Consider the following 51,085-nt stretch of genomic DNA (forward strand, 5'->3'; position numbering starts at 1 on the left):
TTCCGGTCACAGCACTAGCGGTGCCGGGCACGGTGGGGAACAGCGGGCCGCGCTGCCTGCAAGGCGTCAGTTGAGGGTCGACGGCGGCCTCAGGTGCCTGGTGCGGGCTGGTCGGGCCCAGGCGCGGTTGAGGCCGGCACTGCCGGGGCGCGGACGCGCGTGACGGTGCTCAGACCTTCGTCCATGCGTCGAGGAAGGCCTTCCGTTCGGCCGGATCGGCTGATTTGTGGTCCGCGTGCAGGACGCGCCAGGCAGTCAGTTCCAGGTCCCGGAGCCACAGCTCGCCGATGACCTGCGTCTTGAGGTCGGGGAGGTGGTCGGACTCGGCGAGTGCCTGACCGATGACCTCTCCGGCCGCGATGCGCTGGGCCGGGGTCATCTCGTCAACAGCCGAGAGGATCCGCCCGGCCAGACCAGCGCCCTCTCCGGCCAGCGAACTCAGCACCCAGGACTTGATGTTGGCAGGCAGCAGGTACAGGGAGCCCGAGGACCTCCACAAGTCCGACCAGAAGCGTTCTCCGACCTCGGTGGGAGCGGGCAGCGCGGCCAGCAGTCCGAGGAGGTGCGCGGTGGCCGCGTATCCGTCGGAGTGGGCGGATGCGACGACGGCGATGTCGGCGACGCGCTCCACGTCGATCCGGCCGGCTTCGAGGTGTGGGTCCAGTCCCAGTCGCTGTTCCAGCTGATGGGCGAGGGGCACGGACGCGTGGGAGCGGAACTCGGGAAGCATCGGCGATCCTTGGACGTAGGCGAGCGGAGAGGCCCGTTCGGGATCCCTGATCGTTCCCATGGCCCGCCGGATTACACGACTTTTACGGCCTCAGTTGGCGGCAGACCGCCAGGAGCGGAACCATCGGGGGGCTGAATCGCCCCCGTCCGGCGAGGCCGACCGGGGGAATGGAGGCAGACCTCTGGGAAGGCTGTGGGGGGCGGGCTTTTAGCATGAGCACATGGTTGCCAGTGATGCTCAGCAGTCCCAGTCAGGGCGGGAAGCAGTGTCCCCAGACGATGTCGAAGCCGGCAGTGTTTCTTCCGCACCGACGGGGGGAGAGCGCGAAGCAATCGGCCTCCCCGCCCGATCGCAGCGGGACAAGACGGCCGAGGACCCCCACCTGGTTGCCGACCTGGTGGAGCGGGCGGCCGATCTGGTGGAACCGATCAAGCCGAAGCTGCGAGGCTGGCTTCACGCCGGAATGGTCCCCGCATCGTTGGCCGCGGGCATCGTCCTCATCTGCCTGGCCGGGTCACCGCAGGCCACTCTGGCCTGCGCTGTGTACTCCGTCACCGCCTGGCTGCTGTTCGGGACGAGTGCGGTCTACCACCTCGGCACCTGGGGACCTCTCGGTGAGGCCGTTCTGCGCCGCCTCGACCACGCCAACATCTTCCTGATCATCGCCGGCACCTGCACCCCGCTCGCCGTGCTCCTGCTCTCCCCTGATCAGCGGCCCGTCCTGCTGTGGATCGTGTGGACGGGCGCTCTGGCCGGCATCGCCTTCCGCGTCCTGTGGGTCGGAGCTCCTCGCTGGCTGTACACCCCCTGCTACCTGGCCCTGGGCTGGGCACCGGTGCGCTACCTGCCCGACTTCCTGCACAGCGGCGGGGCGGCCGTACTCTCCTTGATCGTGTCCGGCGGGCTTCTCTACAGCGCCGGCGCGATCGTCTACGCCCTCCAGCGCCCTGACCCCTCACCGCGCTGGTTCGGCTTCCACGAGGTCTTCCACGCTCTGACCGTGGCGGCCTTCACCGCGCACTACGTCGCCATCTTCATCGCCGCCTACTGACCACGGCGGCCATGCCCCGGCGCGCTCTCCAGCCGGGCTGGGCGGTGATGTACGTCGCGCACAGATCGCAGACGCTGTAGACCGGCGCGTCCGGTGGCCGTGGGGAAACGATTCTGCGTTCCCGCTCGAACCTGATCACGGGCACGGGGCCGCCGGTCCCGACGGGCACACCTGCCTCAGGCCGAGGCCGAGGGAGCGGATGATTCGGCGGCGCGTCGGTACTCGGCGTTGATGCGCTGGGCTTCTTCGAGCTGGTCTTCGAGGATGATGATGCGGCATGCGGCCTCGATGGGGGTGCCCTGGTCGACGAGTTCCCGGGCGCGGGCGGCGATGCGCAGCTGGTAGCGGGAATAGCGTCGGTGGCCGCCGGCGGAGCGCAGCGGGGTGATCAGGCGGGCTTCCCCGAGGGCGCGGAGGAACCCCTGGGTGGTGCCGAGCATCTCGGCGGCCCGGCCCATGGTGTAGGCGGGGTAGTCGTCGTCATCGAGACGGCCGAACGAGTCGTCTGCTGTCATTGCACCTCTCTCATGGAACGCATGGAGGGGCCCTGGTGCCGTACGGCACCAGGGCCCCGAAGGAACTAATACACCATCTGTCGGCCCTGGTACTGCGCCGACCTTGTGTTTCCGCTGACCCGACCTGGATGCTGCCGGGAGTGCGGGGATCGCGGTTGCTTGACCGGAGACCACCTCACTATCGATGTCCTGCGGTACCCGGGCTCAGACTTCGACCCGGGCGATCCTGATGGCGCCTGGCTCCTCCGTTCTTCCTCGTGGATCAACTACTTGTCAAGCGGGACTTCATACTGCTGGTACTGCTCTACTGCGTACTGCTGGTGATGCGTACTGCTCTGTGGCCTGTGACAGCGCCACTCTTCGGCAGCCAGCCCCGTCGCCCATCCTGCGTCTGCTCTGGCTTAGAACCCCACTGCCGAACTTCCCGGTGCGCGCGCCCGCAGCCGACGCCTTCACCGAGGTACCGCTCACTGACTTCACTGCTGGGTACTGCGAACTGCACTTACGGGTACTGCCACTGCGTTACTGCGGTACTGCTTGGTTACTGCGGTACTGCTTGCGGTGGCCCCTGATCACTGCGGGCCACCCGGTCCGGTCGTCAGTCCCGTCGCCGTCCTGCAACAACCCTGGCTTCGGAACTCCACCACCGCACCGTCCTGCGAACTGCAACTGCGTGTACTGCTGCCCGGCAGTTCGTCTCTGCCAGGCCCTGCTGTCTCTCTGGGCTACGAGAGAAACCATAACCAGACCACCGACCAATGTCTACTCCGGCCGAGAGAGATTTTCGTGTCTCCTGGGCGGAGCTAGAAGGCGACGGTGGTCCCAGGATGGGCAGAGCAGCCTGCACCGCTGGTCAGGGGCTCGGGATGGCGGCAGCCGAAGGCGTGCCGCACGCCCTGCGCCACGGCGGGGGCATCTGCAGTTCCGATAGCGCGACCGCTGGAGCAGGTGGGACGGCCGGTGAATACAATCGGCTCTCATGTCGAAGCCTGACGAGCTGCTCGTTGACGTCGCCGCCCTGGTGGAGTCCGGGCAGAGCAATCAGATGTCCCTGACCGTGGTGACCGGTGGTGCGGTCATCACCGGTCGGCTGGCTCCCGAAGCCGTGTGGCGGCAGCGGGTGTCGGAGGTCCTGACGGACTCGGCCCGCCTGGGCGAGTTCGCCGCCATCTTCACCGCCACAACACGCCGGGAGGGGCCGCCCACCCATCTGCACTTCCATATGGCCCGCATCCTTCAGGGTGCGGTGGGGATCCCGGAGACGGGTGGGATGTACCGCGTCTCGATCGCGGATGTCAGTGCCTGGACGATGGGCGATTTCAGCTACTCCGACCACTGATCCAGCGCCGGGGAGAGAAACCCGTCGGGACGCGGAAGGGCCCGACCGGCGCGCCGGTCGGGCCCTTCTCGCGTTTCGGTGTCGGCTCGCGCCGGTCCCGCCGGTCAGATGGCCACCGGGACGCCGAGCATCGCGGAAGCCTGCTGGAGCGGGCTGAGGACGCGCGTGGGCGCGGCGGCCCTGGGAAGACTGCGGCAGGTGAAGCCGAGCTGGGTCATGGCCCGGAGGACTTCGCCGATGCTGAAGTCGCGGCGGTCCTGGCGGGTGATGACCTGGCCGACCTGCTTGACGGGGTAGGTACGGCGGCCGATGATCACGGACTCGCCGATGACCGGCTCGGGCTTGACGCCCTTCATCGATTCCAGGACGCCGCTCTTGGTCAGGTCGAACGGGAAACGGGCGATGACACAGCGCATGACGCCTCACAGGAAGGAGAAGGGGACGGGTGTGCCGCGGTGAGGCGGTTCAGCGTGCAAGGGCAAGGACGCCCAGGGGGGAGCCTTGGTCGTCGACGACGGGTAGGGCATCGAGCCGGCGGTAGCGCATCGCATGCTCGGCCTCGGCCATCATGGTCAGAGGCGAGGTGAACGGCCCGCGGTCGCCGAGGACGTCGCGCAGCCGGACCCGGTCCGTGTACGTGTCGCCCTCGTGGATGGCGGCGAGCTGGGCCCGGGTGACCAGCCTGGTGCACAGGCCGTCCTCGTCACAGACGAGCAGATGACCCGTGCGGGCACTGGCCATGACCGACAAGGCCACTTCGACCGTCATGTCGTCACAGACCTGCGGACCGGCCGCCTCCATGGCGTCGACCACCATCCGGTGCACAGGGTCGGCATTCGCCGAGCGGGACTGCATCTGGACCAGCGTCAAAACATGCCTCCTGCAGAGATGGGCCAGTTTTCTGAGCACGCGGTTCTCAAGCCGCCGCGTCGAAGGCGGACTGCCGCACGCTCATGCGCCGGGCAGCCGAAACGGGCCTGCGCCGGCCGCGGGAGGCTCCGCTGCGCTGGGGCCGCTCGGATACCGGTGCGGTGATGGTGACCGGGATCCCGGAGGGGGACTGGGCGCCGGTGATGCGGTTCAGGGCCTCTTCGCCCGAGCGGACCTGGGTGGTCTGCGGGGTGATCCCGGCGGCGGCCATCAGCCGGGTCATGTCGCGGCGCTGGTTCGGTGTGACCAGGGTGACGACGCTGCCGGACTCGCCGGCGCGGGCGGTGCGGCCGCCGCGGTGCAGGTAGTCCTTGGGGTCGGTGGGCGGGTCGATGTTCACGACGAGGTCGAGGTTGTCGACGTGGATGCCGCGCGCCGCGACGTTGGTCGCGACCAGCACGGTGACGTGGCCGGTCTTGAACTGGGCGAGGGTCCGGGTGCGCTGGGGCTGGGACTTGCCCCCGTGCAGCGCGGCTGCCCGTACTCCGCTGCTCAGCAGGTGCTCGGTCAGGCGGTCGACGGCGTGCTTGGTGTCCAGGAACATCATCACCCGGCCTTCGCGCGCCCCGATCTCCGTCGTCATCCGCTGCTTGTCGGCGCCGTGGACGTGCAGCACGTGGTGCTCCATCGTCGTCACCGCACCGGCCGAGGGGTCCACCGAGTGCACGACCGGGTCGGTCAGGTAGCGACGCACCAGGAGGTCGACATTCCGGTCCAGGGTGGCCGAGAACAGCATCCGCTGGCCTTCGGGGCGCACCTGGTCCAGGAGGGCGGTGACCTGGGGCATGAAGCCCATGTCGGCCATCTGGTCGGCTTCGTCGAGGACGGTGATCGCGACCTGGTTCAGGCGGCAGTCACCACGGTCGATGAGGTCCTTCAACCGGCCCGGCGTGGCCACGACGACCTCCGCGCCTCCGCGCAGCGCGCCGGCCTGCTTGCCGATCGACATGCCGCCGACGACCGTGGTCAGACGCAGCTTCACGGAGCGGGCGTACGGGGTGAGGGCGTCGGTCACCTGCTGGGCCAGCTCGCGGGTGGGGACGAGGACGAGAGCGAGCGGCTGGTGGGGCTCGGCGCGCTGCCCGGCGGTGCGGGCCAGCATCGCCAGGCCGAACGCCAGGGTCTTGCCGGAGCCGGTGCGGCCGCGTCCGAGGACGTCGCGGCCCGCGAGGGTGTTGGGCAGGGTGGCGCCCTGGATCGGGAAGGGCACGGTCACGCCCTGCGCGCCGAGGGCGGCCAGCAGCTCCCCGGGCATGTCGAGATCGGCGAAGGCCAGGGCGGCGGGCAGCGCGGGAGTGATCGTCTTCGGCAGGGCGAACTCGCCCTGGACCGAGGCGGGCCGGCGGCCGTAGCCGCCGGAGCGGCTCGCACTTCCGGAACGACTCGGGGTGGACGAGCCGAAGCGGCTGCTCCGGGGCGAACCAGCGCTGGCCGTGCTGAACGCGGGGCCGCCGGTGCGGCTGCGGGTGCGAGAGGAGCGCTCGTTCTTACGTGTGGGGTTCATTCAGAACCTTCCTTGATACGGCACGCATCAAGGAATTCCGGCAGCGAAAGAGCACCGCAGGGAATCACGAGAACGGGCCGAATAGAATGCGAATCTGGCCTGACAGGAAATCTGTACGGGCGCAGGCGCTGAAATGGGCGACGTCAGACGGATGTGAAATCCAGGACGTCGATCGAAGGGTGCGGCTCCGAGGAGGTCCCGACCCTGAATACTGCGTCCCGCAGGCGGAACCACTGCGGGAAATGCGTGCAGCTGGGGCCCGCACCCCGAGGGATGCGGGCCCCAGCTACAAAATGCGCGTCGGCGTCAGGCGGGAAGGATGTTCTCGGCGGTCGGGCCCTTCTGGCCCTGTGCGATGTCGAAGGTGACCTTCTGGCCTTCGATCAGCTCGCGGAAGCCTTGGGCGGCGATGTTCGAGAAGTGGGCGAACACGTCAGCGCCGCCACCGTCCTGCTCGATGAAGCCGAATCCCTTTGCCGCGTTGAACCACTTCACGGTGCCAGCAGCCATGTCATATCTCCTTTGGGGCAGTACACCGGAACCCGCACCATGCGGATGCCGTGTCGCCGCGATGATGCCCCGCCCGGAAAATGACCAGGAAATACAAAGTGCTTCCATGCGGCGCGGAGGCCGCCGGGAGGCGCTTGAAGTTTTTGGGTACCAAAACTGCAACTGAGAGAGACAGTAGCACGCTGCAGTGGCTTGCGTACGTTAAATAGCGCCACCCTATGCGTGGCGGCAAAAACCCTCCCGGCGGCGTCCATTAAACTCTCAGACCGCGGCCACAGATATTGATTCACCTAGACTGCAGCGTCTTGAACAAGGGTGTCCGCGGCTGCGGCGTGTGGCAGCCTGTCGGAACGCGAGCCTGCGGGCTGCCCCGGAGGCTGAGGACCCGTGCCGCGCCGTACTCGGCGGCTTCGCCCGGCGCGCGTGGAAGGGGCCTCGTGGAGGACGCCGTCGCGGATGTCCTGCTGAACGTCGCCACCGCCCACCAGGTCCGCCACCTGGAGAAGAGGACGGATCTCGACCGGCTGTTGTTCGAAGGCGACGTCGCACTGAACTGCCTGAACAACACCCCGATGTTCGAAGGCTCGCGCTTCGAGGACATGCAGGTCAGCTTCGGCGCCTCTGACACCGGCATCACCATCGGAGCCGCAGCCCACGCCTGGCTCAACCACCCCGACACCGACCCCGCGAACATCCTCGCCGCCTCCGCACCCGTCACCCCCTATCTGGGACCGGCCTACGACGACGCCGCGATCGAGGAGGCCCTTGAGAGTTTCACCGGCCGCGTCGTCGTCTCGCGCCTGGACGATGACGAGGTCATCGACCGTGTGGCGAAGCTGCTGACGAAGAAGGTCGTCATCGGCTGGTTCGAAGGCCGCATCGAGCACGGGCCACGTGCGCTGGGGCATCGCAGCATCCTCGCCAACCCGGGCTTCAGCGACATCAAGGACATCATCAACACCCGGGTCAAGCACCGCGAACCCTTCCGGCCGTTCGCTCCCCTTGTCCTCGAAGAGCAGGCGCCGAAGATCTTCGACATGGGGCGTAAGACCAGCTCCCCGTACAGGACGTTCGTCTTCCCCGTCCGCGACGAATACAAGGACCGCGTCCCCGGCGCCGTACACGTGGACGGCACCTCCCGTATCCAGACCCTGACAGACGAGGGAACCCCACGGCTTACGGCACTGCTGCGGAAGTTCATCGAACTGACCGACACCCCCTGCCTGATCAACACCTCGTTCAACGTCGCCGGCGAACCCATCGTCTGCACCCCACCGACGCCCTGAACTGCTTCATTGGCACCGAGATCGACTATCTGGTCCTCGGGAACCACCTCGTCGCCAAGACCGACGACCGCGTCCAGCACTAGAAGAAAGAGCACTCCGTGCCGATCCAGCGCAAGCACACCATGTACCACTCGACCATCCTCGAGGCCGACCCGGACACCGTGTGGGCGACCGTCCGCGACGCCATGCAGATCCTGGACATCGTGTCCCCGGGCGACCTGGACATCCACAGGGACGTCAGCTGGGTGGAAGGCGGCTCGGTCGAAACGGTCCCGGCCCGCTACGACTTCAGGCTCACGCTCAACGGCCGCCTCGTCCAGCAGGAGATCGCCGCCCGCGATGAGATCAACAAGACCCAGTCCTACCGGGCCATCGCCCCCACCAGCGGAGTCGCCGGCTACGAGGCCACCATCCGCGCATTCCCCATCACCAACGACCCGGCGCGCAGCTTCTTCGAGTGGTCACGGATCCTGGAGATCGCCGACGACGCCGACCTGAACGTGGTCGAGGCCATCATCGACGTCATGGAGAAGCAGACCGACGCCGTACGGGACCACTTCGCGACGACCTCGAAGTGAGTGACGTGACGACGCTCGTACTGCTGCGGCACGGCGAAACCCTGCTCACCCCAGAGCGGCGGCTCTCCGGCAGCGGTGGCTCCGACCCGGGACTCTCACCGGCTGGACGCCGCCAAGCCCAGGCGGCAGCAGACGCCCTCGCCCACCGCGGCGACATCGAGGCGGTCGTCACCTCACCGATGCGGCGCTGCCGGGAGACCGCTCAGTCCGTGGCCGCGCGCCTTGGCCTGAGCGTCCAGGTCGACCGGGACCTGCGGGAAGCGGACTTCGGCGCCTGGGAGGGCCTGACCTTCACCGAAGTCCGCGAACGCTACCCGGACGACCTGAGCGCATGGTTCGCCTCGCCCGAGAGTGCCCCCTCGGGCGCAGGCGAGACCATGCAGCAGGTCACCCGCCGGGTCACCGCCGTACGAGACGGCCTCATGGCCCAGTACGCCGGCGTCACGGTTCTGGTCGTCTCCCACGTCGGACCACTCAGAACCCTGATCCGCCTCGCCCTCCAGGCCCCACCACACAGCTTGTTCCGCATGGAGGTCGCAGCAGCCTCCCTGTCGACGGTGACGTACGACGAGGACGGCACCGCCACGGTGCAGGCCCTCAACGACACCCACCACTTGAACTGAACTGCGCGCCAAGGGGCCCGGCAGACGTGACGTGTGCCGGGCCCCTTGGCGTGTTCGTTTCAGCGGCTTCTGTCTCGTCCTCATCGGTCTCGACCGGCCCGACGAAGCGAACATGCTCCACGGCCGGGATCCGCGTATTTCGGGAACGCTGGCCCTTGGTCGGGGCGACGATGGTCATGGAGCGGATGACGGGAATCGAACCCGCGCCATAAGGGTTGCTGTCGCTGCTGTGCGTCACTGCTGTACGGAGGGGGCGTGCGCCTCGTCATCACCAGAGCCACCAGTGGGGTAAGTGCCCTTGATCTGCTGTGGTGGTGCTTGTCGCGGTTGCTGGTCCAGGGCGGGGAGCCCGTAGATGGCCGTGACTTACCAACTGGTCGGGCACGCATCGGGCACGCGTTCAGCTGCACGGGTTGACGCGGTCCAGGCCATGATCCTATGGTCCGCCTTGCGCGTGGTTGCAGCCGACGGCGATGAAAGCCGAGCGGATTCTGATTAATGCCGAAATCTGAGTAAGTGAGGGTAGTCGTGGGGTTGCTGCTCTCGTACCTGTTCCTTTTCCTTATTGAATGCGTCTTGATGGCGTTGCAGATTGTCGGCGCGTTCCTGTTTATGTTGAGTGCCGCTCTGTTTATCCGGCGCTTCGCACTTGCGCGCAAGCGTCGAGCCGATGGCCACTTCCCGAAGGCGACGCCAGCGGCACCATATGTGCTTGGCGGCATCGGCATTTGCTTGCTGGTTCCTACTTCGGCAGCGCTCTTCATGGGGAGGGAGTCAGGCCTTTTTGAAACCTGGGCGATATAGGCCGAAACCGTTGTGGTCTGCGGGGGCATCGTCGGCCTGTCGAGGCTGGCAGCGGTCGGCTGCGGGCGCGGTGGTTGCTGCACCTCGCTGCTGTACATCACCAGTTTGGAAGATCGCGTAACTGCCTCTGGCCTGAGCAGGCGAGACGCTGACCTGCGCGTCCCCAGGGTCCGCGCCGCTGTTCCCCGCTACTCCCCGCCCGCCGCCGCCCAACCGGGCATGCGAAGGACAGGGCGACGACCGGCCGGCAGCGCTGTCACCCGCCGAAGAGGTGCGGGACCGGGCAGAGCTCCATGGGCTCGTCCGGCCGGTCGGCCCAGTGCCACCAGATCTGCCGCTCGGGGCACCGCCAGAGAGCGCGGTAAGTCCGCAGTCCATCGTCTTCCACTAAGCCCGCGCGTTCCCTAGCCGGCAAGCGTGGTGTTGCGCCCTGCCCGCACCTCGGAATGAGCGAAGAGCGAAGGCCGCAGCGAGCATCACGAACAGATGAGTAATCACGGCAACCGTCACCGGAACCACCTCCCCTTCGACTTCTGGACCCGCCGGGTGCACGGTGCAGCTGGCGTCAGCCACAGGGCGCCCCGCTGTCAGGGAAACCGGGGCCACGACCGTGGCGAAGGCCTACCGGCTGCTCAAGGCGATCATGGAGACGGCTGCCGACGACGAGTTGATCCGCCGGAACCCCTGCCGGATCAAGGGCGCCGGGAAGGAGTCGCCCGCAGAGCGCCGGACCGCCACCGTCGAGCAGGTTGACGCGCTCGCCCGCGAGCTGGGTGCGCGCTGGCGGCTGCTCGTCTACATCGCTGCCTACGGTCCTGCCCGGCCCGAAGAGCAGGCGGCCTTGCGGCGGCACGACGTCGACCTGGCGAACGTCGGCGTATGGGCGCGGTCCGCCGAGCCCGAGCTGAACACGGGGAAGCGGGCGCCCGGCGAGACCAAGTCCGAGGCAGGTAAGCGGTTCATCGTCCTACCGGACTTCATGAGGGGTGATCTCAAGCTCCACATGTATCTCTACGCGGAGCAAAAGCCGGACGCGCTGCTGTTCGTGGGGGAGCGAGGCGCCCCCTTTCGGCGGACGACCTTTGGGCGGAAGTGGAAGAAGGCCCGGAAGAAAGTCGGACTGCCCGAGGAGTTCACGCTCTACGACCTTCGTCACACCGGACACACCCTCTCGACGCAGTCCGGGGCGACCCTCAAGGACACGATGGTGCGGGCCGGCCAGTCGTCGGAGAAGGCCGCCATGATCTACCAGCACTCCAACCTGGAGCGGCAGCGTGAGGTTGCCGCCGGGATAGGCAACACAAAAGCCCCAGGTCGCTGACCTGGGGCTTTTGTCATGGAGCGGATGACGGGAATCGAACCCGCGCTATAAGCTTGGGAATCACTCGGCACTTGAGGCCCTAGATGGCCATTGAGCTGCGGAAATGCGCTTCCGCGAGGGTGATGTCGGGGGCTCCGGACGGTCCCCTGTTGACCGATGTTTACCGCCCGGACTGGCACGTAGTGGCACGCACCGTTCAGGCGAATGCACCCAGAACTGGAACCACGGGGCCTGGCTCGGGCCGACCGGGTGTCCGGCTGTTCAGTTTCCGCGCCATGCGGTGAGCAGTTCGTCGGGTCCGTACGTTGCCTGGAGTCCGGCGCAGTTGACGCCGCTGCGGGAAACCGCGATCAGTGGCACGGGGTCATCAGTGACCGCCGCCCGGTGCTTGTGCAGTGCGGCGAGATCGTGGCTGTCGAAAGTCGAGTTCTCCAGCCACTTGACCGATCCGAGGAAGAGCAGTTGCTTGGCAACCGGCTGGCGGTCGGCGCCGACCAGGTCGATCTCGACGTCGTTGCTGCGGGTCCAGTATCCGCCGATGGCCGGGGCGGCGGGCAGGTCATCGTCGGGCAGGAGGCGGGCGAGGGATTCGCGGACGAGCGGCTCGATGGCCCGGCCTCGCCAACTTGTCCATTGTTCTTTGATCCGGTTCAGGGTCAGGTCGCCGCGCATGCGTTCGATCTCGGCCATGTGCGGATCGAGGAACGCCAGCCAGAAGCGCAGATACGGGTCGGCCACCCGGTAGCGGCGCTCCTTGGATGGCCGTAGGGAGACGGGCAGTTCGGCGGCGACCACGCGCTTCTCGGTCAGGACGTCCGTGGCTCTGGTAAGGGTCGTGTGGGCGATTCCGCCGGCCGCCCGGGCGATGTTGGTGAATGTGCGCTCGCCGCTCCCGATGGCCCGCAGTACCTCCCGGCTCATCGCCTGGGGAGGGAACTCAGCGGCCAGTGACCGTTCGGCGGAGACCAGGAGCGCGGAGATGGGATTGTCGAGCGAGGCGCGGAGGAACTCCCCCAATGAGGCTTCCTGCGGCCACTCAGCACAGATCAGCGGCAGTCCGCCGGTGACCAGTGCTGCATCGAACGCGGCCGCTGGCTCCAGGCTGAGCATGTCGCCGATGTCGGCGGGATTGAGCGGCCCAAGGACCATCTCGCGCCCGCGCTGGTGGAAGGGGCGGTCGTAGCTGTTCAGGGCCTCCATCATCGACAGATCGGAACCGACCAGCAGCAGAAGGACCGGCTTGCGACTGAGCAGCCGGTCCCACGCCCGCTGCAACATGCCCTCGAAGGCGTCGATCCGGTCCATGAGGTACGGGACTTCGTCGATTACGACCACGCTCGGGCTGTCGTGGGGCAGGATCTCCGCCAGAAGACGGAACGCAGCGTTCCACTGGGTCGGTGCCTCCTCGGCGAACAGAGACCGCTCCGGCAGGGTGGACGTAGCGACGGCGTCGAGCAGCTCCGTCAGCTCGTCCTCAGCGGATCCCCCTGCTGCGGTGAAAAAGAGGTAAGGGACCTCGGCCCGGCTGAGGAACTCCTCGACCAGGCTCGACTTGCCGACCCGACGTCGCCCGCGCAGCAGGATGCACTGGCCGGGCTTCTGAGAACCGCCCCCCGCGCGGACCTTCTCGAAGGCCGCGCCCAAAACCCGCAGCTCCCGCTCTCGCCCGATGAATCGACGCACGCCATACGCTCCCGTCAGAGATAGTATCGACATCGATACTATCGCCCGTGGCAGTATGTGGCCGGATGCTCTGCCCGTCGCGTAACCCGGCGCCGCAGACCGCCGAGAGATCGAAGCTTGCCGGACGAAGGTGCCCGCTTTTGGCATGCGGAGGGCACGGCGGGGCTGGATAGGTCTAGACGGCGAAGGGCAGCGAAGGAGGCCCAAGTCGTTGATCTGGGCCGCATCGGACGCCTGCACGCCGTTGGCGCCTGGCTGGTATGGCATACCGCTGTCCCGTGCTGGGCTAAGGCGCTCATGGCGGCGGCGGGTCCCGCAACGGCCCCGACGCATTCACGCCGCCGAGGCCGCCCTTCCGGGTCGTAGCACGTGAGAGTGTTCGACCCGAATCCAATGGTACGACTATGGGGCAGTTCGAGCAGTTCCAGGGCTGTATGCGCCAGTGCCGGGCTCGCGGACTCCGGGTCGTACGGTGCACACCGACCAGGACCTGTTGAAAGCAGCGAATGACAAACGTCGGCGTCGTGGTCAGGTCCTCCCCGGTACCGGGGGTTTGCACGACTAGCCTCCGCATCATGCTGCGTATCGCCGACACCCGCACCGGCCGTTTCGTGGAGATCCCCTCCGGGCACCGTCACCTGCTGCGCATCTGCGTCCACCTGTCGGCCTCCGACGCCGGGGTCGGCACGGTGCACCTGCGGGCGCCCCTGGTCGGTGACGTACTGGCGCGTGCCGCGGAGCTGCATGGCCTGGAGTCCCTCACGGTCCTCACCACACCGGACCTGCCTTATGAGCAAGCCCAGGCACTCGATCGCGCCATGTCCGCTCTCGGCATCCACCCGCCCGCCACCGTCGGTGTCCACCATCTGACCGAGACGTTCTGTGCGGCTGCTGACGTGCACCTGCTCGCTCACGGCGCCGCCGCACAGGACGCCGTCGGCGGGGCCTGGATCGACGTGGGCCAGGTCAGGCCGGCACCCCCGGACGGGGGCGCCCCAGGCCGTGGCCATCGCCTCACCTCGGGCCTCCTGGACGAATTCGCCCCGGAGGGGGCCGATCCGCTGGCTGTGAGGATGCTGTTGCTCGGCCACTTCTACCGCACGCCGATCACGGTCAGCAGCGCAGCGCTCGCCGAGGCGCGGCGGACGCTGCGGTACTGGCGGCAGCAGGTGGCAGACTGGGCGCAGGAGCCGTCCAGGCCGATCCCTGCCGATGTGCTGCGACAGGCTCATGCCGCGCTCGCCGATGATCTCGGTGTCCCCGCTGTTCTGGACCTGCTGGTCAGCGTGGCGAGGCGCGCCGACGTGCCGGCCGGAGCCAAGTTCGAGACGTTCGCCTTTCTCGACCGCGTCCTCGGGTTGGACCTCGCGCGCGAGGTGGGCCACCAGCACCCGGCGACGCCATGACTTCGGGCAACGCCCGGCGCCTGGTCGTCGTGCGGCACGCCAAGTCCGCCTGGCCGGACGTGGCCGACTCCGAGCGGCCACTCGCCCCGCGCGGCCGCTGGGACGCCCCTGCGGCCGGCCGCTGGCTGCGCGAGGCCGACTGCGTTGCCGACCTCGTCGTGTGCTCCTCCGCCCTTCGCGCCCGCCAGACGTGGGACCTCGTCGCGGCCGAGCTCGGCGTCACCGTGCCGGTGATTCACGAGGCACGCCTCTACGGGGCGAGCGCCGGGGAGTTGCTCGGGGTCGTACGGGAGATCCCCGCGCAGGTGCGGACGCTGATGCTGATCGGGCACAACCCCGGCGTACAGGAGCTGGTTCTGTTGCTGGCCGGTGAGGCGGACGGCTTCGCGCTGGAGCAGACCCGTTCGAAATTCCCGACGTCCGCGATCGCCGTGCTGCGCGTGCCAGGGCCCTGGTCGTCCCTCGAACCGGGTGCCGCCCGGCTGACCGAGATGGTCGTACCCCGTGGCGCGCACCCCTGACCGGTGCTGAAGGACCGGGCTCAGCCGCTCTCTTCCTCCTCGGTCTCCATGCGCCGGATTCCCTCGTGCGTGAGGGTGACCATCGCGGGTGTGTTGCCCGGCTCCCAGTCGACGGTGATCAGGCCCTCGCCTGCCAGGTAGGTGCAGGCGGCGGCGAGATCCTGCTCCGGTATGTGGAGGTCGCTTTCCAGCTTGGCCCCGGTGATTCCGAGAAGACGATTGCCTTCGATGGCTTCGTACAGGATCCGCAGAACCTGTTCGCGGTAGGTCTTGCGCTCGCGCAGTGTCGCCATGGCCGCGTCCTCTCGTGCGTGGGGCGGGAGCCGGCTCCGGTCAGACCTCGTCGGTGTGGGCGCCGGTGCCGGCGGGAGATCTGCTGGCGGTCAGCCAGGAGCGGGCGGGTCCGGCCGCGGATTCCGTGTCCACCGTGAGGTGGAGCCGGGTGCCGCCGTCCGAGGCGGGGTAGCTGCGCTGTTCCATGCCGGCGAAGCAGCGGCGCAACACCTCGGCGACCGCGCGGGCGGCTTCGGGGGAGGCCGCGATGATGCGGACTTCGGCGTGTCCGACCGACGGCAGCATCTCTGTCTCGGTGCGCTTCAAGATGACGTGATCCCTTCGGGGCGAGGTGAGAAGTCGGCGGGTGGGACGCCATCGCGTCCCGCCCGCTGCCCCTGGTCAGAGGAAGGTCTGTCCCTCACCGGTCGGCATCCGTGCGGTGGGCTCGACGACTGGTGCCGGCTGGCTGACCGGGGGCTTCTGGCGCCCGCCAGTGATGCTTCCTGCTTCGTCGGCCGACGACCGGCAGGGCGTCGTTGAAGTGGTAGGCCGCGATCCGTGCGTCGGGCTGGGCGTTGAGCAGGTGGATCAGGTGCATTCCGATACCGGTCACGAGGATGATCGCCGCGATGAGGACGATGATCTCCACGCTCCTCACCTCCAGGTGTTCCCGGGCAGGGGCAGGGAGCGTCGCCCAACGAGGTTCCCGAAGGGCGACATGCACGCCCCGCCTTCGCTCTCCCAGTCTTCTACGCGGCTCCGGGCGTCCCGCATTCCACCGCCGATGACGGCTTCGGCGGCCATCAGCGCGCGGGCGGTGAGGACGCTTCCCGGGATCGCGGCGGCGGTCATCAGCCGGGCCGCGGCGGCGGGTGCGGTTTCGGGCGGGATCACCAGCAGGTCCCAGCGGCCGACGATGCCGGAGAGCAGGAACAGCTTGTCGGGGTCCTGTTCGGCGAACCAGCCCACGTGCAGGGTGTGCCCGGCGACAGGCACCGTGTGCGGGATGACGGGCCAGCGGGTGGGGTTCACCGTGACACGAGTGATGCGTCCCCAGGGTTCGTCCAACGCGTCGGCGAGCGCCGGAAGCTCGGCTTCGAGGTCACGGGAGCGTGGCCACCATGCCCCGTCCAGCTGGCCGGCGAGCGTGGTCCTCGGCGTGAGCGACAGGCGCGCCGGGAGAGTGGGAGACAGGACGCGGGACGTGGCGCGGTCAGTGGTCGCTGTCATGACGCGGACCCGTCTCCAGGCCGTCCGAGAAGGGCCCGGTGCCTTGATCGCCGGAAACGACGTCCGCGTGGGAGCGGGCGTACGAAACACTCCCGGTTCCTTCACCCTACTCCGGTCTGCGGTCCCGGAAGACGGTTCTGACCAGGTGTTTTCCGGTTCCGCCGGGAGTTCCGGGGCGTGCGGCCGTGAGTATCACTGCGGGCACGCGGAGTACCGTGAAACGACAGCGGCACTGCGCCGATCAACAGCCACTCCGAAGCCGGTACCGGCGTCGGACGACGTGTCGTCGCACCCCGCAGACAGGCGGACCGACATGGCTGAATCCGACACTCCCACTCCACCCAGGTTCCTTCCGGACGAGATCCACCAAGCGGTCAAGCCCGGAACGGCCTTCCTGCGGCTGGAGACGACACAGACCCGCGAAGGGTCCTCGACGGCGCGTGGTGGCCGCGCTCCCGTGACATCGCGACCGAGCTGCCCGCTCTGATCACGGCACTCACCGGGCGCCTTGGTCCCACACGCGGGTCGGCCTGGACGCCGCCGCCTGGCAGAACATTCCGACCCGCCTGGTCATCGACGACCAGGTCGTGCACCTCGACTCCGACCCGGTCGGCGATGACACCGTCCTCATCACCCGCGGGGACAACGACCACTTCGCGCTGCTGGTGATTCCTCCGCACACCACGGCCGATGCCGCCCGCGAGGCGATGGCCCGTGCGGTCCGCGCCGACAACATCACCCAGGCCGCTCAGATCCTCATCGCAACCGCACCTGGGCTTGATCCGCTTTGACGGACATTCGAGATCAGGGGCTCAGCCCCGGGAGGATGTCCATCATGGAGAGCATGGGGAAGAAGAAGCCTTGCCCTCGCCGCTCGTTCACGCCGGAGTTCAAGGCCGAGATCGTCGAGCTGTGCCGGCGCGGTGACCGATCAGTCGGTCATATAGCCAAGGACTTCGATCTGACTGAGACCGCGGTGCGGGACTGGGTCAAGCAGGCCGAGGTCGACGCGGGCGAGCGTGACGGCCTGACCAGCAGCGAGCGTGAGGAGCTGGCCGCGTTGCGGCGGGAGAACCGCCGCCTGCGCGAGGACGTCGACATGTCCGTGACCTGGAGCTGACCGAGAAGATCACCGCAGTCCACAAGCACTCGCGCGGAGCTTACGGCGCCCCGCGTATTCACGCCGTACTCAAGCGGGAAGGCGCCGGATGCGGCCGCCGCGGTGTCGCCAGGCTGATGCCGGCCGCCGGACTGCAAGGCCGACACCGCAGACGCAGGCACCAGACCACGATTCCCGATTCGCAGGCCGGCCTGACCTGATCGTCCGGGACTTCCGGCCCGACCCCGCCGGGCTGGACGCCCGCTGGTGCGGCGACATCACCTACATCCCCACCGACCAGGGCTGGTTCTACCTGGCCACCGTCATCGACATCGCCTCACGCCGCGTTGTCGGCTGGGCAACCGCAGATCACCTGCGGACCGACCTGGTCGCCGACGCCCTCAACGGGCGCCCCCGCAAGACACTCGGCTGGCGCACACCGGCCGAAGCCCTCAACCAACAGCTACAGTCACTGCAAACAAGCGGTGTTGCAACGACTCCTTGAACCCAAGCAGTACACCAGCCACCAATTCGCCCGCCTGGCTGCCGAGTTCGGCGTTCAGTTGTCGGTCGGCCGCACAGGACACTGCTGGGACCACGCGCTCGCCGAGTCGATGAGCTGCGCCCGCGCCTCTTCGCGGGCGGGCGGCGGCTCACCTGCCGCTCCCCGCGCTGGGGAAGACGATCGGATAGGAGACCGTCGGCATGGGTTGGGGCGCTGGCTGGTTTTCCCACGCCGGCCACTTGATCGGGTAGACCCACTGTCGCCTGTGGCCGGGGTAACTCCTGCCCCGGGTCCGCTCCGGCCCCCGCGGTCGTGGTGCCGTTGCCGAAGACGATCACTCCGGCGGCGAGCAAACCCAGCAGCGCGGTCTCCGCCGAGCCCCGGCCGGGAGTCGGACATGGCCCCTAACCGGAGTGCCGTCCGACCGTACGTAGTCATTGATCCAGGGCACAGCTGCATCCCCCACCAGTGCGCGAGGAACCCTCTGAGCAGGGCATTCCTGCGACTTGGGGCAAGCGGAGGGCGCGGCGAGGCAGAGAGGTCTAGACAATGAAGAAGGCCAGGTAGTTGACCTGGGCCTTCCTTCAAGAGCGGATGACGGGAATCGAACCCGCGCTATAAGCTTGGGAATCACCCGGAACTTGTACCCATGTGAGTCGCCTGACCTGCAGGAACGTGCGCCGGCGGCCTCTTCGTGATTGTTTCGGCGGTCCCCTTGTCGACCGCTGTTTACCGTCCCTACTGGCACGTTGTGGCACGGACTCTCGTGTGGGGTCAGGGGCAATGCCGGTGGGGATGCCCGGTCGTGCGGGTGCCGGCTTTGCGTGTCGCCGTTTCCGTATCCGTATCCGTTCGCGATCGGCGACAACCGGACGAACATGGGCGGAGCAATTTAGAAGGCGCATGAATCCGGGGCGGAATAGAAATGAACTAGGCGAGCCGGTACCCCCGACAGGACTACAGGAGAGGCCACAGCACGTGCGCAACGGGAAGTGCAAGCCCACATGACCGCGATCGAAAGCCTATGGGAAGACTTTCAGCTTCCTATCAGAGACGCACTACACTTCGCCGACGGGCACTCCTGTGATGTCTCCCTCGACTCCGACGTGCCGAGCGGTTTGAGGGTGCTCGCCCCCTTCGACCTGGATGAGCTGCTGGAGAGTGATCCGTCTTGGGTGTCTTCGGTCGATGGGCTGGCCGCAGTAGACCTGGGGAGCAAGGGGCTGCTGTGGGGCGGCGAGGGTTCGTACGGGTCCGAGGGGTTCATCGCACGGTTGACTGTTGATCGTGCGCTCATCTGGGCGATTTTCTTCAGGGAATCCAATCCATTTGATCGGATTCGGCTGTCCGAAAATGTCGCTATCTTTAGCTCGACATCGGGGATCGAGATCACAGTTGACATTGACGATCCACGAACCCTGATCTCTGGACATGCATCGAACCGAATGACGTAAGGATCATCTCCTCCGGTCGTAGGAGAGCGCGGCAGGAGCGCGAGCCGCATTGCGTGGGGCCGGCGTAGGCGTGCGACGCCTCGAAGCCGGGGTTGTCCCTGTATCGCGGAGGCCAGGCCGAGCTCGGTGACCAGGAATGGGAGACGAGGGCGTCGACGAAGAGGTCGACCCACCGCGAGAGGGCGGCGTGCGGTGTCCTTCGCGCGCAGCTTCCGAGGGCAATACCTGAGCATTTTGACGTTGTGTCGGGGCTGACAGTTCTTGATCGTCGCGGTATGCCGGTTGTATGAGGTATCCGCAAGGTGGGGGTCTGACGTCGGAGCGTCAGGGTTTCCGGGAAGGTATCCGCCTGGAAGCAGCTGGGCTCTTCGCTAAAGGCATGTCCAGTGCCGTGATCGCGAAGCGATTACGGGTCAGTGAGCGATCGGTGCAGCGCTGGCGCAAGGCCTGGCGGGACGGCGGCCGAAGAGCCCTCCGCTCCAAAGGGCCGATGTGCCGGCCGAGAATCAGCGCCAGACAGTTCAAGGTGCTTGAAGCCGAGCTCGACAAGGGGCCCGCCGCTCACGGCTGGCCGGACCAGACGTGGACCCTGGCCAGGATCCAGACCATCATCGGACGCCGCCTCCACAAGGTGCTGAGCATCGCGGCTGTCTACCAGACCATGCGCCGAGGCGGCTGGAGTCGGCAGGTCCCGGCCAGAAGAGCTCTGGAACGCGACGATGCCGCGGTGGCCGGCTGGGTGAAAGACGTGTGGCCGCACGTGGAAGCACCGCGGCGGCGCTCGGAGCCTGGATCGTCTTCGAAGACGAAGCCGGTTTCTCGATGACGCCGCCTTCCCGCGCCACATGGGCCCGCCGTGCCCGCACACCCACCGTCCGGATGCGCGGCTGGACCCGCTGCCGCGTCACCCTTGCCGGAATGTGCTGCTACAAACCCGGCCAACGCTCCCGGCTGATCTACAAACTCCACGTCCACAACCGGCGTCCGGCCAAGGGTGAACGCCGCAGCTACGACTGGAGAGACTTCCGCTGGATGCTGGTCTACGCCCACGGCAGGCTCGGTGCTCCGATCGTCCTCGTCTGGGACAACTGTGAGACTGGTGTCGCGCCGTTCGGGGGTGGGGTCTGACCCGTGGGACAACTGGCCTTGGCTGCCCTGTTCAGGATCTGTCGGCTTCCGACACCGGGCGGTGCTCGCTGCCGCCGGACCCGCGGGCGTGTCCCGATAGGGGCCTTGCCACACAAGGCACCGTCACAGTTCTGACCGCCCACCGTTCCGACGTCGGCCACAGCCCCACGTCGACCGAGGAGCCACGTGACCGTCACCAGCATGCCCCACCCGAACCTACTCGCACAGCCCGATGCGCCCTTGCCAGAGGACGTGCTCCTGGGGGTGGACACCCACAAGGACGTGCACGTCGCCGCCGTGATCACCGTGCTCGGAGTGTCCCTGGCCCACCAGGAGTTCCCGACCACCGCCGTCGGATACCGCCAGCTTCTGGCCTGGGCCCGCTCCTTCGGCACCCTTCACCGGGCCGGGGTGGAGTGCACCGGATCGTATGGGGCCGCCCTGACACGCTTCCTGATCCGCGAGAACATCCAGGTCGTCGAGGTGAACCAACCCGACCGCGCCATGCGACGCAAGCGAGGCAAGACCGACGCCGTCGACGCGGAAGCAGCTGCCCGCTCTTTGTTATCCGGACGCGCTGACGCCATACCCAAGAGCGGCGACGGGCCGGCCGCCGACATGCGCGTGCTCCGGCTGGCCAAGGAACCAGCGATCAAGGCCCGAACTCAGGCGAAGAACCAGCTCAAGGCCGTCCTGCTCGGAGTCGACCCCGCACTCCGCGAAATCTTGTCCGGCCTCACGAACACTGTCCTCGTCTCTCAGTGCGCCGACCTTACCGACACCGGCGACGCGGCCGTCTTCACCCTGCGACTGCTGGCCCGGCGTATTCAGCAGCTGACGACCGAGGCGAAAGAGCTCACCCGCCGGATCGCCAAGGCCGTCCGCCACTGCTACCCGCAGCTCCTGGACATCACCGGCGTCGGCCCCGACAGCGCCGCTGCCCTGCTCATCGCCGCAGGCGACAACCCCGAGCGGCTGTCCAGCGAGGCATCGTTCGCCGCGCTATGCGGTGTGAGCCCCGTCGAACAGTCCTCCGGCAAGACACAACGCCGCAGACTGAACCGCGGTGGAAACAGACAAGCCAACGCGGCCCTCTACCGCGTCGTCATAACCCGACTCCGCCGTGATGACCGCACACGCCTCTACCTCGAACGACGCACAAAACAAGGCATGTCGAAACGAGAAATCATCCGTTGTCTCAAACGCTACGTCGCACGTGAGATCTACCGCCAAATCCAACCGACGCCACCTACCGCCCCGTCCTCAACGGCTTGACGCAACATAGGGGCATCCTCAACACCCACCGCACCAAAGGCATGCGCGAGTTCATCGAGGCCACGGACTGGCTCACCGTCTACCACCTGCCCGCCTACCCACCCGACCTCAACCCCGTCGAAGGCATCTGGTCAGCCCTCAGACGCACCGCACACGCCAACACCGCCTTCACCACCCCCGAACACCTCGTCCAAACCCTCCGCACCGGCCTCAGAAAGATCCAATACCGAAGCGAAGCCATCGATGGCTGCCTCACCGTCACCGGACTCACATGACGACACCACGCCAAAAACCTCAGTAAGTCACAGATCGATCACTGGTTGTGACCATCGGCTGAATCGGAGGTCCGCCTCGGGTGTCGGACGAGGCGCACCTCGCGGGCTGCCTGGGAGGTGACGTCGTCCGTGTCCGCCGCGTGAACCGGCGGGCCTGGGTGCGCGGTTGGCCGCTCGGTTCTGGGGAGGTGTGCACGCGCGGCCCAGAGTGTATGAAGTGTCTCTCCTGATGCCGGGCGGTGCTGGACTCGGGTGGTGCGAGTGGCGCGAAAGGCAGAAGGCCGCTGACCACGCCGCCCAGGGGACAAGTGGTGCGCAAGTGGTGCGGAGCCCTGAGTAGGTCTAGACGATAAAGAAGGCCCAGGTCGGTGACCTGGGCCTTCTTTCAAGAGCGGATGACGGGAATCGAACCCGCGCTATAAGCTTGGGAAGCTCATGTTCTACCATTAAACTACATCCGCACGGCGGTCCAGCTGCTGGAGCCGTATCGTTACTCACTCTACCTCATGATCGACCCTCGGTGAATTTGCCGCGGGGTCGTTGTTGTGTGGTGCGTGCACCGGGGCGTGTGGGCGCGGGAGTTGGGGCGTACCGTGTGGGTGCGGAGCGGCGGCTGGAGTGGGTCCCGCTTCATCCCCTAATGTGGCGATTCATCGCAGTATCGCTCGTTGGGGAAAGGGACTCGATGGAGCACACCGTCGTCCGTTGTGCCGAAGGGCACGTTTTCAGTACCGCCTCCTTCCCGCTGCAGCATCTCGGTGCCGGCCGGATCGGGCCGGGGCGGCTGCTGCGGTGTCCGCGGTGCGCGCGGCTGAGGCAGGCCGTGCCCGTGGGGCCGGCGGTCAAGCGATAGCGGACGGGCGCGCGGGCGCCGCTCTCGATTGGGGGTGGCCCGCGCGCTCTGCGTATCCTCGGGGCGTGCTTCTCTCTGACAAAGACCTCCGGGCCGAGATCGACAGCGGACGGGTTCGCATCGACCCGTTCGAGGAGTCGATGGTGCAGCCCTCCAGCATCGACGTGCGTCTCGACCGGTTCTTCCGGGTCTTCGAGAATCACCGCTACGCGCACATCGACCCCGCGGTCGAGCAGGCCGACCTGACCCGGATGGTCGAGCCGGAGGGGGACGAGGCCTTCATCCTCCACCCCGGTGAGTTCGTACTCGCCTCCACCTACGAGGTCGTCTCGCTGCCCGACGACATCGCCTCCAGACTGGAGGGGAAGTCCAGTCTGGGCCGCCTCGGCCTGGTGACGCATTCGACCGCCGGGTTCATCGACCCCGGTTTCTCGGGTCACGTGACCCTGGAGCTGTCGAACCTCGCCACGCTGCCGATCAAGCTCTGGCCGGGTATGAAGATCGGGCAGCTGTGCATGTTCCGGCTCAGCTCGCCCGCGGAGTTCCCCTACGGCAGCGAGCGGTACGGGTCCAGGTACCAGGGGCAGCGCGGACCGACCGCCTCGCGCTCCTTCCAGAACTTCCACCGCACCCAGGTGAGGCACGAGGCATGAGTGACGTAGTGCGCGAGAACCTCGACTACGAGGGGTTCGGGCGGGCTGTGCGGCAGCTCGCTCAGACCATCGCCGACGACGGGTACGAGCCCGACATCATCCTGAGCATCGCCCGGGGCGGGGTCTTCGTCGCGGGCGGGCTGGCGTACGCGCTCGACTGCAAGAACATCCACCTGGTGAACGTGGAGTTCTACACGGGTGTCGGCACCACCCTGGAGATGCCGGTCATGCTGGCGCCCGTGCCTGAGGCGATCGACTTCACCGACAAGAAGGTCCTCATCGCCGACGACGTGGCCGACACCGGGAAGACGCTGAAGCTCGTCCACGACTTCTGCCTCGGTCATGTCGCCGAGGTGCGGTCCGCCGTCATCTACGAGAAGTCCCACTCGCTCGTGAAGTGCGAGTACGTGTGGAAGAAGACCGACGAGTGGATCAACTTCCCGTGGTCCGTCGAGCCGCCCGTCGTGAAGCGTGAGGGCCAGGTACTCGACGCCTGATCGTGCAGAGGGCGGAAGGCCCGCCGCCGCACTCCGTGCGGGGCGGGCCTTCTTTTCGTTCCCTCGTGCGGCCGGTGCCGCAGCCGGGTCTAGATGGTGCCCAGCTTGATGATCGACAACAGCGCGATCAGCTGGATCGCGGAGGCGCCCAGTGCCTTCGGCCACGGAAGGTCGTGGGACTTCGCGATGAGCGAGGTGAAGAGGAAGCCCGCCGCCACCCAGGTGGCCCAGCCGAGCACCTGGACCAGTCCGTGGTCACCGCCCAGGAACACCGCGAAGAGCAGGCGCGGGGCGTCCGTCAGCGACATGACCAGCATCGAGAGGCCCACGGTGGGCTGCCAGGCCCCGTCGCCGCCCAGCTGGCGGGCCAGGGTGTGCGTGACCGCGCCCAGGAGCAGGCCGCAGATCAGGAAGGCCACGCCCGCCGACAGGACGATCGGGACGGCCTTCGAGAGGGTCGCGTTGATCACGTCCTTGCGGGCGTCGTCGAGGCCGAAGACCGCGAGCAGCCCGTAGAGGAAGGTCACGGTCAGCGCCGGCCCCCAGACGGCGTAGTCGCGCATCTGGAGGAAGGTCTGCCCCGGCCGCGTCACGATGCCGCGGAGGAGCTCCTTCCACGGCAGCCGCGGGCCGGTCGGCCCGGCCGCGGCCGGGCCCGCGTGGTAGGTCGCCCCCTGGCTGTACGGGTCCTCGCCGACGGCGAAGACCTGCGTGTGCCCCGGGTTGTCGTTCGTGTAGCCCCCGTGGCCCGCGCCGCCTCCCTGGCCTCCGTGGCCGTACGGGGGCTGCGGCGCCTGTGGGTGCTGCTGACCGTACGGGTCGAAGTACTCGGGCTCACCGTGGCCTCCGGCGCCCGGCTGCGGCCACTGCTGCTGCGGGGGCGGGCCTGCGGGAGGGTAGGGCTGCTGGCCGTACGGCGCCTGCGGCGGTTGCTGCTGACCGTACGGCTGCTGCCGCGGGGGTTGTTGCGGGGTGCGGTTGTTGTCCCGGCCCCGTCCGATCCTGAATCCAGCCACGTGATCGAAAGTACCTGGTCCGGCGGGACGCGGTGGCCGGGCGGCCGGATTCGTGGCCTTTGCGGCTGACCTGTGACATCCCCTAGGGGAACCCTGGGGGGCCGGCCCCACCCCGGGGCGGTGTCCGGGCGGCGACTGCCGGTCACCGTGCGCGACGGGCGGATCGCCCACGGAACGCCGGAACGGCCGGTCCCCCGAGTGGGGGACCGGCCGTTCCGGCGTCGCGTCGTACGGACTACTTGGCGCTCTCGGCCCCGGCCCCGGCCTCGCCGGCCTTGACCTCTGCCTCGGCCTCCGGCTCCGGCTCGGCCTCCGGCTCCGGCTCGGCCTCCGGCTCCGGAGCCGTGTCAGCCGCGGCCTCGGCGGCCGGTTCGGCCTCTGCCTTCGGCTCGGACTCCGGCTCGGCCTGCGCCTCAGGCGCTGCCTCCGCCTTGGCCTCGGCCGCAGCTTCGGCCTTCGCGGCCTCCGCGGCCTCCGCCTTGGCCTTCGCCTCGGCCTCGGCTTCCGCCTTCGCGGCGGCCTCGGCCTCCGCAGCCGCAGCGGCAGCCGCAGCCTCCGCCTCCGCGGTGGCAGCCGCCTCGGCGGCCAGCTCCGCCTCCGTCGGCTCGGGGGCCTTCACCGAGTCCAGCAGCAGCTGGGCCACGTCCACGACCTGCACGGACTCCTTGGCCTGGCCCTCGTTCTTCTTGCCGTTCACCGAGTCGGTCAGCATGACGAGGCAGAACGGGCAGGCGGTCGAGACGATGTCCGGGTTCAGGGACAGGGCCTCGTCGACGCGCTCGTTGTTGATGCGCTTGCCGATCCGCTCCTCCATCCACATCCGCGCGCCACCCGCGCCACAGCAGAAGCCCCGCTCCTTGTGGCGGTGCATCTCCTGCTGGCGCAGCCCCGGCACGGCCGACATGATCTCGCGCGGCGGCGTGTAGACCTTGTTGTGCCGGCCCAGGTAGCACGGGTCGTGGTACGTGATCAGGCCGTCGACCGGCGTCACCGGCGTCAGCCGGCCCTCGTCGATCAGGTGCTGGAGCAGCTGCGTGTGGTGGATGACCTCGTACTCGCCGCCCAGCTGCGGGTACTCGTTCGCGATGGTGTTGAAGCAGTGCGGGCAGGTAGAGACGATCCGCTTCGCCGACTTCGGCTTCTTCGTCGACGGGTCCTCGTCGTCCTCGCCGAAGGCCATGTTCAGCATGGCCACGTTCTCCTGGCCCAGCTGCTGGAACAGCGGCTCGTTGCCCAGGCGGCGCGGCGAGTCACCGGTGCACTTCTCGTCGCCGCCCATGATCGCGAACTTGACGCCCGCGATGTTCAGCAGCTCCGCGAAGGCCTTCGTCGTCTTCTTGGCCCGGTCCTCCAGGGCGCCGGCGCAGCCGACCCAGTAGAGGTAGTCGAACTCCGAGAGGTCCTCCGCGTCCTTGCCGATGATCGGAACCTCGAAGTCCACCTCCTTGGTCCACTCGACGCGCTGCTTCTTCGCCAGGCCCCAGGGGTTGCCCTTCTTCTCCAGGTTCTTGAGCATCGTGCCCGCCTCCGACGGGAACGCGCTCTCGATCATCACCTGGTAGCGGCGCATGTCGACGATGTGGTCGATGTGCTCGATGTCGACCGGGCACTGCTCCACGCACGCACCGCAGGTGGTGCAGGACCACAGCACGTCCGGGTCGATGACGCCGTTCTCCTCGACCGTCCCGATCAGCGGGCGCTCGGCTTCGGCGATCGCGGACGCGGGGACGTCCTTCAGCTGCTCCGCCGTGGCCTTCTCGTTGCCCTCCATGTCCTTGCCGCCGCCCGCGAGCAGGTACGGGGCCTTGGCGTGCGCGTGGTCGCGCAGCGACATGATCAGGAGCTTCGGGGACAGCGGCTTGCCGGTGTTCCAGGCCGGGCACTGCGACTGGCAGCGACCGCACTCCGTGCAGGTGGAGAAGTCGAGGATGCCCTTCCAGGAGAACTGCTCGACCTGGGAGACGCCGAAGACGTCGTCCTCGCCCGGGTCCTCGAAGTCGATCTCCTTGCCGCCGCTGGTCATCGGCTGGAGGGCGCCGAGGGCGGTGGAACCGTCCGCGTTGCGCTTGAACCAGATGTTCGGGAAGCCGAGGAAGCGGTGCCAGGCGACACCCATGTTGGTGTTGAGCGAGACCACGATCATCCAGATCAGCGAGACGCCGATCTTGACCATCGCGGTGAAGTAGATGGCGTTCTGCAGGGCGCCGAGCGAGAGGCCCTTGAAGGCCAGCACCAGCGGGTACGAGGCGAAGTAGGCCGGCTCGTACGACTCGACGTGGTGGATCGCGCCCTCGAGGCCGCGCAGGGTGAGGATCGCGAGGCCGATGGTGAGGATGATGTACTCGACGAAGTACGCCTGCCAGGCCTTCGAGCCCGTGAAGCGCGACTTGCGGCCCGCCCGCGAGGGCAGGCTGAGCAGCCGGATCGCCATCAGGACGACGATGCCGAGGATCGTCATGATCCCGATGAACTCGATGTAGAGCTCGAACGGCAGGAAGCCGCCGACGACCGGCAGCATCCAGTCGGCCTGGAAGAGCTGCCCGTACGCCTGCACGAGGGTCGGCGGGAGCGTCAGGAAGCCGATCGCGACGAACCAGTGCGCGAAGCCGACGATGCCCCAGCGGTTCATACGGCTGTGGCCGAGGAACTCCCGGACAAGGGTCAGGCTGCGGGCCTTCGGGTCGTCCGTGCGGCTGCCGGCCGGCACGGGCTGGCCGATCCGCACGAACCGGTAGATCTGCGCCACGGCTCGGGTGATCAGCGCGACGCCGACCACGGTCAGGACCAGCGACACGATGATCGCGGCGAGTTGCATGGGCGGGCTCCTCGGGCGGCACTTACTAAGCGGTAACTTATGAAGTCAAGGCTTGAGGTTACCCATTCCCGACGCCGCAATGTAGCCGAGCGTGCGGTGATCTGTGTCGCTCAGGCATGCCTGTGCCGGTAGGCCGCCCGCGGGGTCTGGGCCAGGATCGCCAGGTCCATCCCCAGCCAGTGGTTCTCCACATAGTGCCGGTCGAGGAGGGGCATCTCCTCCCAGGGTAGGTCGGAGCGCGCGCTCACCTGCCACAGGCCGGTCATTCCGGGGCGTACGAGGAGCCGGTCGGGGCGGTCCGTACGGGGCTCCGGGCGCGGCCCGACCAGGGACATCTCGCCGCGCAGCACGTTGAGGAGCTGGGGGAGGGCGTCGAGCGCGCAACGCTCCAGCGCGGCCCCGGTGCGTCCCGCCTCGGCCGTGTCGAACCGCCAGGTCCGGAACGGCCGCCCGGCCAGGCCCGCCGCGGGCTCCCGTACGAAGACCCGCCTGCCCCGGGTCGCCCAGAGCAGCCCGGCGACGGCGGCCAGCGGCAGGCCGAGAGCGGCGAGGAGGATCACCGCCCCGGCGAGGTCGAGCACCCGCTTGGCCGAGGGCCGGGCCGGCCGCAGCCCCGGCCGGGCGGTGAGGGGCAGCAGCAGAGACATGCCAGCACCGTGCCGTACGCCTCCCGGCGGGGGCGGGGTGGCGCGCGGCGGGATGCCCCGTTCGGCTGCGGCCCCGCTGCGGGGGGCCCGGGCCGGTCCCCGGCAGCGGCGCCGCAGGTGCGGCCGGTGCGACCACGGCATTGCGCGTAAGGGGGGCCTAAAGGTTGAGCCGCCCCGGCTCAGGTCTGTTGACGCCGGCGCAGCGTTCCGGCATCCTTGAGTCTGTTGCACTCAAGTCAGGTCAGCTGGAGGAATTGAAATGGCACGTGCGGTCGGCATCGACCTGGGCACCACTAACTCCGTCGTCAGCGTTCTGGAAGGCGGCGAGCCCACCGTCATCACCAACGCCGAGGGCGCCAGGACCACGCCGTCCGTCGTCGCCTTCGCCAAGAACGGCGAGGTCCTCGTCGGCGAGGTGGCCAAGCGTCAGGCGGTCACGAACGTGGACCGGACCATCCGCTCCGTCAAGCGCCACATGGGCACTGACTGGAAGATCAACCTGGATGGCAAGGACTTCAACCCGCAGCAGATGAGCGCCTTCATCCTGCAGAAGCTGAAGCGCGACGCCGAGGCGTACCTGGGTGAGAAGGTCACGGACGCGGTCATCACCGTCCCGGCCTACTTCAACGACTCCGAGCGTCAGGCGACGAAGGAGGCCGGCGAGATCGCGGGCCTGAACGTCCTGCGCATTGTCAACGAGCCGACGGCCGCCGCCCTGGCCTACGGCCTCGACAAGGACGACCAGACCATTCTCGTCTTCGACCTCGGTGGCGGCACCTTCGACGTGTCGCTCCTCGAGATCGGCGACGGTGTCGTCGAGGTCAAGGCCACCAACGGCGACAACCACCTCGGTGGCGACGACTGGGACCAGCGCGTCGTCGACTACCTCGTGAAGCAGTTCCAGAACGGCCACGGCGTCGACCTGTCCAAGGACAAGATGGCGCTCCAGCGTCTGCGCGAGGCGGCCGAGAAGGCGAAGATCGAGCTGTCCTCCTCCACGGAGACCTCGATCAACCTGCCCTACATCACGGCCTCCGCCGAGGGCCCGCTGCACCTGGACGAGAAGCTCACGCGCTCGCAGTTCCAGCAGCTGACCGCGGACCTGCTCGACCGCTGCAAGACCCCGTTCCACAACGTCATCAAGGACGCGGGCATCAACCTGTCCGAGATCGACCACGTGGTCCTGGTCGGCGGCTCCACCCGTATGCCGGCCGTCGCCGAGCTCGTCAAGGAGCTCACCGGCGGTCAGGACGCCAACAAGGGCGTCAACCCGGACGAGGTCGTGGCCATCGGCGCCACCCTCCAGGCCGGTGTGCTCAAGGGTGAGGTCAAGGACGTCCTGCTCCTCGACGTGACCCCGCTGTCCCTGGGTATCGAGACCAAGGGCGGCATCATGACCAAGCTCATCGAGCGCAACACCACGATCCCGACCAAGCGGTCGGAGATCTTCACGACGGCCGAGGACAACCAGCCGTCCGTGCAGATCCAGGTCTACCAGGGTGAGCGCGAGATCGCGGCGTACAACAAGAAGCTCGGCATGTTCGAGCTGACCGGCCTGCCGCCGGCCCCGCGTGGCGTCCCGCAGATCGAGGTCTCCTTCGACATCGACGCGAACGGCATCATGCACGTGACCGCGAAGGACCTCGGCACGGGCAAGGAGCAGAAGATGACCGTCACCGGCGGCTCTTCGCTCGGCAAGGACGAGGTCAACCGCATGCGCGAGGAGGCCGAGCAGTACGCGGAGGAGGACCAGCAGCGCCGCGAGGCCGCCGAGTCCCGCAACCAGGGCGAGCAGCTCGTCTACCAGACGGAGAAGTTCGTCAAGGACAACGAGGACAAGGTCCCGGCCGAGGTCAAGACCGAGGTCGAGGCCGCAGTCTCCGAGCTGAAGGAGACCCTCAAGGGCGAGGACACGGCCGCGATCCGCACCGCGACCGAGAAGCTCGCCGCGGTCAGCCAGAAGCTCGGCCAGGCCATCTACGCCGACGCCCAGGCCGCTCAGGGCGCCGCCGGTGCCGCGGGCGCCGAGGGTGCCCAGGGCAAGGCCGACGACGATGTCGTCGACGCCGAGATCGTCGACGACGAGAAGCCGAAGGGTGGCGCTGCCTGATGTCGGAGGAGACCCCGGGGTTCGAGGAGAAGCCCGAAGTCCCCGCCGACGGCACGCCCGACGAGCCGAAGGCCGCCGACTCCTCCACGGAGGGCGAGGCGGCCCCGGCCGGGGACGCGGAAGCAGCTCAAGGCCTTGAGCAGGGGACAGCCCTGCTGGCGCAGCTGGACCAGGCCCGCACCGCGCTCACCGAGCGCACCGCGGACCTGCAGCGGCTCCAGGCGGAGTACCAGAACTACCGCCGCCGGGTGGAGCGGGACCGGATCACCGTCAAGGAGATCGCGGTCGCGTCCCTCCTGACGGAGCTGCTCCCGACTCTGGACGACATCGGCCGGGCGCGGGAGCATGGCGAGCTGGTCGGCGGCTTCAAGTCGGTGGCCGAATCGCTGGAGACGGTCGCCGCCAAGATGGGTCTGCAGCAGTTCGGCAAGGAGGGCGAGCCCTTCGACCCGACGGTCCACGAAGCGCTGATGCACTCGTACGCGCCGGACGTCACCGAGACGACCTGCGTGGCGATCCTTCAGCCGGGGTACCGGATCGGCGAGCGTACGATCCGTCCCGCGCGGGTCGCGGTGGCCGAACCCCAGCCGGGCGCGGCCCCCAAGTCGGAGTCCGCGGACGGCGAGTCATCGTCGGACAAGGACACGGATGCCCCCGAAAAGGGCTGAGTCGACCAGCACGTCACGGGAGGAGGGACACCGGGAATGAGCACGAAGGACTTCGTCGAGAAGGACTACTACAAGGTCCTCGGTGTCCCGAAGGACGCCACCGAGGCCGAGATCAAGAAGGCGTACCGGAAGCTCGCCCGCGAGTTCCACCCGGACGCCAACAAGGGCGACGCCTCCGCCGAGGAGCGCTTCAAGGAGGTCTCCGAGGCGAACGACATCCTCGGCGACCCGAAGAAGCGCAAGGAGTACGACGAGGCGCGCGCCCTGTTCGGCAACGGAGGCTTCCGCCCCGGGCCGGGCGGGGCCGGCGGCTCCTTCAACTTCGACCTCGGCGACCTCTTCGGGGGTCAGCAGCCGGGCGGTGCGGGCGGCGGCTTCGGCGGCGGCCTGGGCGATGTCTTCGGCGGCCTGTTCAACCGCGGCGCCGGCGCCGGTACGGGCACCCGTACCCAGCCGCGCCGCGGCCAGGACATCGAGTCGGAGGTCACCCTCTCCTTCACGGAGGCGGTGGACGGGGCCACGGTCCCGCTCCGGATGTCCTCCCAGGCCCCCTGCAAGGCCTGCTCGGGCACCGGCGACAAGAACGGCACCCCCAGGGTGTGCCCGACCTGCGTCGGCACCGGCCAGGTCTCGCGGGGCAGCGGCGGCGGCTTCTCGCTGACCGACCCCTGCGCGGACTGCAAGGGCCGCGGCCTGATCGCCGAGACCCCCTGTGACGTCTGCAAGGGCAGCGGGCGCGCCCGCAGTTCGCGCACCATGCAGGTACGGATCCCGGCGGGCGTCTCCGACGGCCAGCGGATCCGGCTGCGCGGCAAGGGCGCGCCGGGCGAGCGCGGCGGTCCCGGCGGGGACCTCTACGTCGTCGTGCACGTCGGTCCCCACCCGGTCTTCGGCCGCAAGGGCGACAACCTGACGGTGACCGTCCCGGTGACCTTCGCGGAGGCGGCGCTGGGTGCCGACATCAAGGTCCCGACCCTGAACGGCCCCTCGGTGACGCTGAAGCTGCCGCCGGGCACCCCCAACGGCCGCACCATGCGGGCCCGCGGCAAGGGCGCGGTCCGCAAGGACGGCACCCGCGGAGATCTGCTGGTGACAGTGGAGGTCGCGGTTCCGACCGAGCTGTCGGACAAGGCCCGTGAGGCGCTGGAGATGTACCGCGAGGCGACGGAATCGCAGGACCCGCGTTCCGCGCTGTTCGAGTCCGCGAAGGGAGCATGACATGGACGGCCGCCGACGACAGTCCTCCCGCTTGGGCGGGGGCTACCAGCTCACCGACGAGACCCCGGTCTACGTGATCTCGGTGGCCGCCCAGCTCTCGGGCCTGCACCCGCAGACCTTGCGCCAGTACGACCGGCTCGGCCTGGTCTCCCCGGACCGTACGGCCGGCCGCGGCCGGCGCTACTCGGCCCGTGACATCGAACTGCTCCGCACGGTGCAGGCGCTGTCCCAGGACGAGGGCATCAACCTGGCGGGCATCAAGCGGATCATCGAGCTGGAGAACCAGGTCGCCGCGCTCCAGCAGCGCGTGGCCGAGCTCTCCGCGGCGGTGGACGGCGCGGCGGTCGCCATGCAGCAGCGCGAGGCCCAGGTGCACGCCTCGTACCGGCGCGACCTGGTCAAGTACCAGCCCCCGCAGCCCGGCAACGCCCTGGTCGTCTGGCGCCCGGCCCCCAAGCGCCCGCTGGACTGAGCACAACTGAGCACACAGACGCCAGAAGGCCCCGCCCGGAGTTCCGGGCGGGGCCTCCTTCGGTGTGAGGCGGATCAGTAGGCGTCGTACTGGCCGAACCAGTCGACGACGTAGTGGACTTCCCGGGTGCTCTGGTTCCAGAAGTCGATGACGTCGTACGGGCCCGGCCTCGCCTGGACCAGGTTGGGGACGTCCTGGCCCGCCGTCCAGTTCAGGGTGGACGTGGTGGGCCGGGGCGGCGGCGTCGGCCGCCCGTTGCGGTAGGCGTCCATCGAGTACGGGTCCGGTGCGATGGAGAGATGGCCCGGGCCGCTCGTGCTGGTGACCGTGACGTTGAGGACGTAGGCCTCGATGGGGGGCCGCGAATCAACGGGGTAGGCGCCCACGGTCGTCGGCATGTAGCCGCCGGCCAGGCACGGCCAGCCCGTCCAGCGGCGCGAGTCCAGGAGCCGCCACGGGCTGCTCGGGGTGCCGGGCCTCGTGCTGGTGAAGGCGGCCTTGCTGTCGGGGCTGTAGTAGCCCACGACATCGACGATGACGTCGGTTCCTGCCCAGGAGCCGTTGCGGACGTCGATCCGCCCGTCGGCGCCGATGGGGACGATGACCGAGTTGGCGACCGTCTGGCCCGCCGCGAAGTTGAGGTTCGACGTGGTCGATGCGGCTTGGCCGCCCGGGAAGACGGTCAGGTGGCCGGCGGCCCGCGGGTTCGTGACGGTCACGTTGAGCGCCACGGCGGTCGCTCCGGCCGGAATGCCGCTCCTGCCGCGGATCGGCACGCCGAACGTCCCGGACCCCGGTACCTGCCCCTGCACCGTTCCCAGGCCTTCACGGGTGTCGACGAAACGGACCGGGTTCATGGAGGTGTAGCCGTCGGACGCCTTGCGGTCGAAGTAGCCGGTCACGTCCGCGATCAGGTCCACGCCGTTCCCGCCGTGGTTGTACAGCTCGACGTACCCGTCCTTGCCGACCGGCACGATCACCATGTTCGGCACCGTCTGTCCGGCCGTGTAGTTCAGGTTCGAGGACTCGGGACGGGCCGTGCCCGACGGGTAGGCGGTGACGTGCCCGGGGGCGGTGGTGTTGGTGACCGTCACGTTGAGGACCACTGCGGCGACCCCGGCCGGGACCTTCGCATTGCCCGCCATCTTCACCCGGGTCGTCGAGAAGGCGCCTGCCTTGGCCCGTGCCGCGCCCGTGCCGTCCCGGGTGTCGAGCAGCCGGGTGGGGGCGTGCGGAACGAAGAAGGAGCCCGCCGTGGCGAAGGGGAGCTGCTTGACGACCTGCACGCCGTTGGTGCGGTCCGCCACCGTCACGGTGACGTTGTACTCGCCCGGCCGCGCGTAGGTGTGCAGGTTGTGCCGCAGCACATCGCTGCCGGACGCGGTGGCCTTGGCCGTGGTCCCGTCGCCCCAGTCGATGGTGACGTCGAGCGCGGCGTCCGCACTGGCGATGTTGATGTTCAGGTCGATTCCGCGCGCCGTCGTGATGTCGGCGCTGAGCGCGAGTTCGAGGTTCGGATTGCCGGCGGTGTCCTGCGCGGCCGCCCCCTTGGCCGGCTCCGCGGGCACGCCCGGTTCCGCTGCCTGTGCCGTGCCCGGTACGAGACCCATGCCGGCGGCTATCACCGCGGCTGAAACGATAAGTCGGCGACTACGCACCGGCCCCCCTGTGCTGTTGACCTCTGAACGGGTTCGAAAGCCCGCTCAGAGTACAGATCAAGCAGGATCGGAACCATGGGGTTCCGGGGACGCCGGGGTGGTCGGCCGGCCCAGGATGCCCGAGTGGGCTATCAGGAAGCCGAGTTGGGCGCGGCTGCCGCTGCCGAGGGCGGTGGCGAGCTTGGCGATGTGGGCGCGGCAGGTGCGTACGTTCATGCCGAGGCGGCGGGCGATGGCCTCGTCCACATGCCCCTCGACCAGGAGTTGGGCGATGGAGCGCTGGACGCCCGAGATGCCCGACGGCGTCGGGTCGTACGGGATCTGCTCGTTGAGCGGGGTCGCCCGCCGCCACAGCTGCTCGAAGACGCGGACGAGGTAGCGAACGAGGGCCGGATGGCGCAGTTCCAGGGCGATCTGCTGGTCGTCGCTGGCCGGGATGAAGGCGACCGACTCGTCGCAGATGATGAGCCGTTCGACGAGCTCCTCCAGGGTCCGGATCTCGACCTTTCCGCTGGCCATGCGGTCGACATAGGCCATCGTGCCGCGGCTGTGGCGCACCGTGTGCTGGTAGAGGGTGCGCATGCTGACCCCGCGCCGGATGAGCGGCTGGTCCCGTTCTATCGCCTGGTTGAGAATGTTTTCCGAACGCCCGCCGCCCGGCTGAATGGTCAGCATTTCGGCCTGGCACTCGGCGGTGGCCACATTGAGTGCCGCGTTGATCCTGTTGAATCCCTCCAGCACGGTGATGGCGTGCGTGGGCGCGGGAGTCAGCGCGCTGATGGCCATGAATGGCTCAAACGCTTCGGTGAGCTCAATGGAGGAGCGCCGGCGTTGCAGGATCTCCCGTTCCAGCGGGTGCAGTCGCTGCGCAAGTGCCACCGAAGGCGGAACCGGACGGAGCCAGTTGTCGTCGTCCGGATCAGGGTGCAGCAGCGCGAATTCGAGCAGGCAGGGCGTCTGCTCGACTTCCTCGCGGGCGATTCGGCCCGAGCTGAGGGCGCTTGCGTACAGCTCGGTCCCGAGGTCGCACAGCTCCGTCACCGCATGGGGATGTGTCTGGTTCGTGCGCATAATCGGCAAATCTCCCACCCCCAGGGTCCTGCATGTACAGGAACATGATGCATCGCCACGGTGGCAATGGCGTGGCTCGATAAGTCATCGTCTGAGATGCGGGGGAGAGGAATCCATCAAGTGAGGACAACGTCGACCATGTACAAGAAATTGCTTCGCTCGGTGGCTGTCATTGCTCTCTCTACGGCTGCTGCTGTCGGTGGAATCTCGCTCGCGGGCAGCGGCTGGGCCAGCGCTCCCGCCGACAGCGGTTGGGGTGCCGGTCCGACCGGCAATGACAGCGGATGGGGATCACCCGGCACGGACGACAGCGGCTGGGGCAGCGCGCCGGCGGGCGCGCAGTCTGACAGCGGCTGGGGTGCGGGTGGGAAGTCTTCGAACGCATGACCCCCGACGACCGCGGTTTCCGCCGCGAAATGGCCTCCGCTTACCGCTCGGGATGGCAGTTCATCGACCTGGCCACCGCGATCCCGTATCCCGGGGACTCGCTGATGGTCACCCTGTTCGGCCAACCGATCGTCGTCGTGCGCGAGGAGGACGAGGACGTACGTGCGTACCGGTGCCTGCGCCGCCCCCGTGGCGCGCCGCAGCCCGTCCGCTGCGAGGTGCGCTACGGAATGGTCTTCGTCAATCTTGATCAGCGCGACCACCAGCTCTTCGAACCCGATATCACCACCGCCACCCCCCGCAGTGCCTGAAGCGATTCCCCCGTCGTTGCAGATCGCTCAGGTGCTACCCCCACACAACGGCGCCATCGTGGACCTGACCACGATGGCGCCGTTGTGCTGTCCGCGTCCAGACGCGGACCGGACAAGATGAGGGAACCGGCGGCCGGCTCACACGTTCACGCGCGCCCCATGGCCCGGTCCAGCGTGATCTCCATGACCACCCGGTCGGGATTGGGCGAGGGCGTCCGCCCGTAGCGCTCCGCGTAGCGCGCCACCGCGTCGGCGACCGACGCCTCGTCCGTACGGATCACCGCGCGCCCTTCGAGCGTGGCCCAGCGGCGCCCCTCCATCTGGCAGACCGCGACCCGTGCGCCGCCCGGCTGCGCGGCCTGGGCCGCCAGGATGTTGCGCACCTTCTTGCTGTGCTTGTTGCTGATCACCCGGGCCAGACCCGCCTCCGGGTCGTACGTGACGCCCACCGGCACCACGTGGGGCGTGCCGTCGGGGCGCGGGGTGGTCAGCGTGCAGACGTGCCGCTCCCGCCAGAAGGCGAGGTACTCGGGCGTCGGGTTGAGTACGTCGTGGGGCATGGGCGAAGGGTACGGCCGGAGGGGCGCGGATCCCTGCCTTGAGTGGAATAGACTCAACTTTGCATAGGTTGCATCTGTCATAGTTCTGCCATTGCCTCCGGAGAGGAGAAGCCACCCGTGGATGCCGAGCTGACCAACAAGAGCCGGGACGCGCTGAACGCGGCCACCAGCAGGGCCGTCAAGGACGGCCACGCCGATCTCACCCCCGCGCACCTGCTGCTGGCCCTGCTCGCCGGCGAGGACAACGAGAACATCACCGACCTCCTCGCGGCCACCGAAGCCGACCAGGCCGCCGTGCGCAACGGAGCCGAGCGGCTGCTCGCCGCCCTGCCCAGCGTCACCGGCTCCACGGTCGCGCCCCCGCAGCCCACCCGCGAACTGCTCGCCGTCCTCGCCGAGGCGGACGCCGAAGCCGGCCGGCTCGGCGACGACTACCTCTCCACCGAGCACCTGCTCATCGCCACCGCCGCCAAGGGCGGCGCGGCCGGTGAGGCCCTTTCCACCCAGGGCGCGACCGCGCAGAAGCTGCTGGCCGCCTTCCAGAACGCACGAGGAGGACGGCGGGTGACCAGTCCAGACCCCGAGGGCCAGTACAAGGCCCTGGAGAAGTTCGGCACCGACTTCACGGCGGCCGCCCGCGAGGGCAAGCTCGACCCGGTCATCGGCCGCGACCAGGAGATCCGGCGCGTCGTCCAGGTCCTGTCGCGCCGTACGAAGAACAACCCGGTGCTCATCGGCGAGCCCGGCGTCGGCAAGACGGCCGTCGTCGAGGGCCTGGCCCAGCGCATCGTCAAGGGCGACGTCCCCGAGTCCCTGAAGAACAAGCGGCTGGTCGCACTCGACCTCGGCGCCATGGTCGCCGGGGCCAAGTACCGCGGCGAGTTCGAGGAGCGGCTCAAGACGGTCCTCGCGGAGATCAAGTCCAGCGACGGCCGGATCATCACCTTCATCGACGAGCTGCACACCGTCGTCGGCGCGGGCGCCGGCGGCGACTCCGCCATGGACGCGGGCAACATGCTCAAGCCCATGCTGGCCCGCGGCGAGCTGCGCATGGTCGGCGCGACCACCCTCGACGAGTACCGCGAGCGCATCGAGAAGGACCCGGCGCTGGAGCGGCGCTTCCAGCAGGTGCTGGTCGCCGAGCCCTCCGTCGAGGACACCATCGCGATCCTGCGCGGGCTCAAGGGCCGCTACGAGGCCCACCACAAGGTCGTCATCAACGACAGCGCGCTGGTGGCCGCCGCGACCCTCTCCGACCGGTACATCACCTCCCGCTTCCTCCCCGACAAGGCCATCGACCTCGTCGACGAGGCCGCCTCCCGCCTCCGCATGGAGATCGACTCCTCCCCGCTGGAGATCGACGAGCTCCAGCGCGCGGTCGACCGCCTGCGGATGGAGGAGCTGGCGCTGAAGAACGAGTCCGACCCGGCCTCGCTGGAGCGCCTGGAGAAGATCCGCAAGGACCTCGCGGACCGGGAGGAGGACCTGCGGGGCCTGACCGCCCGCTGGGAGAAGGAGAAGCAGTCCCTCAACCGGGTCGGCGAGCTCAAGGAGCGCCTGGACGACCTGCGCGGGCAGGCCGAGCGCGCCCAGCGCGACGGGGACTTCGACGCCGCCTCCAAGCTGCTCTACGGGGAGATCCCGGCCCTGGAGCACGAGCTGGCGGAGGCCACCGAGGCCGAGGCCGAGGTCTCCAAAGACACGATGGTCAAGGACGAGGTCGGCCCGGACGACATCGCGGACGTCGTCGGGGCCTGGACCGGCATCCCGGCGGGCCGGCTCCTCGAAGGCGAGACCCAGAAGCTGCTGCGCATGGAGGACGAGCTGGGCCGCCGTCTGATCGGCCAGGGCGAGGCCGTACGGGCCGTCTCGGACGCCGTACGCCGCACCCGCGCCGGCATCGCCGACCCGGACCGCCCGACCGGCTCGTTCCTCTTCCTGGGCCCGACGGGCGTGGGCAAGACCGAGCTGGCCAAGGCCCTCGCCGACTTCCTCTTCGACGACGAGCGGGCCATGGTCCGCATCGACATGTCGGAGTACGGCGAGAAGCACAGCGTGGCCCGCCTCGTCGGCGCCCCGCCCGGCTACGTCGGCTACGAGGAGGGCGGCCAGCTGACCGAGGCCGTCCGCCGCCGCCCGTACAGCGTGGTGCTCCTGGACGAGGTCGAGAAGGCCCACCCCGAGGTCTTCGACATCCTGCTCCAGGTGCTGGACGACGGCCGCCTCACGGACGGCCAGGGCCGCACCGTGGACTTCCGCAACACCATCCTGGTCCTGACCTCGAACCTGGGCTCCCAGTTCCTTGTGGACCCGGTGACCCCGGCGGAGCGGAAGAAGGAGCAGGTCCTGGAACTGGTGCGGACGAGCTTCAAGCCGGAGTTCCTCAACCGCCTGGACGACCTGGTGGTCTTCTCCGCGCTGACCGGCGACGAGCTCGCGCACATCGCCCGGCTCCAGATCGACCGCCTCGCCCGGCGGCTGGCGGACCGGCGCCTGACCCTGGAGGTCACGCCCGGGGCCCTGGCCTGGCTGGCGAACAAGGGCAACGACCCCGCGTACGGCGCGCGCCCGCTGCGCCGGCTGATCCAGACGGCCATCGGCGACCGCCTGGCGAAGGAGATCCTGTCGGGCGAGGTCCGGGAAGGCGACACCGTACGCGTCGACGTGGCGGGGGAAGACCTGCTGGTCGGCAAGGCGCTCTGACACGGAGCGGTCCCCGCGGCCGTGGCATCCGCGGCCGCGGGGTTGCGCCGGGAGCGGATCGCACGTGCGGGGCTGGACACGGGGTGGGCGGGATGGGGGAGGATGAGGTTATCCGCACGAAGGGAAGTACACGGTGAGCATCGACCCGGCCTCGATTCCGAACTTCGGAGGGCAGCAGCCCGATCCGCAGGCCACAGGACCGGCGGGCCCCGTCGTCCCTGACCAGGATCTGGTCAAGCAGCTGCTGGAGCAGATGGAGCTCAAGTACGTCGTCGATGACGAGGGTGACCTCGCGGCGCCGTGGGAGGAGTTCCGTACGTACTTCATGTTCCGCGGCGAGAACGAGCAGCAGGTCTTCTCGGTGCGGACCTTCTACGACCGTCCGCACAAGATCGACGAGAAGCCGCAGCTGCTCGAGTCCATCGACGACTGGAACCGCCGCACCCTCTGGCCGAAGGTGTACAGCCACACCCATGACGACGGCTCGGTCCGTCTGATCGGTGAAGCGCAGATGCTGATCGGCACCGGCGTCAACCTGGAGCACTTCGTGTCCTCCACGGTGAGCTGGGTGCGCGCCTCCATCGAGTTCGACAAGTGGCTCGTCGAGCAGTTCGGCCTGGAGAAGGACGTCGACTCCGCCGACGGCGACGACGACGGCGAGACGAACGGCAACGGCAACCAGTAACCCAGTCAGAGCGGTACGCGCGCCACGAGCATCAGATACAGCCCGTAGCCGTAACTGAGCCCGGCCAGCCCCGCGGTCACCAGGACCGCGGTGCGCGGCCGGGCTCGTGCCATGACGGCGGCCACCGGCAGCAGCAGCGGGAAGGCGGGGAGCAGGAACCGCGGCTTCGACTCGAAGAAGCCGGCCCCGCCGAAGGCGATCACCAGCAGTACCGCCGTGTAGGCGAGCAGCGGCAGCGGTGTCCGGTCCAGGAGCAGCAGCAGGGCGAGCAGCCCCGCCGCGGCCAGCAGGACCACGGTCACGGTGGTGGCGAGCGGCACGTGCCCGCCGGTCAGCACCCGCTCCGCCGAGCGCAGCGCCCCGACGCCGAAGTCGAAGCGGGAGCCCCAGCGCCGCTGCACGGTGAAGTACCCGCCCAGGGGATCGCGCACGCGGACCCCGACGGCCAGGACGTACGCCGCCCAGCCCGCCGGGGCCAGCAGCCCGGCCGCCCACACCTCGGGCGCGCGGGACCTGCGGACGAGGATCGTGTACAGGGCCATGGCGCAGACGGCGGCCGCGACCGCGAGCCCGGTGGGCCGGGTCAGCCCCGCGAGTACGGCGAGGCCGGCCGCGACCGTCCAGCGGCCCCGCAGCAGGGCGTAGAGGGCCCAGGCGGCGAGCGCGGCCAGCAGCGGTTCGGTGTAGGCCAGGGACAGCACCACGGAGTGCGGCAGCGCCGCCCACAGCCCCACGAGGAGCAGCCCGGCGCGCGGCCCTATGACCCGCTCCCCGACCCGGTAGACGCCGAGGGCCGCCACGGCGGCGCTGACCCAGGCGATCAGGATTCCGGCGGGCACGAGCCCGCCGGGCAGCACGGCGGCGACCCCCCGCATCAGGGCCGGGAAGAGCGGGAAGAAGGCGTAGTCGCTCTGGATGTACCCGGTGCCGGTCGCGGCGTCGGGCCACATCTGGGTCCGGCCGTAGCCGTTCGCGGCGATCCCGAGGTACCAGACGGAGTCCCAGGAGCTGCCGAGCACCCGCACGGGGTCCTTGCCGGCCCACAGGGACCCGAGGGCGAGCACCAGCACCCCGAGCCCGCGGACGGCGGCGAAGACGCCGAGTGCGAGGACCGTCGTCGGCGCGGCCGACCGTACGGCCTTGACCGCGCGGATCTCCAAGGGCGACGCGGTCACCGTCGCTCTGCCCGTTGCCATGTATCCCGACTTTCCAGCTCTTGTGACGACGCTCACCCGTGGGTGAGGGCTCCGGGCATGTGCACGGCCGCCAGCTTCACACCGCCCTCAGTCACCCCGCAACCACACCCCGGAACCGGCGCCGGCGGCTAAAGCCGCCGCAGCCGGGAGGCCGCCTCCTGGAGGACTTCGGTCCGCTTGCAGAAGGCCCAGCGGACCTGGGTGGCTCCGGCGGACGCGTCGTCGTAGAAGACCTGGTTCGGGATGGCGACCACGCCGCAGCGCTCGGGCAGGGCGCGGCAGAAGGCCAGGCCGTCCTTCTCGCCGAGCGGGGTGATGTCCGTGGTGATGAAGTACGTGCCCTGGGGGCGGTAGACCTCGAAGCCGGCTGCCGCGAGGCCGTCGGCGAGGATGTCCCGCTTGGCGGCCAGGTCCGCGCGGAAGGCGTCGTAGTAGGTGTCGGGGAGGGCGAGCGCCTCGGCGATGGCGTACTGGAAGGGGCCCGAGGAGACGTAGGTCAGGAACTGCTTCGCCGAGCGGACCGCCGCCACCAGCTCCGGGGGCGCGGTGACCCAGCCGACCTCTCGTTCATACACCTATTCGCGTGTCGTGCCGCAAGCACACCCGGGGGGACGTCCGGCGACGCCGGTGAGCCGGCTGCGGCTCGTGCCCCACGACGTACACCCGAGGACACCTGCGCTTCCCTCGCGCTCTCCCGCTGGACGGCGGAGCCGGGCCGGCCGCAGAACCTGTCCCGACCGTTCTCACAGCCGTACCGCCAGGCTCGATGGCAGGGCGCTGTCCGCCGTATCCTGACCACACACGGAAAGGAGCCGTCCATGAGCGTCGACGCGATCGTGCACACCGAGTTCCCCAAGGGGTACACGGTCCTGTTCGGGGCCGACGGAAAGGTGATCATGACCCCGCAGAGCGAAGAGCACTCCAGCACCATCAGATCGATGCAGATCGACTCCGCTCTCGCCCTCGGTCGTCACGCGAAGGTCACCTCCGACGTCTACATCGACTTTCCCGCCGACGAGAACTCCGCCCCCGATCTGGCGATCCTTCGCGAGGACGCCCGCCGGGAGGGCAAGCGCTACAGCTTCGAAGACGTCCTGCTGATCTCCGAGGTCGTCTCGATCTCCTCCGCACGCAAGGACTACGACGACTGCACCGCGAAGTACGGCCGCTACGGCATCCCGATCTACCTGGTGGTGGACCCCTACGCCCAGGAAGTCGTCCTCCACACCCAGCCGACCGACACCGGTTACATCGCGGCGCACACCCACAAGTACGGCACGGGCAAGCTCCCCATCCCCCTGGCCGACGGCCGCACTTTCACCCTCGACCTCGACGAACTCCCGCGCCCGGAGCCCGAGTAGTCGAACGCCCGCTGACGAAGGACTCCCGGTGTGGCCGTGCCCCCGGCACCGCCGTCATCGGGAGCGGTCGTTCCTGGTCGCCGCGTACCGCCCTTGAGCAGGTGAGCTCGTCCTCGACCGATTCGACGGCCGTGGTTGGGCGGTAGCGTGCCACCGTAAGGACTGCTGCGGACAGGTTGGACGAGTTGCATGCGGATGAGGTTGGAAGCCGAGGCCGAGGAGGAGTTCGAGGCCGCGCGTGGGCTGCTGGTCGACCGCCTGGTCCGGTGGGGTGGGGAACAGGGCCTGCCGGTGGACGGATTCACTGCCGAGACGGTGCTGGACTACCGGCACCGGGCGACGGCCGACGGCCGACTGGGGCTGTGGGAGCCGCGCCATGTGGAGGAGGTGCTGCTCTCCTGGCTGCCCCAGAACGTCACCGAGCTTCCCGGGGAGGAACGCTCCGACGCCCCGGGCACACTGCGCACGCTGCTGCGCTATCTGCACGCCGCACAGTTGGCGGACCCACGCGGCCCCTCACTCCATGATTGCCTCGCCGCGGTCGACAGGGTCGCGGAGCAGTATCCGGCGGCGATGACGGACCGCACCCGCTGGGGTCTGGCGAAGTTCTGGGCGATGACCGCCGCCGAGCAGGGCGTGGACGTCCTGGACGGGGCGGCATTGCAGCGCTTCGCGGACCGGGCGCGGCGCGGAGAGGCCGCCTACGATGGGCAGGCCCTCGACGCGATCATGGAACGGCGGCTGACCGGCCGTGCGCTGTCCGGCTCGGCCCGGGCCGAGCCGCAGCTGCCCGTGGCGCTTCCTCAGGACGACGAACTGCGCCGACCGGCCGGGGCGTCGACGACGGTGGCGCAGTTGCGCGGACTCACCGAGTGGGCGGGGCGGGACGGCCGCCCCGTGACGGCGACGGGGCGGCTGCGGATGGCAGACGCCCGCGAGTTGGCGGGCCTGCTCGGCACCGGAGACAAGACCGACGGGGTGCGCTCTTCGGCCGACCTGCCGCGGCTGGGACTGCTGGTGGAGTGGGCGAAGAAGGCGCGGCTGGTCCGGGTGGTCAAAGGGCGTTTGTACGCGGTGGCCAAGGCCCGGCCGGTGCTGGCCGACCCGCTTCAGTTGTGGCTGCGCGCCTTCGAATCGTGCTTCGAGCTGAAGCAGGCCCTGCTCGGGGCGCGCAGCGGCTGGCACGTCGAGTCGATGCTCTTCGATGTCTACGAGGATGTCCTGCAGGATGTGCTGAACACGCTCTACAGCCTGCCGTACCCGATGCCCTGGCCGCGGCTGCGCGACACAGTACACCTGGCCTATCGGACCTCCTTCCAGCTCGACGGCGGGTCGGACCTCCAGCACCGGATGTGGTTCGAGCACGCCGATCGGGACCTGCGCACGGTGCTCGACCTGCTGGACGACCTGGGCGCGATCGAGCGTGACCGTGGGATGGCTGACCCGGTGTTCCTCGATGTCGACCTCGCCGATACCGGACCCGAGCTGCTCGCGGACATGCCGCCGGAGCTCGCGGAGCTGCTGGGCGTCGCAGGCGCGACACCGGACCCGGTGGTGCGGGAGCGGGCTGATCGGCGGCGTGAGGAGCTGACCGCCGGGCCGGTCGAGCTGATCCGTCTCACCGAGCTCGGTACGCGGGCCGTACGGCAGCGGCTGCTCGCGGTCGGCCGGGACGCACCGCTGATCGGTGAACTGGCCCAGGCACCGGCGGCCGGCCTGTTGGGCGTGCTGGCCGAGGAGTACCCACCGGAGGCCGCCCAGGCGGAGCTGGCCGGCTGGATCACGGCCCGCGGCGAGCGGGCGGACGCGCTGCGGGAACTGACCGACGCCGTACGGACCGCGCCTTTCCGCACGCGTGCGCAGGCGATGCTCGGCGTGCTGCTGGCGGCGTCGCCGGACGGTGAGGGCGAGCGGCTGCTGCGCACGCTGCGTCACGACCCCCAGATGGCGCCGCTGGTGTTGAACGCGTTGGCGCAGCGTGAGCTCCTGTCTCCGGAGGACATGACCGATGCCGAGCATCTGCTGGTGCTCGCCGAGAACCTGCTTCAGCTCGTGGAGCTGGCGGGCGGCTCGGGCAGCGCCGAGGAGGCGCTGCGCGCCCAGGGCCCCCACGTCAGGGACGCCATTGCTGCCGCCTCGGACTCCGCGCACCCTGACCGGGCCGGTCTGGAAGAGCTCAGGCAGCTGGCGGCCCGGGCGCCGCGCGCTCCCGCCGCCCGTCTCGGCCGCGCCCACAGGAGCGGGCGTCCTGCTGGCAAGAGCGGCCGCAAACGGCGCCGCTGACCAGTGCCGACGCCGCCCAGTGCCGAGACGCGGGGTGGGACCGGCACTGGCACGGAGCAGGGAAAACCGGCGGTGCCGGCACCCTACGTCCTCGGCGGCGCCCCGATGCCGCGGTGCGCGCAGAATCGCCGAACTCCCACTGACCGTCGCCGCTCTGGCCGTCGAGGACGCGTGCTTCGAGCGAGGCCGGGGGCGGCGTGGGTTCAGCGCGCGAGGCGTCGCAGGCGGCTGATGGCCTCGGCGAGGACGTCGTCCTTCTTGCAGAACGCGAAGCGGACCTGGCTGCGGCCGGCGTCGGGGTCGTCGTAGAAGACGGAGTTGGGGATGGCGACGACGCCGCAGCGTTCGGGGAGGGCGCGGCAGAAGGCGTAGGCGTCCTTCTCGCCGAAGGGGGTGATGTCGGTGGTGATGAAGTACGTGCCCTGGGGCCGGTAGACCTCGAACCCGGCCGCCCGCAGGCCGTCGGCGAGCAGGTCGCGCTTGCGTTGCAGGTTGGCGCGGAAGCTGTCGAAGTACGTGTCTGGCAGGCGCAGCGCCTCGGCGACCGCGTACTGGAAGGGGCCAGCGCTGACGTAGGTCAGGTACTGCTTGGCGGTCCGGACGGCGGTCACGAGTTCCTGGGTACCGGTCACCCAGCCGACTCCTCGTTCGTACACTCATTCATATGACGCGTAACAGGCCCACCAAGAGCAACACCAGCACCGTCGGTGAGCCGGCCGCCGTCTACTGCCGCATATCCCAGGCGGACGATGACGACCAGACGGGCGTCGACCGTCAGGAGCGCATCTGCCGCGAGATCGCCGACCGGCGTGGCCTCGTCATCGACCCCGCGCACGTCTTCGTGGACAACAGCCGCTCGGCCTGGAGCCGCAAGCGGAAGCGGCCCGGCTGGGACCGCTTGCTGGAGGAGGCCCGGAATCGCGGCTTCCGGCACATCATCGCCTACCACCCCGACCGGCTCATGCGGCAACCCCGGGACCTGGAGGAACTGCTCCAGGTCTCCGACGACCATGCCGTCACACTCCACGGCGAGGCGAACCGGCGGGACCTCTCCGACCCCGACGACCGGTTCATCCTCCGCATCGAGGTCGCTCACGCCTGCCGATCCTCGGACGACACCTCACGGCGGTTGAAGTCCGCGATGCAGGACCGGGCGCGGGAAGGCAAGCCGCAGGGCGGCGTGAGGCGGTTCGGCTACAGCAAGGGCGGGATGACGATCGTCGAGGAAGAGGCCGAGATCGTCCGGGAGGTCTTCGACCGCTACCTCAAGGGCGAGGGGGCGGCGCCCATCGCGAAGGACCTGCACGGCCGGGGCGTTCGCACGGCCGGCGGCAAGGCATGGAGCAGCGGCACGGTCCGTGCGCTTCTCGACTCCCGGCACGTCGCCGGAATCCGTATGCACCAGGGCGAGGAGGTCGGACCCGGCACCTGGCCCGCGATCATCGACGCGGGCGTGTGGGCGGAGGTGCGGACGCGGCGCGAGTACCGGTCGGCGGTGCACCGCGAGGCGCTCAGTAAGCCCGCGCAGCGCTACTACCTGCTGCGCGGCCTGGTGATGTGCGGACGGTGCGGGACGCTGCTGTCCGGCACCGCCAAGGGCACCGGGCCGGTCTACCAGTGCAACCGCAGGGGCCGGAACGACGAGAAGAAGTGCACCCGGTCGATCATGGCCGAGACGCTGGAGCACTTCGTCGTGGACGCCGCGGTCGACCTGCTCGGCAAGTTGCAGGTGGACGGCCGGCTCGCCAGCACCAACCTCTCCGAAAGCGTGACCGAGGCGTTGGAGGACGACCAGCGCCAGCTCGACGAGTTGAACCAGATGTGGACCGCGAAGGAGATCTCCACGGCGGAGTACCGCAAGATGCGAAAGGAGATCACCGATCGCATCGCCAAGGCGCAGCGCAAGGTCGTCGTCCGGCCGATGGTGCTCCTCGACGGCCTCACGGGCGCGGGCGCCCGAGCTGCGTGGGACGCCGAGGACATGACGGACGAGCGGCACAACGCGGTACTGCGTTTCCTCTTCTCCGGGATCGTCATCGCCGAGCCGAAGAAGTTCGGCCGGTACATGGACTGGGACCGGATCAGCGTCGAGCAGAACCCGTTGTAGGGGGCCTCTGGCCGAGGCGATGAAGGGCGGAACATAGCCGACGATCCCCGGTCAGCCAAACCGGGGATTCTCCAGACCATGGATGTACCCAGCCAACTGCGCTGGCCCCGCCACACGCAGGCGGGCCGCCGACGGAAAGCCGCCCCGAGGACATCCATGCCCCAACGCCCGCCAGCACCCACCGCCGTCCAGCCCGTCATGACCCCTGAGGGAGCGCACCACCACCGTCAGAAGACGGACCCGGCCAGGGACGCCGCTCTCCAGCGCGTGTGCGCGGGGTTCACGACGATGATCAGCCCACAGAGCGCCGCGCGGCTCGTGAACCTACTCTCCACCGCGACCTACGCCCAGGCAGCCTGACCGAACCGAGGGAACCGTCCAGCCCCATCGGCGGGTTCGAGGACGGCTGACATACGGCTAACAGCAGCTCGCAAGGCGGTCTGGGAGTCGCCATCAACCAGCCTCCACACACTCGCTTACAGAGTCGGAAGCGCCACCCAGGACGCGTTCGCCGTGAGCTGTGTGGTTTCTCGCCCGAAAGCTGGATCTTCGCCCGCGAGTGTGGCTGTGTTGGTGTTGCGCCCGGAGCGCTGGCCTGCGGGAACAGACACCCCGGCACGCCAGGGCCAAGGAATCCCCTGTGACCGGGCCCCCTCCCACCTGCACCCTCGCGGCCCTCACGGACACCTACGACGCCGTGGGCCCGCGCCCCACCCCCACCCCACCCTGTGCACCGCCCGAAGAGGGCCGTCGCACCCGCCTGCCCTGATTAAGGAGCCGCCACCCGATGAGTTACGACGCCCGCGAATGGGTGTGGGACCACAGCAGCAGCAAGGGCACCGCCCGTATGGTCCTCGCCCTGATCGCCGACCGGTGCCGCGACCGCCGCTACATCGCTTACGCGTCCGTGCCCGCCCTCATGAAGCGCGCGAACGCCTCCCGTACGGCCGTGCGCGACGCTCTCACGCAGCTGATCGCCAGCGGGGAGCTGACCCAGCTCCTGGGCCGCAAGGGACCGCGCGGAGAGACGTACTACCACCTCCCGATGGTCGCCTCCTTCCTCGCCGGCCAAGCCGCCGAGGGGGACCGGATTCCGGCCCCTCAGGGGGCTCGGATTCCGACCCTCGGCGGGCCGGAATCCGACCCTGCCGCCACCTTCGAAGGGAGGCCGGATACCGGCCCCGGGGAGCGGATTCCGACCCTTGGGGGGACCGGATTCCAGCCCTCTGGGGGAACGGATTCCGACCCCCAGAACTGTAATGAACCGAAGGTGAACGGTAAGAGCAGCAGCTCTGCCTCCCTCATCACCGCCGCCCAGTGGGAGATCGACGACGGCACGCGGACCTGGCTGCGGCACGACGGGCACCTCGCCCGACTCGGCGAGCACGGCCTGCGGGCGGCGGACGAGAAGTGGCGCTCCTACCGGGCGACGTGGGGGCCCCGCCCCGCCGCCGCGTGGGGTGCCGACTGGCGCACATGGATCGTCCGGGAACACGCCCCCACCCCGGAACTGCCGCACCTGCGCGCCCTGCCCGGCGGCGCCGCCCCACTCGCAGGCGGCATGACCCGCGCCGAAGCCCACACCGCCGCCCTCCTCGCCGCCCTCGACGAACCGACAGGAATGGAGTAACCCACCCCCTTGGAACGCCGCGAAGTCGCCGCCATCCTTGCCTACATCGGCCGGCTGGACCCCCGCACGATCCGTACCGTCCCGGGCGAGGCCCGCGACCAGCTCGCCCAGTGGCACGAACTGCTCCACGACGTGCCCTTCGCCACGGACCACGGCTGGGACGTCCGCGAGGCGATACGGGCGCAGGTCCTCGACTCGCCCTACCCGGTCCTCCCCGTCGACGTGACGCGCAAGTGGCGCGTGTACCGCCGGGACCGCCTCGCCCGGCACACCGACCCGACGCCCACCGCCGACCCGGACGACCCGGCAGCGTGGCAGGCCGAACTGCTCGGCACCCGGAAGGCCGTGGCCACCGGAACGGCCGCGCCCTCGACGCACCGGCAGCTCACCGGTGGTGGCCCGACCCCCGACGTGGAGGCCCGTCTGCGAGCCATCGGATCGTGCATCCCACCAGCGGTACGAGCCGACTTGGCCCGCTACCGGCCGGCCCGCGCCGTCCGGGAAGCCGACATCGCGGAGGGGCTTCCTGACGCCCTCGGCGTCCCGTGCCAGTGGTGCCAGGCCGCCCGGGGCGAACCCTGCCGCGGCCGACGCGTGGGCCCCGACGGCCGGGCCCGGGGCAATGTGCCCCGCGCCACGCCCCACCCGACGCGCCGCGACCTCGCCGCTGCGGAACTCACCCGACAGGGAGCCGCATGACCGACCCCAACAGGCCGTCCCTCGCCACTGCCTTCCTCGATCCCTTGCCCCTCCTCGCGATCGTCGCGCCAATGTTCGCCGCCGCCGTGCTGCTGATCGGATGGCTCATCCGGCGAGGCCGGAGCCGTGCGGACGGCAGCCAGCCCGGTACTGCCGCGATCAAGGTCGCGGGCCTGGCAGCAGTCGGCTGTACCGCCTACAGCGCTGACACGAGCTGGCGCTTCGCCGCTGACTACCTGGACATGGGCAGCACCGTCGAGCGCGTCTTCATGTTCGCCACCGCCGAGCTGGCCCTGTTCGCCACCGCGTTGATGGCACGCCAGAACCTCAACGGGCCCGCACGCGCGCCGGGCGTGCCCGGCGTTCTGGTGTGGGTGATCACCGGAGTGCAGATCATCCCCGCTTACGCCGAGTTCGGGTTCGTCGGCGGCACCGTTCGCGCCTTCGTGGGCCCGGTCATGGCAGCGATGCTGTGGCACCTGGCCATGGGCATCGAACTGCGCCATCGCAGCGCCGAGGCCGCCTCGCGCAGCCTGGCCGCAGTCCTTGTCCGGCAGGCACGCGAACGCCTGCTGGCCCGGTCGGGCATCGCCGACCAGCACGCGGATGCCGCCCGGATCATCAGGGAGCGGGCGCTGAGCGAAGCGGTCGCCCTGATCCTCCGCGCCGAGGCGATGACCGACCGGCAGCGCGGCAAGCGAAGCGGGCGACGCCTGGCCGATCGTCTGCACCAGGCCCTGGAGCGGGCCGACGTCGACGGTGATCCGCTCCAGGACGAGTTGCTGCTGCGCAAGCTCGCCACCCGCAAACAGGCCCTCGGCCTCGCCTCCCTCACCCTGCCACCACGCTGGCACACCCCCGCCTCGTACTCCGCCCGCGAGGTAGGAACCAGCCGCCCGCCCGTCGCTTCCTCGGAGGGGTGGAAGGCGATGCGCCGCCCGCACCCGTCGCATCCGTCGGATGCGGACAGCGAAGACGCCCACCGGGCAGCCCGCCCGGAACCAGCACAACGGGCAGCGGACATGGCCCGCCCGCACCCGTCAGAGCCGGGCGGGGACCAGCCGCCCCCGACGGCCCGCCCGAAACCTGCCCGCCTGGCTCCAGGAACACCCCCGCGGGCGGAACCTGGAACCCGCCCGCCCGAGGGCAGCCCGCCGCCCACGGGCGACACCCCTGACAGAGCCGCGGGCAGGCGCGGGCGAGAACGGGCGGCCCGGAAGAAGCAGGAGGACCGCAAACCCCGCGCCACCGAAGAGGCCATCCTCGACTTCACCCGCCGCCTGTACGAGGAAACCGGAAGTGTCTCCCGCGATCGGGTGGAGAACTCCCTACGCGTCGCTGGCTACACCGTCGCTAGCGACGACGTCGGACGGATCGTCCGCGAGTTCAAGAACCAGCCCGAGACCCCTTTCAGGGCCGCGCTAACGGCGTGGTGCACGACT

The 51,085-nt window shown here is 69.1% G+C and carries 51 protein-coding genes, 1 tRNA gene and 5 pseudogenes; 36 read left to right on the plus strand and 21 right to left on the minus strand.

Annotated features, from left to right (window positions below; all coding sequences use genetic code 11):
• Positions 1-169: 169 nt before the first annotated feature.
• The gene (locus J7E94_RS15820; RefSeq protein WP_251056719.1) at positions 170-790 is read right to left on the minus strand and encodes a hypothetical protein; all 621 of its coding nucleotides are present in this window, start codon (positions 788-790) and stop codon (positions 170-172) included.
• A 160-nt stretch (positions 791-950) separates the two neighbouring features.
• Between J7E94_RS15820 and J7E94_RS15825 the strand changes: the two genes are divergently transcribed.
• A complete protein-coding gene (locus J7E94_RS15825; RefSeq protein WP_215016003.1) occupies positions 951-1,781 on the plus strand; it encodes a hemolysin III family protein in 831 nt (276 codons plus the stop codon).
• A gap of 176 nt (positions 1,782-1,957) precedes the next feature.
• Here the strand turns inward: J7E94_RS15825 and J7E94_RS15830 are convergent, their stop codons facing one another.
• The gene (locus J7E94_RS15830) at positions 1,958-2,296 is read right to left on the minus strand and encodes a MerR family transcriptional regulator (protein WP_215016004.1); all 339 of its coding nucleotides are present in this window, start codon (positions 2,294-2,296) and stop codon (positions 1,958-1,960) included.
• A 979-nt stretch (positions 2,297-3,275) separates the two neighbouring features.
• Between J7E94_RS15830 and J7E94_RS15835 the strand changes: the two genes are divergently transcribed.
• Positions 3,276-3,635, plus strand: coding sequence for a hypothetical protein (locus J7E94_RS15835; protein ID WP_215016005.1), 360 nt, complete (start codon positions 3,276-3,278; stop codon positions 3,633-3,635).
• Between the two features lie 104 nt (positions 3,636-3,739).
• Here the strand turns inward: J7E94_RS15835 and J7E94_RS15840 are convergent, their stop codons facing one another.
• From J7E94_RS15840 to J7E94_RS15855, 4 genes are all read right to left on the minus strand, one after another.
• Positions 3,740-4,051, minus strand: a complete 312-nt coding sequence (locus J7E94_RS15840) for an SCO5918 family protein (RefSeq protein ID WP_215016007.1) — start codon at positions 4,049-4,051, stop codon at positions 3,740-3,742.
• 49 nt (positions 4,052-4,100) lie between these two features.
• A complete protein-coding gene (locus J7E94_RS15845; RefSeq protein WP_215016009.1) occupies positions 4,101-4,505 on the minus strand; it encodes a CBS domain-containing protein in 405 nt (134 codons plus the stop codon).
• A gap of 46 nt (positions 4,506-4,551) precedes the next feature.
• Positions 4,552-6,069 carry a DEAD/DEAH box helicase gene (locus J7E94_RS15850; protein WP_215016013.1) on the minus strand — a complete coding sequence of 506 codons (1,518 nt, stop codon included), beginning with the start codon at positions 6,067-6,069 and terminating at the stop codon, positions 4,552-4,554.
• 306 nt (positions 6,070-6,375) lie between these two features.
• The gene (locus J7E94_RS15855) at positions 6,376-6,579 is read right to left on the minus strand and encodes a cold-shock protein (protein WP_215016014.1); all 204 of its coding nucleotides are present in this window, start codon (positions 6,577-6,579) and stop codon (positions 6,376-6,378) included.
• Positions 6,580-7,016: 437 nt separating this feature from the next.
• Between J7E94_RS15855 and J7E94_RS15860 the strand changes: the two genes are divergently transcribed.
• The 5 genes and pseudogenes from J7E94_RS15860 to J7E94_RS15875 form a co-directional block, all read left to right on the plus strand.
• The gene (locus tag J7E94_RS15860) at positions 7,017-7,865 is read left to right on the plus strand and encodes a carbamoyltransferase C-terminal domain-containing protein (protein ID WP_308345112.1); all 849 of its coding nucleotides are present in this window, start codon (positions 7,017-7,019) and stop codon (positions 7,863-7,865) included.
• A 98-nt stretch (positions 7,866-7,963) separates the two neighbouring features.
• Positions 7,964-8,443 carry an SRPBCC family protein gene (locus J7E94_RS34590; protein WP_251056720.1) on the plus strand — a complete coding sequence of 160 codons (480 nt, stop codon included), beginning with the start codon at positions 7,964-7,966 and terminating at the stop codon, positions 8,441-8,443.
• On the plus strand, positions 8,440-9,066 hold the full coding sequence (locus tag J7E94_RS15865; protein WP_374224448.1) for a histidine phosphatase family protein: 627 nt from the start codon (positions 8,440-8,442) through the stop codon (positions 9,064-9,066). The genes J7E94_RS34590 and J7E94_RS15865 overlap by 4 nt, the downstream gene beginning before the upstream one ends.
• A gap of 528 nt (positions 9,067-9,594) precedes the next feature.
• Positions 9,595-9,870 carry a hypothetical protein gene (locus tag J7E94_RS15870; RefSeq protein WP_215016016.1) on the plus strand — a complete coding sequence of 92 codons (276 nt, stop codon included), beginning with the start codon at positions 9,595-9,597 and terminating at the stop codon, positions 9,868-9,870.
• 595 nt (positions 9,871-10,465) lie between these two features.
• Positions 10,466-11,191 (plus strand): annotated as a pseudogene (locus J7E94_RS15875) (tyrosine-type recombinase/integrase); the annotation flags it as partial.
• 261 nt (positions 11,192-11,452) lie between these two features.
• Here J7E94_RS15875 and J7E94_RS15880 read toward each other — a convergent pair.
• Positions 11,453-12,874 (minus strand): ATP-binding protein, encoded by a 1,422-nt coding sequence (locus J7E94_RS15880; protein WP_215016070.1) that lies wholly within the window; start codon positions 12,872-12,874, stop codon positions 11,453-11,455.
• Positions 12,875-13,449: 575 nt separating this feature from the next.
• On the opposite strand from J7E94_RS15880, the gene J7E94_RS15885 reads away from it, so the two are divergent.
• Both J7E94_RS15885 and J7E94_RS15890 read left to right on the plus strand, forming a co-directional pair.
• Positions 13,450-14,280 (plus strand): hypothetical protein, encoded by an 831-nt coding sequence (locus tag J7E94_RS15885; RefSeq protein ID WP_215016018.1) that lies wholly within the window; start codon positions 13,450-13,452, stop codon positions 14,278-14,280.
• Complete coding sequence (locus tag J7E94_RS15890) at positions 14,277-14,801, plus strand: histidine phosphatase family protein (RefSeq protein ID WP_215016020.1); 525 nt, start codon at positions 14,277-14,279, stop codon at positions 14,799-14,801. Before J7E94_RS15885 ends, J7E94_RS15890 begins: the two co-directional genes overlap by 4 nt.
• A gap of 20 nt (positions 14,802-14,821) precedes the next feature.
• Here J7E94_RS15890 and J7E94_RS15895 read toward each other — a convergent pair whose 3' ends face one another.
• The 4 genes from J7E94_RS15895 to J7E94_RS15910 all read right to left on the minus strand — a co-directional run bounded on the left by J7E94_RS15895 (position 14,822) and on the right by J7E94_RS15910 (position 16,307).
• On the minus strand, positions 14,822-15,094 hold the full coding sequence (locus tag J7E94_RS15895; protein ID WP_215016022.1) for a hypothetical protein: 273 nt from the start codon (positions 15,092-15,094) through the stop codon (positions 14,822-14,824).
• A 40-nt stretch (positions 15,095-15,134) separates the two neighbouring features.
• A complete protein-coding gene (locus J7E94_RS15900; protein ID WP_215016071.1) occupies positions 15,135-15,380 on the minus strand; it encodes a hypothetical protein in 246 nt (81 codons plus the stop codon).
• A gap of 115 nt (positions 15,381-15,495) precedes the next feature.
• The gene (locus J7E94_RS15905; RefSeq protein ID WP_215016023.1) at positions 15,496-15,726 is read right to left on the minus strand and encodes a hypothetical protein; all 231 of its coding nucleotides are present in this window, start codon (positions 15,724-15,726) and stop codon (positions 15,496-15,498) included.
• Positions 15,727-15,731: 5 nt separating this feature from the next.
• Complete coding sequence (locus J7E94_RS15910; RefSeq protein WP_215016024.1) at positions 15,732-16,307, minus strand: DUF5994 family protein; 576 nt, start codon at positions 16,305-16,307, stop codon at positions 15,732-15,734.
• A 313-nt stretch (positions 16,308-16,620) separates the two neighbouring features.
• Here J7E94_RS15910 and J7E94_RS15915 point away from each other — a divergent pair.
• From J7E94_RS15915 to J7E94_RS15950, 9 genes and pseudogenes are all read left to right on the plus strand, one after another.
• Positions 16,621-17,098: pseudogene (locus tag J7E94_RS15915) on the plus strand (DUF5994 family protein).
• Positions 17,099-17,151: 53 nt separating this feature from the next.
• On the plus strand, positions 17,152-17,427 hold the full coding sequence (locus J7E94_RS15920; protein ID WP_215016025.1) for a transposase: 276 nt from the start codon (positions 17,152-17,154) through the stop codon (positions 17,425-17,427).
• An 8-nt stretch (positions 17,428-17,435) separates the two neighbouring features.
• Complete coding sequence (locus J7E94_RS35935) at positions 17,436-17,627, plus strand: IS3 family transposase (RefSeq protein ID WP_374224450.1); 192 nt, start codon at positions 17,436-17,438, stop codon at positions 17,625-17,627.
• A gap of 32 nt (positions 17,628-17,659) precedes the next feature.
• Positions 17,660-17,911, plus strand: a complete 252-nt coding sequence (locus tag J7E94_RS35940) for a DDE-type integrase/transposase/recombinase (RefSeq protein WP_374224451.1) — start codon at positions 17,660-17,662, stop codon at positions 17,909-17,911.
• 1,004 nt (positions 17,912-18,915) lie between these two features.
• Entirely contained in the window at positions 18,916-19,365 is a 450-nt protein-coding gene (locus tag J7E94_RS15930) for a hypothetical protein (RefSeq protein ID WP_215016030.1), read from the plus strand.
• 286 nt (positions 19,366-19,651) lie between these two features.
• Positions 19,652-20,191: a winged helix-turn-helix domain-containing protein gene (locus tag J7E94_RS15935; protein WP_215016032.1), complete on the plus strand. Its 540-nt coding sequence runs from the start codon at positions 19,652-19,654 to the stop codon at positions 20,189-20,191.
• The gene (locus J7E94_RS15940; protein WP_251056722.1) at positions 20,188-20,493 is read left to right on the plus strand and encodes a hypothetical protein; all 306 of its coding nucleotides are present in this window, start codon (positions 20,188-20,190) and stop codon (positions 20,491-20,493) included. The genes J7E94_RS15935 and J7E94_RS15940 overlap by 4 nt, the downstream gene beginning before the upstream one ends.
• A gap of 186 nt (positions 20,494-20,679) precedes the next feature.
• Positions 20,680-21,768: an IS110 family transposase gene (locus tag J7E94_RS15945; RefSeq protein ID WP_308345116.1), complete on the plus strand. Its 1,089-nt coding sequence runs from the start codon at positions 20,680-20,682 to the stop codon at positions 21,766-21,768.
• An 8-nt stretch (positions 21,769-21,776) separates the two neighbouring features.
• Positions 21,777-22,043, plus strand: a pseudogene (locus J7E94_RS15950) (transposase); the annotation flags it as partial.
• 390 nt (positions 22,044-22,433) lie between these two features.
• Here the strand turns inward: J7E94_RS15950 and J7E94_RS15955 are convergent.
• A tRNA-Gly gene (locus tag J7E94_RS15955) sits at positions 22,434-22,504 on the minus strand.
• 179 nt (positions 22,505-22,683) lie between these two features.
• On the opposite strand from J7E94_RS15955, the gene J7E94_RS35705 reads away from it, so the two are divergent.
• The 3 genes from J7E94_RS35705 to J7E94_RS15965 all read left to right on the plus strand — a co-directional run bounded on the left by J7E94_RS35705 (position 22,684) and on the right by J7E94_RS15965 (position 24,046).
• On the plus strand, positions 22,684-22,896 hold the full coding sequence (locus tag J7E94_RS35705) for a hypothetical protein (protein ID WP_308345117.1): 213 nt from the start codon (positions 22,684-22,686) through the stop codon (positions 22,894-22,896).
• A gap of 65 nt (positions 22,897-22,961) precedes the next feature.
• Positions 22,962-23,549: a dCTP deaminase gene (dcd, locus tag J7E94_RS15960; protein ID WP_215016036.1), complete on the plus strand. Its 588-nt coding sequence runs from the start codon at positions 22,962-22,964 to the stop codon at positions 23,547-23,549.
• The gene (locus tag J7E94_RS15965) at positions 23,546-24,046 is read left to right on the plus strand and encodes a phosphoribosyltransferase (protein ID WP_215016038.1); all 501 of its coding nucleotides are present in this window, start codon (positions 23,546-23,548) and stop codon (positions 24,044-24,046) included. Before dcd ends, J7E94_RS15965 begins: the two co-directional genes overlap by 4 nt.
• A gap of 89 nt (positions 24,047-24,135) precedes the next feature.
• Here J7E94_RS15965 and J7E94_RS15970 read toward each other — a convergent pair whose 3' ends face one another.
• The 3 genes from J7E94_RS15970 to J7E94_RS15980 all read right to left on the minus strand — a co-directional run bounded on the left by J7E94_RS15970 (position 24,136) and on the right by J7E94_RS15980 (position 28,524).
• On the minus strand, positions 24,136-25,062 hold the full coding sequence (locus J7E94_RS15970; RefSeq protein WP_215016039.1) for a Yip1 family protein: 927 nt from the start codon (positions 25,060-25,062) through the stop codon (positions 24,136-24,138).
• 235 nt (positions 25,063-25,297) lie between these two features.
• Entirely contained in the window at positions 25,298-27,877 is a 2,580-nt protein-coding gene (locus J7E94_RS15975) for a (Fe-S)-binding protein (RefSeq protein WP_251056723.1), read from the minus strand.
• A gap of 110 nt (positions 27,878-27,987) precedes the next feature.
• Positions 27,988-28,524: a sugar transferase gene (locus J7E94_RS15980; protein WP_251056724.1), complete on the minus strand. Its 537-nt coding sequence runs from the start codon at positions 28,522-28,524 to the stop codon at positions 27,988-27,990.
• Positions 28,525-28,783: 259 nt separating this feature from the next.
• Here J7E94_RS15980 and dnaK point away from each other — a divergent pair, with 259 nt between their 5' ends.
• The 4 genes from dnaK to J7E94_RS16000 are packed head-to-tail and all read left to right on the plus strand — an operon-like array spanning position 28,784 to position 32,992.
• Positions 28,784-30,634: a molecular chaperone DnaK gene (gene dnaK / locus J7E94_RS15985; protein ID WP_215016041.1), complete on the plus strand. Its 1,851-nt coding sequence runs from the start codon at positions 28,784-28,786 to the stop codon at positions 30,632-30,634.
• Entirely contained in the window at positions 30,634-31,302 is a 669-nt protein-coding gene (gene grpE, locus J7E94_RS15990; RefSeq protein ID WP_215016042.1) for a nucleotide exchange factor GrpE, read from the plus strand. Before dnaK ends, grpE begins: the two co-directional genes overlap by 1 nt.
• 36 nt (positions 31,303-31,338) lie before the next feature.
• Entirely contained in the window at positions 31,339-32,520 is a 1,182-nt protein-coding gene (gene dnaJ / locus J7E94_RS15995) for a molecular chaperone DnaJ (protein ID WP_215016043.1), read from the plus strand.
• Position 32,521: 1 nt separating this feature from the next.
• Positions 32,522-32,992: a heat shock protein transcriptional repressor HspR gene (locus J7E94_RS16000; RefSeq protein ID WP_215016044.1), complete on the plus strand. Its 471-nt coding sequence runs from the start codon at positions 32,522-32,524 to the stop codon at positions 32,990-32,992.
• A 74-nt stretch (positions 32,993-33,066) separates the two neighbouring features.
• On the opposite strand, the gene J7E94_RS16005 is transcribed toward J7E94_RS16000, so the two are convergent.
• Positions 33,067-34,602, minus strand: coding sequence for a PKD domain-containing protein (locus J7E94_RS16005; protein ID WP_215016045.1), 1,536 nt, complete (start codon positions 34,600-34,602; stop codon positions 33,067-33,069).
• 105 nt (positions 34,603-34,707) lie between these two features.
• Positions 34,708-35,721 carry a helix-turn-helix transcriptional regulator gene (locus tag J7E94_RS16010; RefSeq protein WP_215016046.1) on the minus strand — a complete coding sequence of 338 codons (1,014 nt, stop codon included), beginning with the start codon at positions 35,719-35,721 and terminating at the stop codon, positions 34,708-34,710.
• Positions 35,722-36,104: 383 nt separating this feature from the next.
• Between J7E94_RS16010 and J7E94_RS16015 the strand changes: the two genes are divergently transcribed.
• Complete coding sequence (locus J7E94_RS16015; RefSeq protein ID WP_073917230.1) at positions 36,105-36,419, plus strand: (2Fe-2S)-binding protein; 315 nt, start codon at positions 36,105-36,107, stop codon at positions 36,417-36,419.
• Between the two features lie 146 nt (positions 36,420-36,565).
• On the opposite strand, the gene J7E94_RS16020 is transcribed toward J7E94_RS16015, so the two are convergent.
• Positions 36,566-36,979 carry a pyridoxamine 5'-phosphate oxidase family protein gene (locus tag J7E94_RS16020; RefSeq protein WP_215016047.1) on the minus strand — a complete coding sequence of 138 codons (414 nt, stop codon included), beginning with the start codon at positions 36,977-36,979 and terminating at the stop codon, positions 36,566-36,568.
• Between the two features lie 117 nt (positions 36,980-37,096).
• Between J7E94_RS16020 and clpB the strand changes: the two genes are divergently transcribed.
• Together clpB and J7E94_RS16030 are read left to right on the plus strand one after the other, a co-directional pair.
• Positions 37,097-39,682 carry an ATP-dependent chaperone ClpB gene (gene clpB / locus J7E94_RS16025; RefSeq protein ID WP_215016048.1) on the plus strand — a complete coding sequence of 862 codons (2,586 nt, stop codon included), beginning with the start codon at positions 37,097-37,099 and terminating at the stop codon, positions 39,680-39,682.
• 133 nt (positions 39,683-39,815) lie between these two features.
• Positions 39,816-40,367: a YbjN domain-containing protein gene (locus tag J7E94_RS16030; protein ID WP_215016050.1), complete on the plus strand. Its 552-nt coding sequence runs from the start codon at positions 39,816-39,818 to the stop codon at positions 40,365-40,367.
• Between the two features lie 5 nt (positions 40,368-40,372).
• Here J7E94_RS16030 and J7E94_RS16035 read toward each other — a convergent pair whose 3' ends face one another.
• Entirely contained in the window at positions 40,373-41,563 is a 1,191-nt protein-coding gene (locus J7E94_RS16035) for a hypothetical protein (RefSeq protein ID WP_251056725.1), read from the minus strand.
• A gap of 128 nt (positions 41,564-41,691) precedes the next feature.
• A pseudogene (locus J7E94_RS16040) lies at positions 41,692-42,126 on the minus strand (aminotransferase class I/II-fold pyridoxal phosphate-dependent enzyme); the annotation flags it as partial.
• 255 nt (positions 42,127-42,381) lie between these two features.
• Between J7E94_RS16040 and J7E94_RS16045 the strand changes: the two are divergent.
• Positions 42,382-42,924 (plus strand): Uma2 family endonuclease, encoded by a 543-nt coding sequence (locus J7E94_RS16045; RefSeq protein WP_215016051.1) that lies wholly within the window; start codon positions 42,382-42,384, stop codon positions 42,922-42,924.
• A gap of 189 nt (positions 42,925-43,113) precedes the next feature.
• Complete coding sequence (locus tag J7E94_RS16050; protein ID WP_251056726.1) at positions 43,114-45,207, plus strand: hypothetical protein; 2,094 nt, start codon at positions 43,114-43,116, stop codon at positions 45,205-45,207.
• A 203-nt stretch (positions 45,208-45,410) separates the two neighbouring features.
• On the opposite strand, the pseudogene J7E94_RS16055 reads toward J7E94_RS16050, so the two are convergent.
• Positions 45,411-45,848 (minus strand): annotated as a pseudogene (locus tag J7E94_RS16055) (aminotransferase class I/II-fold pyridoxal phosphate-dependent enzyme); the annotation flags it as partial.
• A 23-nt stretch (positions 45,849-45,871) separates the two neighbouring features.
• On the opposite strand from J7E94_RS16055, the gene J7E94_RS16060 reads away from it, so the two are divergent.
• From J7E94_RS16060 to J7E94_RS16080, 6 genes are all read left to right on the plus strand, one after another.
• Positions 45,872-47,314, plus strand: a complete 1,443-nt coding sequence (locus J7E94_RS16060) for a recombinase family protein (protein ID WP_215016052.1) — start codon at positions 45,872-45,874, stop codon at positions 47,312-47,314.
• 156 nt (positions 47,315-47,470) lie between these two features.
• Positions 47,471-47,674: a hypothetical protein gene (locus tag J7E94_RS16065; RefSeq protein ID WP_215016053.1), complete on the plus strand. Its 204-nt coding sequence runs from the start codon at positions 47,471-47,473 to the stop codon at positions 47,672-47,674.
• A 280-nt stretch (positions 47,675-47,954) separates the two neighbouring features.
• Positions 47,955-48,083 (plus strand): hypothetical protein, encoded by a 129-nt coding sequence (locus J7E94_RS35420; protein ID WP_285440767.1) that lies wholly within the window; start codon positions 47,955-47,957, stop codon positions 48,081-48,083.
• 18 nt (positions 48,084-48,101) lie between these two features.
• Positions 48,102-48,944 carry a helix-turn-helix domain-containing protein gene (locus J7E94_RS16070; RefSeq protein ID WP_215016054.1) on the plus strand — a complete coding sequence of 281 codons (843 nt, stop codon included), beginning with the start codon at positions 48,102-48,104 and terminating at the stop codon, positions 48,942-48,944.
• Positions 48,945-48,953: 9 nt separating this feature from the next.
• Entirely contained in the window at positions 48,954-49,643 is a 690-nt protein-coding gene (locus J7E94_RS16075; protein ID WP_215016055.1) for a hypothetical protein, read from the plus strand.
• A partial coding sequence (locus tag J7E94_RS16080) for a hypothetical protein (protein ID WP_374224449.1) occupies positions 49,640-51,085 on the plus strand: 1,446 nt, incomplete at its 3' end. The genes J7E94_RS16075 and J7E94_RS16080, both read left to right, overlap by 4 nt.

The sequence above is a fragment of the Streptomyces sp. ISL-94 genome (assembly GCF_018614075.1).
Classification (GTDB): Bacteria; Actinomycetota; Actinomycetes; order Streptomycetales; family Streptomycetaceae; genus Streptomyces.

What these genes read in the sequence shown, in the direction of transcription:
- J7E94_RS15825 (WP_215016003.1), top strand. Translation starts at nt 951, where the DNA reads ATGGTTGCCAGTGATGCTCAGCAGTCCCAGTCAGGGCGGGAAGCAGTG.
- J7E94_RS16045 (WP_215016051.1), top strand. Translation starts at nt 42,382, where the DNA reads ATGAGCGTCGACGCGATCGTGCACACCGAGTTCCCCAAGGGGTACACG.
- J7E94_RS15850 (WP_215016013.1), bottom strand. Translation starts at nt 6,069, where the DNA reads ATGAACCCCACACGTAAGAACGAGCGCTCCTCTCGCACCCGCAGCCGC.
- J7E94_RS16015 (WP_073917230.1), top strand. Translation starts at nt 36,105, where the DNA reads ATGACCCCCGACGACCGCGGTTTCCGCCGCGAAATGGCCTCCGCTTAC.
- J7E94_RS15820 (WP_251056719.1), bottom strand. Translation starts at nt 790, where the DNA reads ATGGGAACGATCAGGGATCCCGAACGGGCCTCTCCGCTCGCCTACGTC.
- J7E94_RS35705 (WP_308345117.1), top strand. Translation starts at nt 22,684, where the DNA reads ATGTGGCGATTCATCGCAGTATCGCTCGTTGGGGAAAGGGACTCGATG.
- J7E94_RS16035 (WP_251056725.1), bottom strand. Translation starts at nt 41,563, where the DNA reads ATGGCAACGGGCAGAGCGACGGTGACCGCGTCGCCCTTGGAGATCCGC.
- grpE (WP_215016042.1), top strand. Translation starts at nt 30,634, where the DNA reads ATGTCGGAGGAGACCCCGGGGTTCGAGGAGAAGCCCGAAGTCCCCGCC.
- J7E94_RS15855 (WP_215016014.1), bottom strand. Translation starts at nt 6,579, where the DNA reads ATGGCTGCTGGCACCGTGAAGTGGTTCAACGCGGCAAAGGGATTCGGC.
- J7E94_RS16005 (WP_215016045.1), bottom strand. Translation starts at nt 34,602, where the DNA reads ATGGGTCTCGTACCGGGCACGGCACAGGCAGCGGAACCGGGCGTGCCC.
- J7E94_RS15885 (WP_215016018.1), top strand. Translation starts at nt 13,450, where the DNA reads ATGCTGCGTATCGCCGACACCCGCACCGGCCGTTTCGTGGAGATCCCC.
- J7E94_RS15935 (WP_215016032.1), top strand. Translation starts at nt 19,652, where the DNA reads ATGAGGTATCCGCAAGGTGGGGGTCTGACGTCGGAGCGTCAGGGTTTC.
- J7E94_RS16020 (WP_215016047.1), bottom strand. Translation starts at nt 36,979, where the DNA reads ATGCCCCACGACGTACTCAACCCGACGCCCGAGTACCTCGCCTTCTGG.
- J7E94_RS15930 (WP_215016030.1), top strand. Translation starts at nt 18,916, where the DNA reads ATGACCGCGATCGAAAGCCTATGGGAAGACTTTCAGCTTCCTATCAGA.
- J7E94_RS16065 (WP_215016053.1), top strand. Translation starts at nt 47,471, where the DNA reads ATGCCCCAACGCCCGCCAGCACCCACCGCCGTCCAGCCCGTCATGACC.
- J7E94_RS15835 (WP_215016005.1), top strand. Translation starts at nt 3,276, where the DNA reads ATGTCGAAGCCTGACGAGCTGCTCGTTGACGTCGCCGCCCTGGTGGAG.
- J7E94_RS16060 (WP_215016052.1), top strand. Translation starts at nt 45,872, where the DNA reads ATGACGCGTAACAGGCCCACCAAGAGCAACACCAGCACCGTCGGTGAG.
- J7E94_RS15980 (WP_251056724.1), bottom strand. Translation starts at nt 28,524, where the DNA reads ATGTCTCTGCTGCTGCCCCTCACCGCCCGGCCGGGGCTGCGGCCGGCC.
- J7E94_RS15975 (WP_251056723.1), bottom strand. Translation starts at nt 27,877, where the DNA reads ATGCAACTCGCCGCGATCATCGTGTCGCTGGTCCTGACCGTGGTCGGC.
- J7E94_RS15890 (WP_215016020.1), top strand. Translation starts at nt 14,277, where the DNA reads ATGACTTCGGGCAACGCCCGGCGCCTGGTCGTCGTGCGGCACGCCAAG.
- J7E94_RS16000 (WP_215016044.1), top strand. Translation starts at nt 32,522, where the DNA reads ATGGACGGCCGCCGACGACAGTCCTCCCGCTTGGGCGGGGGCTACCAG.
- dnaJ (WP_215016043.1), top strand. Translation starts at nt 31,339, where the DNA reads ATGAGCACGAAGGACTTCGTCGAGAAGGACTACTACAAGGTCCTCGGT.
- J7E94_RS15910 (WP_215016024.1), bottom strand. Translation starts at nt 16,307, where the DNA reads ATGACAGCGACCACTGACCGCGCCACGTCCCGCGTCCTGTCTCCCACT.
- J7E94_RS15895 (WP_215016022.1), bottom strand. Translation starts at nt 15,094, where the DNA reads ATGGCGACACTGCGCGAGCGCAAGACCTACCGCGAACAGGTTCTGCGG.
- J7E94_RS15900 (WP_215016071.1), bottom strand. Translation starts at nt 15,380, where the DNA reads ATGCTGCCGTCGGTCGGACACGCCGAAGTCCGCATCATCGCGGCCTCC.
- J7E94_RS16050 (WP_251056726.1), top strand. Translation starts at nt 43,114, where the DNA reads ATGCGGATGAGGTTGGAAGCCGAGGCCGAGGAGGAGTTCGAGGCCGCG.
- J7E94_RS15965 (WP_215016038.1), top strand. Translation starts at nt 23,546, where the DNA reads ATGAGTGACGTAGTGCGCGAGAACCTCGACTACGAGGGGTTCGGGCGG.
- J7E94_RS15840 (WP_215016007.1), bottom strand. Translation starts at nt 4,051, where the DNA reads ATGCGCTGTGTCATCGCCCGTTTCCCGTTCGACCTGACCAAGAGCGGC.
- J7E94_RS15920 (WP_215016025.1), top strand. Translation starts at nt 17,152, where the DNA reads ATGGGGAAGAAGAAGCCTTGCCCTCGCCGCTCGTTCACGCCGGAGTTC.
- J7E94_RS16070 (WP_215016054.1), top strand. Translation starts at nt 48,102, where the DNA reads ATGAGTTACGACGCCCGCGAATGGGTGTGGGACCACAGCAGCAGCAAG.
- J7E94_RS15940 (WP_251056722.1), top strand. Translation starts at nt 20,188, where the DNA reads ATGACGCCGCCTTCCCGCGCCACATGGGCCCGCCGTGCCCGCACACCC.
- J7E94_RS16010 (WP_215016046.1), bottom strand. Translation starts at nt 35,721, where the DNA reads ATGCGCACGAACCAGACACATCCCCATGCGGTGACGGAGCTGTGCGAC.
- J7E94_RS15830 (WP_215016004.1), bottom strand. Translation starts at nt 2,296, where the DNA reads ATGACAGCAGACGACTCGTTCGGCCGTCTCGATGACGACGACTACCCC.
- dnaK (WP_215016041.1), top strand. Translation starts at nt 28,784, where the DNA reads ATGGCACGTGCGGTCGGCATCGACCTGGGCACCACTAACTCCGTCGTC.